The organism is Campylobacter sputorum, from assembly GCF_002220775.1.
GTDB classification, from domain to species: domain Bacteria; phylum Campylobacterota; class Campylobacteria; order Campylobacterales; family Campylobacteraceae; genus Campylobacter_F; species Campylobacter_F bovis.
The window spans coordinates 346030-403700 of sequence record NZ_CP019685.1 but is presented as its reverse complement, the minus strand read 5'-3'; the positions used below and the strand labels follow the sequence as shown (position 1 = coordinate 403700).

Sequence of the window (57671 nt, the reverse complement as noted above, 5' to 3'; positions counted from 1 at the left end):
ATAAACAATGCTAGATACGGTACGAAAAAAAATGGAACTTTTATAGTTTTAGATTCAAAAGGAAAAACCCTTGCAAATCCAAGTCATCCAGAATTAATTGGTGTAAATGTTTTAAATAATACAGATGAAAAAGGCATTAAATATAATCAAGAAATTTTTAACAACATTGATAATAGGGATTTTTATGTTGAGATAGTTATGGATGGCGAGGATTATATGCAATCTGGAATGAAACTAAAAATCGCGGATGCTGAGTGGATCATAATGGGTAGATCACCTACAACCATTACAAAAGAAAATATAGATAAATTTATAAATACGCTTCATGAAAATAGTTCTTCGAATGCAAAAACATTTATGACAATAGCTATAGCTATAATAATAATTTGTATAATTGCTGCTTTAATATATGCAAAAATTTCCATCATAACACCTCTTAATAAATTAATAAATAGAGCAAACAATCTCTCAAGTGGAGATGGAGATCTTACTGTAAAACTAGATGATAGCGGAAAAGACGAGATAGCTATGGCAAGTAAAGCTATAAATGCATTTATAGAAAAAGTTAGAAAGCTTATAAGTGATGCTAAAAATCTATCAAGTGAAAACTCATCGATTGCAAACGAACTTAGTTCATCTTCACTTCAAACAGGAAAAAGAGTTGAAGATTCAACAGCTATAGTTTCAAAAGTAAGTAGCAACTGTAGTGATATAAACTCAAATATGAAAGATTCTATAGAAGAAGCAAAACAGGGTAAGAAAAATCTTCAAGAAGCAATTGTGTATATAGATGAAGTAAATAAAGCTATGCTAAATTTAAATAGCAAAATATCTACTAGCGCACAAACTGAAAATGAAATGTCAGATAAAATAAACCAACTTGCCAAAGAAGCAGATCAAGTAAAACAAGTTTTAGATGTTATAAACGAAATAGCTGATCAAACTAACCTTCTAGCACTAAATGCTGCTATTGAAGCAGCAAGAGCAGGAGAGCATGGTAGAGGATTTGCCGTTGTTGCAGATGAAGTTAGAAATTTGGCTGAAAAAACACAATCAAGTTTGGTTGAAATAAATGCTACTATAAACATTATAATTCAATCAATAAATGATTCTAGCAAACAGATGAATATCAACGCAAAAGATATAAATGATCTTACAAATGTAGCTCAAGAAGTTGAGAAAAGTATAAAAAATATGAGCGAGGTTATAGGTGGTGCTATAAAACTTTCAGACACTACGGTTGATAGCTATATAGACACTGGCAAAAATATCGATACTATCGTAAAAGACATAGAACAAATCAACTTAATTTCAAAAGAAAATGCAAGAAGTGTTGAAGAGATAGCCGGAGCTGCAGAACATCTAAATAAAATGACAGATCAGCTAAACGCGAAATTAGGTGAGTTTAGAACTTGATTTTATATATAAGCTTTAGTATAATTCCATCTAGATTAATCTAGATGGAAATTTATGCTTAAAAATAAACTTGTTTTAATAGGTGCCTCAACTGGAGGTCCAGGTCATTTAAAAAAACTTCTATGCGATATAAAGATAAATGATAACACAATAGTTATAGCCCAACATATGGATAGTATTTTTATACCATCTTTTTGTAATCAACTAGCAAAAGAATGTCATATAAATGTAGAATGCATAGAAAATAAAATAAAACTAGAAAATAAATTTTATATATGTAAACATAACACCCAAATATCAAAAGATTTGATAGCTTCTATACATACCGACATTAAAGCACCATACTCTCCAAATGTAGATATACTTTTTACCTCTGCTTCAAATTTATGTAAAGATGTAGAAATTATGGCGATACTTCTTACAGGAATTGGAGATGATGGAGCAAGTGGTCTTTTAAAACTTTATGAAAACAGAGCAAAATGTATAGCAGAAAACGAAGAAAGTGCTATTGTTTTTGGTATGCCAAAAAGAGCTAAAGAGATTAATCCGAATTTAAAAACTATGAACTTAAATGATATAAGAAAAGAACTAGAAAGGTTTTTATATGTTTTTTAGAAGAAAGAAAAAAGAAGAATCAAATTTGCAAGAAACAAATAAGAAAGATTTAATCATAGATACTAGGAATTTTGATAAATTTATAAGCATTATTCAAGATATATGCGGTGCTGATTTAAAACCAAAATATAATACTATATTTGAAAGACTTGAAATTTTTGCTAAAAATAGACAAATACCTAGTTTTGATAAGATTATAGATTTAATAAAAACAGATTCAAATTTAAAACAAGATATATTAAATCTCATAACAGTAAATGAGACATATTTTTATAGAGAATTACCACAGCTACAAGAAGTCATAAGCTACGCAAAAACACTTACAAATCCTAAAATACTTTGTGCACCATGCTCAAGTGGTGATGAAGTTTATTCTTTATGTATGTTAGCTGTCGAGAATAATCTTAGAAATATTAGCTTACTTGGGATAGACATAAACTCAGAGGCGATAAATGAGTGTATAGAAGGAAGATATAACGAAAGGCATTTACACAGGTTAAACAATGAGCAAAAAAATAAATTTTTCATAAATAAAAACGGCGTGTTTGAAATCAAAAAAAATATTTTACCCAAATGCGAATTTAAAATAGTAAATATATTTGATGATGAAATGCTAAAAATAGGAACTTTTGACATTATTCTTTCAAGAAATATGATGATATATTTTGATGATGAATTTAAACTAAAATGCGTTAAAATTTTACATAAATTACTTAATCAAAATGGAAGACTTTATGCAGGTCATGCAGATCTCATACCAGATACAAAAATTTATCAAAAAGTATATGAAAGCGGAGTTTCTTACTATAAAAAAATATAAATTTATTTTATAATATAAAATTTATTTACCCAATAATAATAAATTCCGCCTATAAAAAATACGCTTCCCATTATTATAGTTATGGTTTGCAAACTAAATGAAGCTTTAAACATAAATCCAACAAACATCGAAAACATAGCACTTACTAACAAAATCACCATATCATTATAAGCTATTACTCTACCATAAAACTGCTCATCGCAATTTCTTTGAACAAGAGTATAAGTATAACTCCAAAGGGTAGATGTAAAAAATCCAGCAGTTGCCAGACCTATAAAACCTAAATAAAAATTAAATTGTAAAAAAGCCCATATGATTATGCCAAATCCCTGACCAAAATACATATACATAATAGTTTTATTATTTGTAAATTTACTAAGCAAGGTTGGACCAATTATCAAAGATAACGCTCTTGCGGTATTCATAAATCCTATTATCAGAGGTATTGATAAAATATTTGTATACTTATAATCAGCAAGTAATGCAATCAAAGCTTCATATGAGGTTATTCCTACAAATCCATGCAAGATAATTAAATGTATAATAAGCTTATTGTTTTTTATATAAACTATACCATTTTTAAACATTGTAAATATAGGCTTTACAGCTGTTTTATCGACTTTTGGTAAAACAAGTTTATGTAAAAAATAAAAGCTAACTATATATAAAATAACATCAAGCATAAAAGCACTTTTTACACCAAAAAAATAGATATAAACTCCGGCTCCAGCCATTCCTATTGTGTAACAACTCGCCCATATCATTGAATGTATTTCATTTGCGAATTTTAATTCTTGATTTTTTAAAATTTTAGGAAGTATACTCATCTCTACTTGAAAATATATGCCCCCAACACCCATTCTAACAAATATAATTATAAGAAGCAACCAAAGCATATCAAGAGAATCTATAAAAAGCAACATAACTATAGTTATAGTTTCTATAATCATCATGACAATAAGCATAGGTTTAGGGCTAAACCTATCAACTAAAATACCGCTAAATGGTGCTAAAATAACACAAGGAATATAAGCCATAGCAGCACATAATGAAATAGCCCAAACAGGTGCATTTAAATTTATAAGCATTGTAAAAATACCTGTATGAGAAAACCATGCACCAAAATAACATATAATCTGCACAACACATAAAATTCTAAAATTTCTATGTGTTTTTAATAAATATAAATATTTTTTCATAAAAAATATTTATAAAATTTATTTATTTCCTATATGGTTTAAATATATAGAATTTTTCAAGAGGTCCTGTTGTTATTTTTTTATCAGAATCTAGCATTCTTAAATTTTGTCCGTCAATTTTGTAGTAATTTTTTTCTTTAAATTCATTAATTGTAGTAATAATGCCATTTTCTATACTATAATTTCCTTTATCTGTAAATTTTCCATCTTTCTCATCTAAATAATTACTTTGCAAAACATAAGTATTATCATCTTTCAATGTTAAAATTTGCTCTATTCCACTACAACTAGCACAAGGTAGTGTTGCAGTATAAGAGCCGTAAATTTGACCCGCACTTTTTTCAACATTTTGACTACTCAAAGAACAACCAAACAGCGTAGCAGAGCATATAACCGCAAACATAAAATTTTTTATACTCATAATATAATCCTTTTAATAAATTTATGAGTATTAATTATACTACCAAAAGCATTAATTACTGATAAACAAAAACAGAGTATTTAAAATGTAGTTTATTTTTAAATTTCAAATTCTAAAAATTCTATATGTCATACTTATCACAACCATAAGCGAAACTAGAGTAGCTGGTGTTGATTTTGAAAAATTGTATAAGAAATTACAAAAAGCATTTAATAACTTAAATTTACCAAAAGCATTAATTACTGATAAACAAAAACAAAGTATTTATAAGATATAGTTTATTTTAATAGTTTACTTCTAGATGCTTTAAGCATCTAGAAAATTTATATATTAAGGGGGATTAATTTAAAACCTATTATTCCTTACACTCTCAACTATATCTTTAGACATAGTATCAAGTTCTTTTGTAATGCTGTTTGTATTGTTTGCAATATTAACATTTTCTTTTGTTAAAGCATCTACATCAGCTACAGAGTTATTTATCATAGATATTGCTTCAGTTTGTTCTCTAATGCTTTCACTCATCTCATTTATTGATTGAGTTAAAACATTTACATTAGCTTCTATCTCAGTTAAAGATTTACCTGTTTTTTCAGCAAGTTTTCTAACTTCATCAGCAACAACTGCAAATCCTCTTCCTGCTTCTCCAGCTCTTGCTGCTTCTATAGCAGCATTAAGTGCTAGAAGATTAGTTTGTTCTGATATATCTTTTATAATAGTTATAACATTTTTAATCTCTTCACTTTGAGCTATAACTTCTGTTGTTTTTTGATTAATTGAGTTCATTGAGCTAGACATCTCTTCAACTGCAGCTGCACTTTCTTCAAGTGAACTAGCTTGTTTTTTAGCTGAAGCTGTTATTTGATCTACTGCTTTAGATAATAGATCTGATTTTTGTTGTAAGCTCTCTGCTTGAGATAGATTTTGTTTAAGCATATTTGATATTTCAATGCCTAAAGTATTTATACCTTGAGCAATAACACCTTTATCTTCTATAGAAGTTGTAAAGTCTTTGTTTTGGAAAGATTTTAATAAATTTAGTATATTATGTCCATTATCTGCTATAAGTGAGACTAATGTTGTTTGTAACTCTTTAAATGCTTCTTTTAGATTATTAAGTGCTGGATTTGAAGAATTTGCTTCAAATGATACTAAGAAGTTACCTTCTTTTATCTCATCTACAAATGTATTAGCTTGTTTTATAAATACTTCTTCATCAGATAAATTCTTTTTAGTTTTTTCAATGTTTTCATTAATAGCTTTAGCCATAGCTCCAAATTCATCTTTTGTTTTTACATTTATTGTATTAGCATCTTTTGATTCATGATTTATAAATTTAAATACATTGTTTAGACCTGATTGGATTATAGAGATTGGTTTTAAAGCTCTTGTTATTATGAAAGTTAAGATAGATACTATAAGTATAATAAATATAGTTGAAGTTACACTTTGACTTTTAATTATATAACTTAGTGTGCTATCATAATCACTCATTGAGTTTGCTGAACAAATAAGCCAGTTAGCAGCTTCGTATTTTTCGCAAGCACCAACTTTATGATCTCCCATAAAGTCATATTCAAAAGGTTTGTTTCCAAATTTTGCATATGATTGCTCAAACAAAGAAACAATATTTTTAGCTTCTGGTTTGTCAGATAAAACGATATCTTTATTTGGATGAGAAATTATATATTTTGAATTAAGATCCAAAATGGTAATCATATCAGTTGAATTGTCTGATTTATCTATCATAGAATCTATTCTGTAATTTAACTTATTTAAAAATATATCCACAGCTAAAACACCAAGCAGAGTTTCACCTTTATAAACTGGTTTTGAAAATGTAACGGTTACATCTCCTGTACCAGAAGAGATGTAAGGTGGTGAAAATGTTAATTTGCCATTTTTAACGGCATCTTTATACCATCCTCTACTAGTTGCGTCATATTGATCAATGCTCGGACCTCTCTTGCTAAGCTTAGTTATACCATCTTTTGATGTTCTAGATGTAATCATTTCTCTATTTGTAAATCCAAAATAAAAGCCATTTACACCAGCTGTTAAAGATGCTATATAAATTTGCTTTTTAATTTTTTCCTCATCAGAAATAATATCTGTATTTTGGTTCAAATAATTTGCAAATTTATCCAAATTTTGCACTCTTTGTTCGAAAAATTCCTCAACAAATACATCCACTATAAGAACATTTTTACTATTTGATTGTTCAGATAAATCTAAAACTGTATTTTTAGTTGAACTATAATTAACCGTTGAAAAAATCGCAAAAGACATAAAAAGCAATACTAAGATTATTAAAGATATTTTACTTGCAACTTTGCGAAACATAAAAAACTCCTTCTTTTTAGTAAATTTTTAGATATTTATTATATCACTCCCCCTCCCGTTGTCAATAAAATTTACACAAAAATAGTTAAATTATATAATCTTATAATGATTTTGTAATTTTCAAAAGTTATTAAAAAGAATATTGTTATTTTTAAGAGAGCAAAAGCTCTCTTAAATTTATTAAATTTCGTTGCTAAAATCAGCTTCAGATAAACGTTTTAGTTGTCTATATCTTCTTTTTGCATCTTGAAGATTTTTTTCTAGAAGTTCTTCAGCATGTTCTGGATTCAACTTGCTAAGGGCGTTATATCTTACTTCTGATAATAAGAAATTTTTATATAAATCCCATTCGGGTTCTTTTGCTGATAGTTTTAAAGGATTTTTTCCTTCTTTTGCTAATCTTGGATCAAAAGTGTAAGTAGGCCAATAACCACATTTTGTAGCAAGCTCAGCTTGATTTCCACTATGACTCAAACCACCTTTTATACCATGAGCTATACAAGGAGAATAGCATATAATAATACTTGGTCCATCATAAGCTTCAGCTTCTATGATAGCTTTTATAGTTTGAACTTGTGAAGCGTTTGAGTTTATTTGAGCAACAAAAATATTGCCATAAGTCATAGCGATTTGACCAAGATCTTTTTTCTGAACTGCTTTTCCACTAGATGTAAATTGTGCAATAGATCCAGATCTTGATGATTTTGAGCTTTGACCTCCAGTATTTGAATAAACTTCGGTATCTAAAACCAAAATATTTACATTTTCTCCACTTGCTAAAACATGATCAAGCCCACCATATCCAATATCATAAGCCCAGCCATCTCCACCAAATATCCATTGAGATTTTTTAGCAAGATAATGTTTAAGCTCTAAAAGTTCTTCGACACCTTGTATATTTTTATTTTGTTCTAAAATAGGAATTAATCTATCTCTTACTTCAAGAGATTTTGAAGAAGATTGTTTATTTTCTATCCAATCTTTATAAAGAGCACTTAGAGAATTTGGCACTTTGTCCATTGTATCTAGCATAATATTTTCTATTCTATGGCGTATAGTCTCAGTTGCTATTTTCATACCTAAGCCAAACTCAGCATTATCTTCAAACAAAGAGTTACCCCAAGCAACGCCATTTCCATCTTTATTTTTGCGATAAGGCATAGATGGAGCAGAACCGCCATATATTGAACTACATCCAGTCGCATTTGCAACTATCATTCTATCGCCAAATAGTCTTGTTACAAGTGTTATATAAGGAGTTTCTCCGCACCCTGGACATGCACCATGAAATTCAAAATACGGCTCTGCAAATCCAACACCTTTTACATTTTCTTTGCCCGTTAAATCATCTTTATAAGTTACATTTTTAAATAGATAATCAGCATTTTCTTGCTCACCTTTTTCTATTTGATCTTCAAGAGGAACCATAACAAGTGATTTTTCTTTACTTGGGCAATTTTGAGCACAAAGTTCGCAACCAGTACAATCAAGTGGGCTAACTTGAATTTTATATTTATAATCTTTAATATCTTTGCCTTTTGCATCTATTGCGTGTTCTTTTACGCCACTAGGAGCAGATGCCATTTCTTTATCATCTACTAAAAAAGCTCTTATAACAGCGTGTGGGCAAACAAACACACATTGATTACATTGAATACAGTTTTCTTCTATCCATTTTGGAACCATTACACCAACACCGCGTTTTTCATACTGCGTTGTTCCGGCTTCAAAACTTCCATCTTCGTGTCCTAAAAATGCAGAAACTGGTAAGCTATCGCCTCTAGCAGCGTTCATAGGCTTAACTATATTTTCTATAAAATCACTTCCTATATACTTATCTGTTTGTGCAACTTGCTTGTCATCTAAATTTGCCCAAGCTGGATCAACTGTAACTTTTACTAATTTATCAGCACCATTTTCTATGGCCTTATAGTTCATTTCTACTATTTTATCACCTTTTTTACCATAAGTTTTTTTAGCAAATTCTTTCATCAATCTTTGAGCATCTTCAAAAGGTATAATATCTGTAAGTTTAAAAAATGCTGATTGCATAATTGTATTTGTGCGGTTTCCAAGACCTATATCATGAGCTAATTTTGTAGCATTTAGTATATAAAAATTAACTTTTCTTTGAGCTAAAATTTTCTTAACTTTGTTAGGAATTTTTTCAACTGTCTCTTTCTCATCCCAAATAGAGTTAAGTAAAAATGTTCCATTTTCTCTTATACCATCAATAACATCATAAATTTCAAGATATGCAGCAACAGAACATGCAACAAAATGAGGATTTGAAACAAGATAGGTTGAACGAATAGGTTTTTTACCAAATCTTAAGTGACTTCTTGTATAACCACCTGACTTTTTACTATCATATGCAAAATATGCTTGAGCGTAAAGATCCGTATTATCACCAATAATTTTAATAGAGTTTTTATTTGCACCAACTGTTCCATCGGCACCAAGTCCATAAAATAAACACTCTTTTTTATTTTTATCGCCAACTGAAATTTTAGGTCCAACTTCTAAAGAAAGATGAGTAACATCATCATTTATACCAACTGTAAAGCCATTTTTAGGATTGTTTGATTTTAAATTTTCATAAACAGCTATTATTTGTGCAGGATCAACATCTTTTGAGCTAAGTCCATATCTTCCTCCTATTATCAAAGGAGCGTTTTCTTTGCCATAAAATGCAGCTTTTATATCTAAATATAATGGTTCTCCCAAACTTCCTGGTTCTTTTGTTCTATCTAAAACAGATATTTTTTTAACGCTTTTTGGCATAACATCAAATAGATATTTTACACTAAATGGTCTATATAAATGAACTTTGACAAGACCAACTTTTTCACCTTTTTCCATAAGATAATCTATAACTTCTTCTATAGCTTGATTTACAGATCCCATTGCAACTATTATGTGTTCAGCTTCTGGATGACCATAATAATTAAATGGCTTATAATCTCTACCAGTAATTTTTGAAATTTCTTTTAAATACTCAGCAACAATGTCTGGAAGTGCGTCATAATATCTATTTGGAAGCTCTCTTGTTTGGAAATAGATATCATCATTTTGAGCTGTTCCTCTTGTTTTTGGATGTTCTGGATTTAATGAGTTATGTCTAAATTCTTTTATAGCCTCATAATCAAGAAGTTTATCAAACTCTGCATAATCCATAACTTCTACTTTTTGTATCTCGTGGCTTGTTCTAAATCCATCAAAGAAATGCAAAAATGGAACTTTTCCTTTTATAGCAGCTAAGTGGGCAACACCACCTATATCCATAACTTCTTGAACACTATCACTTGCAAGCATAGCAAAACCAGTTTGTCTACACGCATAAATATCTTGGTGATCTCCAAAAATAGATAGAGCTTGAGACGCTAAAGATCTAGCTGCAACATGTATAACACCAGGTAAGAGTTGTCCTGCTATTTTATACATATTTGGTATTTTAAGAAGCAATCCTTGTGAAGCAGTATAAGTTGTCGTTAATGCACCAACTTGCAAACTACCATGAACACTTCCTGCGGCTCCTGCTTCGCTTTGCATCTCTATAACTTTAACTGGCATACCAAAAAGATTTTTTTTGCCTTGTGCCGCCCACATATCAACATGATCAGCCATTGGAGAACTTGGAGTTATCGGATAAATTCCAGCAACTTCTGTAAACGCATAAGAAACATAAGCAGCAGCTTCGTTCCCATCCATAGTTTTCATAATTTTACTCATTATGTGACTCCTTGATAAGTTAATTATAAATCAATATATAATTAACTTGATTATACTAAAAAATTATTAAAAAAACACAATATTTAAAAATTATACTAAAAAATTATTATAATACTAAAAATAAGTTAGTCTTCTTTTGTAAATAAAACAGCATCAATTGGCAAATCATAACAGTAATCACAATATTTATAAAGCTCATCTTTGCTACCATAACCACATGTAAGACCTATAGAAATTACATTTGCAGCTTTTGCAGCTTTTGCATCAAGGATAGTATCGCCTATCATATACACTTTATTTGTTTTTAAATTTATAGCGTTGATTGCCTTTAGTATAGGTTCTGAATCAGGCTTTGGGTTAATAACATCATCTCTGCCAATGACTACATCAAAATATTTATCAATCTCAAGATGTTGAAGTAATATTTTAGAATATAGTGAAGTTTTTGTAGTAACAATACCTAGTTTTGCAAATGAACTAGCAAGTTCTACAGCTTGTCTTGCACTATCTATAAGAGAAGTTTTTTTTAAATAAATATTTCTATACTCTTCTTTGTATGAATGTATATATTTATAAATTTCATTTATTGGAGCACCTAATCTTTCAAACATTATATCAAGAGGATATCCTATTAATGAATTTAAATGCTCATAGTCAAGTTTTAACAAATCTCCATTATCTTTAAAAGCTTTTGTAAAACCATCATGTATAGCGCCTGTGGAATCTATCAAAGTTCCATCCATATCAAAAAGTATAATTTTATTGTTCATATAAAAAGTAGCGTGTAGCACAAATGTGCTACACAAAAAATAAGTTAATTATTTTGTTTGTATAAATCTGAATTTAGCATCAGTGCGTCTATTTTGAGCACGGCCTGCTTTTGTTGCGTTATCTGCAATTGGTTTTGTCTCGCCATAAGCTTCTGTAGAAATTCTGTTCTTGTCGATGCCAAGATCAACTAAAGCTTTAGCAACCGCATCAGCTCTTCTTTGTGATAACTTCATGTTATACTCAGCAGGACCAGTACTATCAGTATGTCCTTCAAGAATAACTTTATAATCAGGTTTATCATTTAATGTATTGGCTACTTCTTTAATTTTCTCCATATAAGCAGGAGTTATTTTTGAACTATCAAATGCAAAGTTTACATCCATAGTAAGACGAATAACTTTTTCACAACCATATTCATCAACAACTACACCCGCTGGAGTACCAGGACATCTATCAACATCATTTGGAACACCATCATTATCATCATCTAATACTGGAGTTGGCTCTACTACTGGAGCTGGAGCTACTACAGCTGCTGGAGCTGCCTTAGGAGCTCTTTCACCAAAGTTAGCAGCAAAGCCTAATGTATAGAACATATTGTGGTTTGCATGTTCAAATGTTATAGCATCTCTTACTTCTGTTTTTAGTGCAAAATTATCTGTTATGAAATATTTAAGACCTAAACCGTATTGACCAAATCCACCATCATCTATATCAGCAAATTTGCCACCACCAAATTCTGTTCTATAATCTTCATATCCAGCACCAAGTAAACCATAAACTTTAAAATTGTCACTAAAGCTGTAAATATCTTTAACAAAATTAACAAAATATCTCATAACATCAGTATCACCAGCGTCTTTAACACTAACATCTGATGAGCGATCTAAACCTATTTCAATTTGATTAATCCAAGCATCTTCAAGGTTTTTAGCAATTCTTAAACCATAAGTAAAGTGGTTTTGTGTACCTATATTACCTTCACTTAAAACTCCACCTACTGTTGGGGTAAATTCCCAATGATAATCTGCGTCACTAGCAAATAAAGCTGTAGCAACAGTTAATGCAATAGCAATTTTCTTCATAAATCTTTCCTTTCTCTTTTTGAATTAAAAAGCTAGATGTTATTCTAACACTTTTTTTTAAAAAAGTCTATATAAATTATAAATAAAATACTAACTTATATCTTTTTATTTAACCATTCTTGCAAACTTTTAACTTCATAAGCACTTCCATCTTGCAAACTAAGTATAGAATTAGTGGCAGCTTTTGCAGCACGCATGGTTGTAAAATATGGTATTTTAAATCTCAAAACAGATTGTCTAATTTTGGCAGCATCGCTTGTTACAGACTTAGAATCACTTGTATTTATAACCAAAGATATATCACCATTTTTCAACCTATCTTCTATATTTGGTCTACCTTCGCTTATTTTGTAAACAAATTCACATTCAACACCAGCTTCGTTTAAACATTTATAAGTACCACTTGTTGCTATTATTTTAAAACCTAAATTTATAAATTTTTTCGCTAAATTTATAGCTTCTAGCTTATCATTATCAGTTAGTGTTAAAAATACACTTCCGCTTGTAGGCAAAATATTACTAGCAGCGATTTGAGATTTTATAAAGCTTTTTTGAAAATTTGAACTAATTCCCATAACTTCGCCAGTACTTTTCATCTCAGGACCTAAAATTAAATCACTTCCGCTAAGTTTATTAAATGGAAAAACGGATTCTTTAACACACACATGACCATTTATCTTTGGTTTTAAAATACCGCCCTCATTTATAATTACACCAAATTTATCATAAAATTTAAGTGCCTCTTTTAAATTTCCTTGCCACATAACTCTTGAGGCAACTTTTGCCATAGGAATTCCAGTAGCCTTACTTACAAAAGGCACAGTTCTACTAGCCCTAGGATTTACTTCTATTATATATAGTTCGTTTTCATAAATAGCAAATTGTATATTCATAAGACCTACAACGCCTAATGATAAAGCTATTTTTTTAGTCTGTTCTTCTATAGTATTTATCATCTCATCACTAAGATTCATTGGAGGTAAAATACTAGCGCTATCTCCGCTATGAATTCCAGCTTCTTCTATATGCTCCATTATCGCACCGATATAAACATCACTGCCATCACTTATCGCATCGACATCAAGTTCTAGTGCATCTTGTAAGAATTTATCTATCAAAACAGGAGAATGATTACTTACACTCACGGCTTCATCCATATATGTAAGTAACTCTTCTTCATTATAAACCCTTCTCATAGCTCTACCGCCAAGCACATAGCTTGGTCTAACTAGCACTGGGTAACCTATCTTAGATGCTTTTAATACAGCTTCTTTTTGAGATGTTGCAGTATCGTTATCTGGTTGTTTGACGCCTATATTCTTTATAAACTCACTAAATTTCTTTCTATCTTCTGCTATATCTATAACTCTAGCACTTGTTCCTATAATTTTAGCTCCAATTGCATGTAAGCGTTTTGAAAATTTAAGTGGGGTTTGTCCTCCGAAATGAACTATAATTCCATCTAGCTTTTCTCTTTGTATAACATTTCTTAAATGCTCGAAATCAATTGGCTCAAAATATAAAATATCGCTTGTATCGTAATCTGTGCTAACTGTTTCTGGATTGCAGTTATACATAATGGTTTTAATACCCATATCTTTGAGTGCATAACTTGCATGCACACAACAATAATCAAACTCTATTCCTTGACCAATTCTATTTGGTCCACCGCCAATGATAAGGACTTTTTTATCGCAACTATCTGCTTTTAATTTTGGTAAATTTGGAGTAATGTTTGTTGATGAGTATAAATATGGTGTTAAAGCTTTAAACTCACCAGCACAAGTATCAACTTCACTATATTCTATATCTATATTTTGCTTACTTCTAACATAGTAAATATCATTTTGAGTAAGCTCTAAATCATCTTTTAAATTTATAAGATAAGCTATCATTTTATCGCTAAAGCCATATGTTTTTGCTTTTCTTAAAAGAGTAGGATTATTTAAGATATCCATATCTATGCACTTTTCAAACTGAACTATCTCATAAATTTGAGTTAAAAACCATTTATCTATTTTTGTGTATTCATAAACATTTTCTATATCAAAACCATCTCTATAAGCTTGCGCAACATACAAAATTCTCTCTTCATGAGCATTTCTAAGACCATAAATAAGGTCATTTTTATTTAAATTTATATGATTAAATCCAAAATATCCTCTTTCCATACTACAAAGCGACTTTTGAATACTCTCTTTAAATGTTCTTCCAATAGCCATAACTTCGCCAACTGACTTCATAGCAGTTCCAAGATAAGGATTTGAACCTGGGAATTTTTCAAATGTAAAACGAGGTATCTTAGTAACAATATAGTCAATAACTGGCTCAAAACTAGCTGCAGTTCCAGTAATATCATTTTTTATCTCATCAAGAGTAAAACCAACTGCAAGCATTGTAGCAACTTTAGCTATAGGATATCCAGTTGCTTTACTAGCAAGTGCTGAAGATCTAGAAACTCTAGGATTCATTTCAATTACGGTCATTCTGCCATTTTTTGGATTTATAGCAAATTGCACATTGCTTCCGCCAGTATCAACGCCTATTTCTCTTAAAATTGCAAAACTTGCATCACGCATATTTTGATACTCTTTATCCGTGAGAGTTAATGCTGGAGCCACAGTTATGCTATCTCCGGTATGAACGCCCATTGGATCAAAATTTTCTATAGAGCAAACTATGATACAATTATCATTTTTATCCCTGATAACCTCCATTTCGTATTCTTTCCAACCAAGCAAACTCTCTTCAATTAAAATTTCATGTATCGGACTTGCATCAAGACCAGCATTTGCAAGCTCTTTAAATTCATCAATATTATAAGCAACGCCGCTTCCTCCGCCACCTAGAGTATAACTAGCTCTTATAATAAGCGGAAAACCAATATCATTTGCTACGCTTATAGCCTCTTCATATGTGTATGCGTAATTACTTTTTGGTAAATCCATACCTATTTTTATCATAGCTTTTTTAAAAGCTACTCTGTCTTCACCTTTTTTTATAGCTTCTGGATTTGCTCCAAGAAATTTAACATTTTCAAGAAGATTGTTTTCATAAAGTTCCATAGCAGCATTTAATGCAACTTGTCCACCCATTGTAGGTAAAATAGCATCAATATTTTCTTTTTTTATAATCCTAGCAATACTATCTTTCGTAATTGGCTCTATATATGTAGCGTCAGCAAAATCTGGATCGGTCATAATTGTAGCTGGATTTGAGTTTATAAGAACAACTCTATATCCTAGCTCCTTTAGAGTTTTTACAGCTTGAGTTCCGCTATAATCAAATTCACAAGCTTGACCTATAACGATAGGTCCGCTACCTATAAGTAAAATATTTTTTATATCTGTTCTTTTTGGCATTAATTCTCCTTATTTACTACATATAGATATGATGGAACAGAAATTTCTATATAAGGCTTAACTATAACGCTTTTATACAAATCTCCCTCTATTACTTTTTCAACTTTTCCAACCAGAACCCCACTAAAAAATATACCATCAAGTCCGCTTGTAAATACTTCATCGCCAACATTTGGATTAAGCCATTGGGGTATAAAATTTACAACTATATTTTTAAAATTTCCAGATGCAACGCCTGGGATTTTATTTGCTCCAACATAAACAGAAAAAATACTTTTTGGATCATATTGCAAAAGTCCCATTGGCAACTTATCTTTTGAAACAACTATTCCAGCCGTTTTTCCTTGATAAATAAGTCCATAAATTTTACTATCATTATAGTCATTAAACTCTAGCCAAATTTTATTATAATCACCAATAGAAACATACCCCAAAGCTTTAACTAGCTTGATATCTGGAGCATAAATGCTTGAGTTTTTATCCACTAAAATAGAATTTAATTTATCTGCAAATGTAGAGAGTAAATTTGCAGTTTTCTCAAGTTCTTTGTTTTGTTCCATCAAGCTTTCTATCTCATTAGCTTGTCTAAAGTGTCTATTTATACTGTTTTTTATATATGTTAAACCATTATAATATATATTTACAAAAAAATTATTTGTATCAACGACTAATTCTCTTGCATTTTCACTTCTATAAAGCGATATTGCAATGAAAATTAGTATTAAAAATATAAGTTTAAATTTATTCTTCATTTATAAGCTGCTGCAACAGACTTATCTCTTCAAGAACTTTTCCGGTTCCTTTTGCAACTGCTAAAAGTGGCTCATCTGCTACATATACAGGAAGTTTTACAATATCCGATAAATATTTATCAATACCCCTAATAAGCGCTCCGCCACCTGTTAAAACAACACCATTTTCTACTATATCACCAGCTAAATCTGGCGGCATCATCTCAAGAACTGTTTTTAATGCATCTGCTATCTCTTTTAATGGTTCACGCATAGCTTCTCTTACATCTTCGCTCGTTAGCTCAACTCTGCTTAATAAGCCACTTATCTGATCTCTACCTTTTATGCCCATAGATAACTCTTTTGGAAGCTGTATGGCTGAGCCTATTTTTATTTTAATCTCTTCCCCAGTTCTTTCACCTATTAAAAGATTGTATTTTTCTTTTACATAGTTAACTATACTTGAGTCTATCTTATCTCCAGCTGTTCTTATAGATTTACTTATAACTAAACCACCAAGTGATACAACACCTATTTCAGTTGTTCCGCCGCCTATATCAACTATCAAACTACCTTGTGGCTCTCTTACTGGAAGTCCTGCACCAATAGCAGCAGCCATAGGCTCTTCTATCAAAAATACTTCTCTAGCACCAGCACTTAGTGCACTTTCTCTAACAGCTTTTCTCTCAACTTGAGTAAGACCATAAGGAATGGATATTATAATTCTTGGTCTTAAAAAACTTTTTCTTTTATGCGTTTTTTCTATAAAATAACGAATCATCTTTTCAGTCATATCAAAGTCAGCTATAACGCCATCTCTCATAGGACGAATTGCCTCTATGTCCCCTGGAGTTTTGCCAACCATTTCTTTTGCCTCATGACCTACTGCTAAAATTTTTTGTTTTCCGTATTTTTCAAATTGAACTGCAACAACAGACGGCTCATCTATAATTATACCTTTATCTTTTACTAAAACGAGCGTATTTGCTGTTCCTAAATCGATTCCCATATCACTAGAAAAAAATCCAATAAATTGATCTAAAATCATTCCTTACCTTTATGCTGTTAATTTATTATGTTTTACAAAAATAGGTTTTGCACCATCGTTTACAACTTCTTTTGTTATAATTACATCATAGTTTTTAAGCTCAGGAAGATCAAACATAATATCAGTCATCATCTCTTCCATTATGCTCCTCAACCCCCTTGCACCAGTTTTTCTTTTAAGTGCTAAAGAAGCTATAGCCTTTAGAGCTTCATCGTCTATTTTTAAATTTACCTCATCTATTGCAAAAAGCTTTTGATACTGCTTAACTATTGAATTTTTTGGCTCCTTTAAAATTCTAACCATATCATCTTGAGAAATATCATTTAGCGTAGCAACCACATGAAGTCTTCCTATAAGTTCTGGTATCAATCCATAATGAACCAAATCGTCTGGCTCAACAAAACTTAATAATTTCTCTTTTTCACTCTTGCTTCTTTTATCTTGACCAAAGCCTAAAACATTTTTGCCAAGCCTTTTTTCTATAATATCACTAAGTCCATCAAATGCACCCGCACAAACAAATAAAATATTTGTAGTATCAATCTGTATAAATTCTTGATTTGGATGTTTTCTACCACCTTTTGGCGGAATATTTACAACACTTCCTTCAATTATTTTAAGAAGTGCTTGTTGAACACCTTCTCCGCTAACATCACGCGTAATTGATCTATTTTCGCTCATTCTAGAAATTTTATCTATCTCATCTACAAAAACTATACCATGCTCTGCTTTTTTTACATCTCCATTTGCAACTTGAAGAAGTCTTGTAAGTATATTTTCAACATCTTCTCCTACATAACCAGCCTCTGTTAGACTAGTCGCATCACAAATTGCTATTGGGACATCTAAAAATCTGGCTAAAGTCTGAGCCATCAATGTCTTGCCGCTACCAGTTGAGCCTAAAAGCAAAATGTTTGATTTTGAAATTTCAGTGTCATCTTCTATGTTTGATTGTTTAAAAATTCTTTTATAGTGGTTATAAACACCAACACTAAATATCACTTTGGCTCTATCTTGACCTATAACATACTCATCTAACACGGCTTTTAGCTCTTTTGGCGTTAGATTATCATAAATTTCTTTTTTATCTTCATTTTTTTGATCATTTTCACCATTTATACCATTTAACATATTATAAGATGCGGTTATACAATATTCGCAAATAAAAGAGTTGCCATCTATACTTGTAAGAAGTCTTCTATCTGCTGATTCTTCTTTGTTACAAAAGCTACATTTTCTAGCCATTAATCTTTTCCTTTTTGTAGAGGAATTCCTCTTGTTGTATTCAATATAAAATCGCACATTTTAAGAACATGCTTATTATCAGTTTTTTCTTTTAACTCTTTGGCTTGGTCTTTTAAGCCATTCTCACTTTTAAAAAGAAATTTAAAAGCTTGATTAATTATCTCAACTTGTTCTTTATCAAACCTTCTTCTGATTCCAACTAAATTTAAGCCTCTTATATAAGCTCTATTACCCTCAGCCAAACAAAAAGGTACTATATCTTGCGAAAGCGCAGAAGCTCCTGCTATCATGCAACTTTCACCAATTTTTACAAACTGATGAACCGGTGTCAAGCCGCCAATTACAGCATAATCTCCCATTTCAACATGACCTGCTAAAGTTGCATTATTTGCCATAATAATATTGCTTCCAATAACGCAATCATGTGCTATATGACAATAAGCCATTATAAAAGCATTATCTCCTATCCTAGTAAAACCATCGCCCTTGTGAGAACCTGAACTTATCGTGCAAAATTCGTGAATTGTAACATTTTTGCCTATTACTAGTCCTGTTTTTTCGCCAACTTCAAAACTCATATCTTGTGGTATTTCGCCAACTATAGCATAGCTAAATACTTTTCCACCATCTCCAATGGTAGTATCGCCAATGATTCTTGCACCCTGTTTGATAATACAACCATTTCCTATCTTAGAATCTTTGCTTATAAAAGCATTAGCCTCAACTATAACATCGTCTCCTAGCATAGCTCCGTCTTCTATTATCGCTCTAGGATCTATTTTGTTCATCTTTTCTACTTATCCATTATCATTGCTTGAAGCTCTGCTTCTGCTACCAAAATATCATCCACAAAAGCTTCGCCTTTTAAAACCCAAATTTTACCTCTATGTTTTAATGTTTGCAATCTAAACTCTATAGTATCGCCAGGTCTTATAGGACGGCGAAATTTAGCCTTATCTATGCTCATAAAATACACAACTTTATTTGATAAATCTTCATTAGGCATACTTTTAAATGCCAAAACTCCGCCGGCTTGCGCCATTCCTTCTATTATCATAACTCCTGGATATATAGGATGAGAAGGAAAATGTCCTTGGAAAATTTGCTCTCCTATGGTTACATTTTTTATTGCTACAATGCTCTTATTTGGAACAATATCTATAACCCTATCTATAAGCAAAAACGGATATCTGTGTGGTAAAATTTTCTGGATTTCTACTATGTCTATCATTAACTTCCTTACTTACATAAATAACTAAGAATTGTAACTAAATAATGCTAAAATTTAGCTAATAAGTTTACTTAAATTTTGCTATTTTGTGCCTTATGTCTTCATAAAGTAAGCATTTTGCATATATTTGAACTTTTGCATTTTTTATCTCATCGATAACTATAATTGGACTTAAACTATACTCTTTGCAGATATAGTTTCTAAGCATCAACTCCTTTTTTATACTTGGCGGATTATAAACAATTTCTCTAACTTTTTTATAATTTGTTTTTAAAATTTTATTAAAAAATTTTAATGATATAAATTTGATTTCGTCTTTGCAAAATGCAATATTTTTATCATTTTTCAAATTTAAATTAACATTTTCTTTTCTAAATTTACTTAAATATAAAAAGTAACTATCAACAACTTTATCGTCAAATTTTACATATGCATTTAGTAATCTATAATTTAAAAATCTATCTTTTATTATTTGAAATTTAATATTTTTATCTTTTAAGCGATGAACTTTTTTATAAAAATTTAACTTTTCTTCTATGGAATTTGGTAATTTTTGATTGCCAATATTACTTATCATTTCACTCATAAAAAGATTTTGGTGATCTCTTTGTTTTTTTAGAGCAAAAATGCAACCGCAGTAATTTTGTGCATACAAATTATCATTTTTTGCTAGGCTCATTTGTTCGCTAGTTCCACCATTTTTCCTATAATCTGGTGCTATAAATTTAATATTAAATTTATCACAAATTTTTTCTAAAGAAGTGTTAAGTTGCATAAGAGATTTTTTAGGACTCATAAGAAGTGTTGTAGTGATTGTATTTTCGCCAAGCTCTAATGCTTTTTGTGCTGTATTTTCTAATCTAAAATCAAAACAAAACTCACATCTTTTGCCTTTTTCAGGCTCATTTGCCATATATTTTGCACCATCAAACCAAGAGTTTAAATCATACTCGCCTTTTATAAGCTTAATTCCAATGGTTTTACAACTATGTTTTACATCGTTAAAACGAAGTAAATACTCACTATATGGATGTATATTTGGATCGTAAAAATAACCTATAATTTTTTTATTTGGGTAATCTTTTTTCAATCTTTTTAAAAAATAATGACTATCAACAGAACAGCATATATGCACTAACATTCATCTACCTTTTTTGTTATAATTATATATAAATTTTGTAAAAAGGCTTAATATATGAGTAAAAATAAAAAAATTTCTATAGTTATTTTATGCTTTATTAGTTTTATTTTTATCATTTATACACTATTTGGATTTTTGGGAATTCCTTATATTTTAAAAAACAGCATTCCATCATCTTTAAAAAAACAAGGAATAGAACTAAATATAAAAGATGCTAAATTTAACCCTTTTACATATGATTTAAACATAAGCGAAATTTCTATAAGCACTTTTGAAAAAATTTTTAGTGCAAAAAAAATAGACTTTGATATAGACATCTTAAAAATTTTTAAAAAAACTATACATCTAAATGCTATAAAACTTGATACTCTAGATATAAACATTTTAAAAGACATAAATGGAACTTTTAACTTTGCTAGTTTTTTGCCAAAAGATGAAAAAGATGAAAATGTTGGCAAAACTTCTTCATTTAATTTTATTTTAAATCATCTAGAAATATTAAATGGTAAGTTTAGTTATAGCGATAACTCTCTAGACAAGCCTTTTAATATCAATTTAGATGACATAAACTATAAAATTTCAAATATTAATATGGCAGATGAAAACATAGGTCATCACATGCTTGATTCCATATCAAATTTAGCAAAAAATATATCCATAGATAGTGGCATAAAGATAAAACCGCTTACATTTCATGGAAATATAAAAGTTCAAGATCTTGAGCTTAATCCAGTTTGGTTATCTTTCTTAGAAAATATGCCATTAAAACTAAAAAGCGGGAAGTTAAGCACACAGATAAACTACAACATTATTTTCGATAAAGATAAAATGTATTTCTTGATAGATAACTCAAATTTAACATTAAATAACATTTTGGTTTTAGATAAAAACGACTCTATATCTCTTGGGGAGCTAAATATACCAAATATCAACATAGTTTCTAACATAAAACCATACGATGTATCAACTATGATAAATTTTGAAAATTTAAATTTATTAAATTTAAATCATAGCAAAATCGGACATATAAATGCACTAAATTTAATACAAAATAATTTAAATATCACTCTAAAAGATAAAAATACAATTTTAGACATTAATTCATCAAATATAATTAGCAAAAATATATCTCTTAGCAACAATTTAGCTATATCTAACGATGATATAAATGCCTCAAATATCTCTTTTATGTTGCAAAATATGGATGGAAATTTATCCATAGATACAAATTTGGCAAAACTTAACATCAAAAACTCACAACTTAACATAGATAAAATCAAAGCTATTTTAAATGACGCCACACTAACAAATGCAAATTTCACCCTAAAAGATAAAAATATCACATTTAAAAATGATAAATTAAATACATCTGATTTTTCGTTTTTTATAAACAAAGAAAAACTTTTTAACAATCAATCATCAAATCTTAGCAATTTTACTTACACATTTAATAACCAATCATCAAACATAAATGCTGATAATTACGAACTTTCTAAAACTACTGCTTATAGCAAAAATTCTAAATTTTCTTCATTTGAAAAACTAAATTTAAAAGATATAGTTTTTGATCTAAATGATTTAAATTTAAAAATAAATACTATAAATTTAGATGCTTTTGATTTTAAAACTAATATAAATAAAAACAGAAAAATAAGCGTAATAGAAAATTTACCATCTATACAATCTACAAATAAGACTTCTAAAAACAATAAAAAGCAGCAAAATAGCACTAAAAAGGCTTTTTCTTACGCTATAAACCAGATAAATATAAATAACGCTAAAGCAGATATAAATAACATTATGGATGATTTTAATGTCACTCATAAATTTAATGATATAGATATAAAAATAAAAAATTTTACTTCAAATTATGCAAAACCTTTCGGTATTTCTTTAAGCTCTAATTCAAAAGATATCTCTTTAAAAACATCGGGTGAAGTATCCATAAATCCGTTTAAAACAAATTTAAATATAGACTTATCGCATAGAAATTTGTCATATTATATGCCTTATGCAAAAGAATTTATAGATGCAAAACTTCAAGATGCAAAGATGAGTTTTAAAGGTAGGTTTAAATTTGATAAAACACCAAAAATACAAGGAAATCTTGAGTTAAAAGATATTTCTTTGTTAAATCAAGAAGATTTTGATATTTTTTATATAAAACAATTTTATATAAAAAATATACAATATGATACAAACTTACTAAATTTAGACGACATAACTCTACAAGATCCGTATTTAAATGTTTATATAGATAAAAATAAACAGGTAAATTTATCAAAGATTATCAAAAAAGATAAATCAAAAAATGATAAACAAGACAAAAAAGAAGATCAAAACGATAGTAAATTTGCAATATTTATAAATAAAATAAAGTTAGAAAATGGCACACTTGATTTTAGTGATTATTCCTTATTTACGCCTTTTGTCACCAAAATTTCAAATTTACAAAGCACAGCTTCATCTATAAGAAATGATAAAATCAGCCATATCAACCTAGAAGGAACCGTTGGTGCAAGTGGCTATAGCTCCATAGAAATACAAACAAAACCATTTGATCCAAAAGATTACACCAAAATAAATATGACTTTTAAAGATATTAATTTACCAGATATTACTCCATATAGTAGCGAATTTGCTGGATATGAGATAGATAGCGGAAGACTTAATCTAAGTTTGGTCTATGATATAAATAATTCTGTAATGCTTTCTGAAAATACCATAAACATCGACGCACTAGAACTTGGAAAGAAAGTTCAAAGTGATCAAGCTGTAAATTTACCACTCAAACTAGCAATATCCATACTAAAAGATTCAAATAATCAAATAACAATAAATCTGCCTATAACTGGCGATTTATCAAATCCAAAATTTAGCTATGGTGGCATTGTTTTACAAGCGGTAATGCAACTTTTTACAGATATAATCACAAGTCCTTTTAAATTTTTAACATCTACCCTTGGTATAAAAGGTGAGCAGATGGATACGATTGATTTTAAACCAGGAAATGATAATCTAATAAGCTCAGAAAAGGCAAAAATTCCAAATTTTGCTAAAATAATAGAACAAAAAGATAGCATAAATATAACTATAACTCCAGCTTATAATAAAAAATTAGACGAAAATGAATTTCAAAAAAATAAATTTGAATCCGATATATCAAGATACATGATGAAAGACGGATTATCATACAAAGATGCCATTGAAAAGCTTAGAATTCGCTTCTTGCCAAATAAAAATTTTCCTTCTTTGCAAGAGACAACAAAAGCTATAATTACAACATATAATATAAAGCAAAAATACTTTGATGAAGTTGCGATAAATAGAGCACAAAATATCAAAAATGCTCTTATAAAAGCAGGAATTCCTAAAGACAGGATAGAAATTTTAAAAATAAATCCTAATGGAAAAATAAAACAAAATTTATATATAAGCGTAGAAATGGGAATTGTAAGAAAAGAAAAATAAAGAAGAGAATTTTGGTTTACAAATAGGAAATTTTAAAAATACAACGATGAAAATAAAAAAGAATTTAGTAGTGTTTTGATAAAAAATATTTATCAAGATAAAATAACAATAAATATAAATGGCTTAAATAAGGATTGTATCTCAGATACTAAAAACCATGGCGGGACTAATAAGGCTGTATTTGCAAACTCTCTTAGTAATTATAAAATTTGGAATGATTTTTTAAGAAAAAAGCTAAATATAGGAGATATGAGAGAAAATATCACTATGAAAAATCTTGATGAAAATAGTGTTTGTATCGGAGATATTCACTACTAAGATCTTGCATTTTTCAAGTTTCTCAGCCAAGAAAGCCTTGTGCTAAGCTTTAATAAATACTATGAGGGGATAAAGAAAATAGAAGTGATAAATTTTAGAGAGCATTTGATAAAATAGCCTAAAATAGGCAATCTTTGTAATAAAAAGCCATAAAATGTATAAAAACCGAGAGAATTTTTTCAAATCTTAAACGAATTTAGCCAAATTTTGCCATTTTTTAAGGAAAAATATTCCTTAAATAAGTTTTACCTTAAATGAAAATATGAATTTAAGTTTTTTATACCTTTAAAATAACGATAATATCGTGCTTAAAAGCATTTTAAGTTTTATAAATGCACACACCGCAAAATTTAAAAAAACCGAAAAACCGTATAGTTTAAATGCCGTATTTTAGGGATTATCGGTTTTTAATATGGTTGAAATATGGTTGAAAAAGGCATAAAAACTTATAAAAAACCAGTAAAAACCCATAGGTTTTTTATAAGTTTTTGTATATTTTTTCTTAAGATCTTAAAAGTAAAAATTAATTTTATACAAATTCAACGAGAGAATTAGATAAGTCATCATACCCATTGAATTAGTATTTGATTTTGCTAGAGTGTTGCAGTTTGTCTTTCATATGCATATTTTACGGCGTTTGGTTCTGTATGTGCTAATGCATTTTCTATTGTTTTTTGCTTATACTAAATTTTACAAGATCTGTTATATGCAACGAACAGATGGTTTTAAATGTGGCTCTAAATCCGTGAGCACACACTTTTGAGTGATATTTGTCTAAAATAAGTTTGCAACACTAATTTTGCCATTTTTTACTCCATAAAAACAAAATTACTTTTATAAAACAAGAATTACCCTATAAATTACCATAATGATTTAGAAGTAATTATATAATAAAAAGAATTAAACAGAAGTAGCTGTAATTAGAAAAATGGTTTGGTGGTGGCCCCGAATGGACTCGAACCATCGACCACTACCATGTCAAGGTAGTGCTCTACCAACTGAGCTACGGGACCAAAATCTGGATTTTACCATATACTTTTTTAAACTATCCTTGTGTGCGAACTATAAGACTTGGCGGTAAGTTAAAATGCTCTATAATTCTAGCTTCTTGCTGTCTCATTTCGCCACTATCAATTTCGTGATCAAAACCTAAAATATGAAGTAATCCATGCGTAAAAAGAAGTGCTATTTCATCATCATTTGTATGATTTAACTCATTTGCCTTTTTGCTAACTAAATCCAAATTTATAACTATACTTCCTAAAACTGAACCATAAACAAACTCCAAAGGAAAACTTAAAACATCTGTAGTTTTGTCTATATTTCTATTTTCTTTGTTTATTCTACGCATTTCATCGCAATCAACAAATACTAATTCGACATCATCATTGCTTAAAAATTTTAAAATTTCATCTAAAATTTTGGGATATTTATCATCACAAATAATCATTATCTACACCTTTTAAAGCAAATTTTACCAAATGTAGCTATAATTTTTATTAAATTTAACAATAGGAATAATATGAAAAAAGCACTTTGTATAATAAGTGGTGGAATGGATAGCACACTTTGTGCATATATGGCGAAAAATGAGGGTTATGAGATAGTTGCACTTCACTTTGATTACAATCAAAGAACTATGAATAAAGAAAGAGAGTGTTTTAGCAAAATATGCGATGATTTAAACATCAAAAAAAGAGAAATTTTAGATGTTAGTTTTATATCACAAATCGGTGCAAATGCATTAACTGATACAAATTTAGAAATTCCAAAAACCGGCATTAGTAATGACATACCAATAACCTATGTTCCTTTTAGAAATGGAGTTTTTTTAAGCATTGCAGCAGCACTTGCTCAAAAAGAGAATTGTGATGCGATATTTATAGGTGTTGTTGAAGAAGATAGTAGTGGATATCCTGATTGTAGCGAAGAGTTTATAAAAAGTATGCAGCGTAGTATAAATTTAGGAAGAGGCACAAAAGAAACAAAGATTATTACACCTCTTGTTCATCTTAGTAAAGCAGATATCGTAAAAAAAGCTATATCTTTAAATGTACCATTAGAATTAACTTGGAGCTGTTATGAGAGTGAAGATAAAGCGTGTGGCGAGTGCGATAGTTGTAGGCTTAGACTAAATGGCTTTAAAAAAGCTGGTTTTAAAGATAAAATTCCATACAAAGAGTAAAATAAATCTTTTACTCTTTGGATTCTAGCGCTCTTGCTAGGTTTTTAGCGGCTTTTAAATCCACTTTTCCACTTCCAAGAAGCGGCATCTCTTCAAGATTATATATAGAAGATGGAAGCATTAATGGTGGCACATGTGAAGCCCTAAGTTTTAAACTTACTTCATTTGGCAAAATTTCTCCTTTGTATAAAAGAACTATCTTTTCACCCTTTTTCTCGTCTTCTACACTAACGCAAATAATCTCTATATCCTCTCCTAGGGCATTTGATACTTTTTCTTCGACGCTTGCCAAACTTATCATCTCACCACCAATTTTAGCAAATCTTGAAACTCTATCTGTAATTTTTAAAAAACCATCTTTATCAAGTAAGCCTATATCGCCACTTTTATAGTATCTAATCCCATCTATCTTTACAATAACATCTGATGTCTTTGCCATATCATCATAATAGCCCTCCATTACTTGATGACCACCTATAAGAATTAACCCTTCTTCGCCTATGTCTAATTCTTCTAATGTTTTTGGATCAACTATCTTTATAACAGTTCCTGGAAGTGGCAAACCAACAGTTCTAGGCTTATTAAAGACAAGTTCGGTAAAAAAGTCAGGATCTAATGAGTTTGGCATATTGCAACTAACTACAGGTGTAGTTTCTGTAGTTCCATAACCCTCATAAATTTCATGACCAAATTTCATCTTAAATTCTTTTTTAATATCTTCTTTTAGCTTTTCAGCTCCTGCTACCACTATCCTAAGATTGGCAAACATTAAAGAATTTATCTTTTTGCTTTTATTATAAAGTCTAAAAAATGTTGAAGTTCCAAGAAGTATAGTTGCGTTATACTTTGCAGCCATATTGCCTATAGTTGAGCTATCTGTTGGATCTGGAATATGTACACTCATTATGCCTTCTGTTAATGGTAAAAATGTAGTAACTGTTATGCCAAAGGAGTGAAAAAGCGGTAAAGTAGCCATTATAACATCACTTTTTTGTTTATTTAAAACACCAGCAATCTGCTTAATATTTGCCATTAAATTTCTATGTGTTATTTTTATACCCTTTGGTTCACCTTCACTTCCGCTACTAAAAACAATTGTGGCAGTCTCCCCTATATCAACTGGCTCAAAATGTGTAAGTTTTATAAGCCATGCTGGCATAAAAAACGCCTTTAAAAACGCCAAAATTTTATCTTTTTTCTCTATACTTTTTGCAATATCCTCAAGATATATTAGTTTATCTCCAATGCTATTTTGCAGATTAAAACCACGATCTGCTAATTTCTCAACAAATTTTCTAGAAGTTATAATGCTTTTTATGTCAGCTTTTTGGACGCATTTTATCATCATTTCTTCACTAACCGTATAGTTTAAATTTATAATAACTTTTCCTTTTATTAAAAGAAGTAAGTTTATAGCACTTCCAAAAACGGAACTCGGCAGTATAACGCCTATATGTTTTTCATTCTCAAATGAGTTTTTAAATTTAGAAAATAACACCAAAACAAGTGTTATAAATTTAAGATTATTTAGTTTTAGACCTGTAGAATCAACAATAGCTCTTCTAAAAAGATGAGATTTTGCAACATTTATCCAGTTAAAATGCACTGGATCCAAGCTATTTACATACTCACCCCAACTATAAAAAGAAAGCTCGTTTACAACTTTTTTAACGGCACTAGCAGTTGAAGTATTGCTCATTTGCTTTCCAAAAGTTACACTTATTTGCTTATTTCCATCAATATTTGCTAACTCTTTGTATCCTTTGCTAGCTCTTGAAAAAGTTGAACCCCAAAGTCCTCTTATAAAAAATGGAATAATAACACAATTTGCATTTTTAGCAGCAAGCTCAAAACCTTGCTGGAATTCACCCAAATGACCATTATATGATATCCTACCTTCTGGAAAAAGAGCTACTACTTCGCCATTATTAAGCCTTTTAGTTATAGCTTCTATGGCACTTTTATTTATGCCATTTCCTATTGGAATAACCTTAAATAAATTAAAAAACCATTTTATATACCAGTGATTATAAAAACTTTTAAACATTACAAATTTAATAGGTCTTGGTGTAGCAATTTGCAAAACAAGCCAATCGATCCAACTAATGTGATTACCAAGAAGAAGAACGCCACCCCTTAATGGCAAATTATCAAGTCCATTAACATTTACTTTATAAGTTTGCTTTAGTATAGGTAAAAGCAGTATTCTACTAAAAAGATGTGGCAACTCTTTTACACAATAAATTGCTGTAAAAAGTGTAGCCATAGCACAAATCAGATATAAGCCAATAGTAGTAAGTCCGAATTTAACAAAAAACATTGAAAATATTATTGCAAAAACCATAGTTATATTTTGTAAAAAGTTATTGCCAGATAAAATTTTCCCCATTTGCTCTTCTTTTGCGAAATACTGAATAGCCGCATTTAAAGGAACAATAAAAACACCTCCGCTTATACCAAAAATTAGTGATGATAATGCAAATAAAAAAATATCTTTACTTCCCGATAATAAAAAAAGAGCCATAGAAATACCTAGTGCGCCAAATGGAACAATGCCAAGCTCTATATGTTTTTTAGAATAACTTGCTGCTATTGCTGAGCCTATGATTATTCCTATTGCACTTACTGAAAGTATTACTTGTATTATTACTACATTTGAATCCATTGTCATAGCTTTATAGTGTGCAGGAAAAGTCGCAACTATTATTTGTGAAATAGCCCAAAATACGGATAATCCAAGTATGCAAAGAAATATAGATTTATTAGATTTTATAAATTTCAAATTGTGATTTAAATATGTTAAATTAAGATATTTCTTAATTTCAAAATTCTCTTCAATAGAAACTGCTTTAAAATATGGTATTTTAAATGTAAAATATGCTTCTATAATTGATAATACAAATAAAATAACACCTATAAACCATACAGAACTCATAATTTCACTAGGACTTGTGCCACTATATAACATTTCAAAAAATATAGAAAACATAAATGAATTTAAGAGTATAGATACTATAGTAACAGCTTGTACAACGCCATTTCCACTACCTAAATTTTGAGATCCTAGTAAATTTTTTATTAGACCATATTTAGCAGGAGAATAAATTGCACTTTGCATAGCTAAAAATAGCGTAAATATAAAAGCAATATAAAACCATCCAAAAATATAACTTATTAATATACAAAATGTAAATAGTACCCCGATAATAGCACAAACTCTAGTAACAATCGTTTTGGAAAATTTATCGTTTAAAAAGCCAGATGGTGAAAATAAAAATATAAAAGGAAACAAAATCATAGCATTTACTAATAGGCTTAGGTATAACAAAGTATCGCCATCATAGTATTTTAAAATAATATTTTGTATTGTTATCTTATGACCTAAATCCACTCCAGCATTTATAAACATAACAACAAGATAAGGTATAAAACCCTTTTTTGAAAAAATAGAATCCATAATTCCCTTTACATTTCTATCTAAGAAATATTTATCCCCTTATTTTGGGGATAAATTTCAATGCAAATCTTTCCAAATTTTTCTTTTCCAAAGTATAGCAAAAACAGAAATTATAGCAAAATAAATCATGATTTTTATAGAAACAGATTCTCTTTCATCTTTTTTAGAATCCCCAACTTTTTGTATGTATTCTACAACTTGTGTTTCTGCTTTTTCATTAAGCCCAACTCTAGGCATTGCAGTGCCTGGAAGCATTTTTTGAGGATCATTTATAAATTTATGTAAATAAGTTTCACCTTTTGAGCGAATCATCATAGAAAGATCTGGCGGATTTGATCCCATATAGTTTTTAAGACTCAATCTATCTCCTAAAACATACATATTGTCATATTTCATATCATGACATCTTTGGCAAGCATTATCAAAAACTTCTTTATTGCTAACTTCTTTTGGAGCAACTGAATTTAAATAAACTATTATATCTGCAACTTCTTGATTTATATCTCCACCAAGACCAAAAAATTGAGTCATAGGAAAAGGTTTTTCATCGTTAAATACATGAGATACTTTTAAAGCTAAAGTTGGTTCAAGTATAAGGGCGGCTAAAAATTTATCATCATACAAATAACCAGCCAAACTAAGATCTGGCGGAACCACTCCTATAGCTTCACTTGCTGTTTTATCATCACCCATAGGATTAGGCAAACCTTTTACTTTTAAAGAGTGGCAACTCGCACATGCCATAGCAAATATTTGCTCTCCTGATGCAATATTTCCTTTTGAAAAGTCAATGTTATCAACTTTACCCCAAAGTTCATCATATCTTGTTTTTAAATTTGTAGCTTTTGCAAGCTCTTTATTTGCTAAATTTAGGTTAACTTCATCATTGTCAGCTTTTTTAATATTCACATTTGCTAAATCTACTTTTTTATTGACAAATTCTTTATCTGAAGATGAAAAATCATAACTTACAGAAGATGTGTGCGGATTCATAACAGAGTGTGCCAAAGGCTCAACTCCCCAATATGTAACTAATACCATAAATAAAACTATAATTAATATCTTTAACTCTTTCATAAGCTACCCCCTTTTTCTTTCGGCTATAGTAATGAGAGGTAAAAATACAAGCAATAATGTTATATAGCTTATAGAAAGAACAAAACCTATATAAGTATTGCTAATGCCAAAAGTTACTCCATCGGCTGGCAACTTACCATAAATAGTAAGTGCTATTAAAACTATCATTAATACCCAAAACCATATGAAATATGCTCTGTTTTTATGTGCAGGAGCAACAACACTGCTTCTATCAAGCCAAGGTATAAATATAAGAGAAACCCCAGAAAATGCAAAAGCCATAAGTCCTATATCTGCAGCTTTAAGTGGTCCAACATCAAAGAAAAATCCGCGCAAAATTTCATACTGCCATAAAAAATACCACTCAGGATAAATATGTGGAGGTGTTTTTAAATGACTTGCGGGATCAAAATTTATAGGATCCATTGCAAAGCTAAACTGAAATCCTACCAAATAGAAGAAAAATATCATAAATATGCAAACATACATGAAATCTTTTGCTAAAAATCCTGGCCAAAATGGTATAACTTTAGCTTCTTTAGTATTACCTTTTAGATATTTATCAGCTTCTAATTCAAAATCTATCTCTTCTCCATCAAGATTATTTACATGTGGAAAACGAAGTGCATAAAAATGTAGAGCAATTACAACTATGATTACAACTGGAAGTAAACAGACATGAAGCATAAAAAATCTTGTAAGAGTTGGATCGCTTACAGCATAATCACCCCTTATCCACTCTACGACTGCTTCACCTATAATAGGAATACCTCCAAAAAGTTGAGTTATAACAGTAGCTGCCCAATAACTCATCTGTCCCCATGGAAGCATATATCCACTAAAAGCCTCAGCTGAAAATATCAAAAATAAAAGTATACCACTAACCCATATAATCTCTCTACCATTTTTATAAGATCTATAATAAACTGCAGTAAATGTATGAATATAAAGTATCAAAAATATAACAGAAGCGGCAACTGCGTGTATATGTCTCCAAAGCCAACCATATTCAACTTCTTGCATGATAGTTTTATTTACACTATCAAACGCCACAACGGCATCTGGTTTATAATACATTACTAGTAATAGTCCAGTAACAAAAAGAAGTATAAAAAGCGTTAACAAAATAACACCCATAGCCCAAAGGAAGTTTATATTTTTTGGTATCCAATACTCACTAACCATAACTTTCCAAAATTTATCTATATTTAATCTTTGATCAAACCAATCAAATAAACTTGTAGATTTTTTTATATGCGACATAACTTCCCCCTTATGCTTTAGACATCAGTTGTTTGTATTCAGGACCTTCTTCGCCAAGAACAAGTGTTGTTCCTTCTATTTTAAAAGGAGGAATATCCAAAGGTCTAGGAGGTGGTCCAAAAGTATTTATGCCTTCAGCATTAAATACTCCTCCATGACATGCACAAACAAACTCATTTCTAGATGCACTCCAGCTTGGGATACAGCCTAAATGTGTGCATAGCCCAATTACGACAATATATCTAGCATCTCCAACAACAATATCTCTAGCTTCATTTGGTTTTGAATCAGCTGATTTTTTCATAACAAAAATAGGCTTTTTACGCCACTCCACATTATAAATTTCACCCTCTTTTATAGGACTAAGATCAACAGTGGTAAAACCTGCTGCTTTTACACTAGGGAGCGGATCCCATGTTTTCTTAACAGCTCCAAGTGCAAATATACCGCCTATTGCAGCGACAGCACCAAAAGATATACCTATAAAATCTCTCCTACTGTTTTTTTCGGACATACTTTTCCTTTCTATCTATAGCTATAGACTTTAAACTCAAATATTTATTCTACAACAATTATTATTAAATTTAAATGATATTGTTTTTTTAATTACATTTTATGATTAAATTTATAAAATTAAGTTATTTTTTTTAATTTTTATTAATATTTTATATGATAGAATGAACGGTAAATAAATATTGTAATAATGGGGTTTAATAAACATTTCCATGTATTATAAATTTATAAACCGACAACTAAATTCAACTTAATACTTACTAGAGGAGTTTTGATGACAGAAGGTGTTACTAAAATAGCTTTTGCTACTATTAGCAATGCAAACGAGATAACAACTATAAGCTTGGACTTTTATGCTACTTTTGTTGTTGTATGTTTTGTTCTTTGGATTGGAACATTTTTAACTAAAAAGTCAAATTTTTTATACAAATACGATATTCCAGTGCCAGTAACGGGCGGTTTGGTTATTGCTATATTTGTTTTTCTTTTATATTCATTAGGTGGTATAAGTATCAAATTTAACGAAGCTATAAAAGATCCATTTATGCTTATGTTCTTTACATCAGTTGGTCTTGGTGCAGATTTTGCAAGTCTTAAAAAAGGTGGAAAACTTCTAGTTCTTTTTGGAATTGCTGTATGTTCATTCTTGTTTGTTCAAAATGCCGTTGGTGTTGGACTTATGACTTTAATGGGCGAAAATCCACTACTTGGTCTATTAGCTGGCTCTATAACATTAAGCGGAGGACACGGAACAGGTGCTGCGTGGGGCGATACTTTTATGAAAGCACCATATATGTTTGAAGCAGCAAAAGATATCGCTATGGCAAGTGCAACTTATGGGTTGATAGCAGGAGGTTTATTTGGTGGTCCAGTAGCTGGTAGCTTGATTAGAAAATTTAATCTAAAGCCTACAGAAAAAGAAAGCGATAGTCAAACTAGTGATGAGGTGTTTTCAGAGCCTGAAAAACAACGACTTATAACAAGTTCGTCATTTGTAAAAAGTTTGGGTCTTTTTGCTCTTGCTATGTTTTTAGGAACAACCATTAACTTTTTCCTAAAAGGTACAGCTTTTGCACTTCCTACTTTTGTTTGGTGTCTATTTAGTGGAATTATAATTAGAAACTCATTCCATTATTTTAATATACATCAGGTTTTTGATAGAGAAGTTGGCGTTATAGGAAATGTGAGTTTAGCAATCTTCCTTGCAATTGCAATAATGACTCTAAATTTAATAGAACTTACAAAACTAGCCATTCCTTTACTTACGCTTCTTGCAGTACAAACAGTTGTAATTATTTTATGGCTAAGATATGTTACATTTAATATTTGTGGCAGAGACTACGATGCTGCGTGCTTAGTCGCAGGACATTGTGGATTTGGTATGGGTGCAACGCCAACAGCTATAGCAAATTTGCAGTCTGTAACAGATCACTTTGGTCCATCAAGAATAGCATTTATCGTTGTTCCTATAATGGGCGGATTTTTTGTTGATATAGCAAACGCCTTAACTATTAAACTATTTTTATTTTTACCAGTATTTGGTTAAGTATGCATTTAGAAGCGATTTCGCTTCTAAATTATTTTAAATTTATTTATATTAAGTTCCCCGCTACTTATATCTAAATAATAAAACATGTCTTTTTTTACATCCAAATTTGCCAAATACCTTATAGCTAAATTTGCTTCAAATGATGCCATAAACATAACAATTGGTGTAGTTATACCGCCTGGTTTTCTATCATTTATCTTTACAAAATCAAACTTGGCTTTATCAATAAAACAAATTTGTCCATTAAATCCTTCAACACTAGTATATATCCAAGGAGTATTGGTATTTTTTGCAAAAGTATCTATCATAACTCTTGTTGGCATATTATCGGTTGCATCTAAAATAAGATCATATTTCAGTTCTCTTTTACTCCAAACACAAAAATCCTCTAAATATACATTTATTTTTACGCCATTATATCTTTTTTCTAGCTTTTTTTTAAAAACTTCAGCCTTGTATTTTCCAATATCCTCCATACCAAAAAGTATTTGTCTATGGATATTATGCAAACTTACTGTATCAAAATCCACTATAGAAATCTCTCCTATACCACTTGATGAAAGTGCATAACCAAGAGAGCTTCCAAGACCGCCACTACCGATTATAGCTATTTTTTTATCTTTTAAGGAATTTTGAGTATCTTCTCCCCAAAGTGCAATTTGTCTAAGAAAATACTCATTCATTATAAAACCTCAATATTTTTTAACTGATCACTAAATTTCCACAAAGATCTAGCCTTATTTATCTCTTTTTTGTCTATATCAACTATAAGCATTTCTTCATCTTTTCCAAGTTCATTTACAATATCACCAAAAGGATTTATTAGCATACTTTGTCCATAAAAATTCCATATCTCATTTTCGTATTTATGTTCTCCAACTCTATTTATCCTAAGAACATACATCGAATTTGTAAAAGCTCTTGTTTTTAAAAGTTCTTTCCATCTTGTTTCGCTAAAAAATGTACAAGCACTAGGTGTTATAACAACATCTACTTTTTTTTTCATAATCTCTTGCCAACAAACATCAAAGTTTGTCTCATAAGCATTGATAATAGCAAATTTAATCCTATTTATGTTAAATGTTGGAATATTTACTTTAGTAAGTGAATTTACAAAAAAGCTCTTTTCATCCCAATGAGAATAGGGCATAAGAAAATTTTGTTCATAAAATTTATTTTGCTTCTTAGAAAATTTAGCACAAACTTTTACAAATCCTCTACCTTTTTGCAATATAAGTGGTGCGACTATGCTTATATCATATTTTTTACAAAGATCATTCATGATAGTTTTTCTCATATCACTTTGCTCTTTTATAAGGTTTTTTGGCATTTTTACAAGATCTCTAAAAAAGTTATTTAGAACATACTCACCTATACAAACTAGCTCTACACCCTCATTTGCACAAATTTGAAGATAATAATCCAACCTTGCTGAACTCATAGGAAGCGTTGGCAGTTGAAGAGCACAAATTTTCACTCTTCATCCTTATTTATATACTCAACTTCTAACTTTATATCTTCAAGTATTTTTCTACTTTCTTTTAAAAGTTTTATACCTTCTTTATAAATATTTACACTATTTTGTAAATTTATATCTTCACTATTTAGCTCATTGAGTATTTCATCTATTTTTTTTAGTTTTTCTTCAAAATTATCATTTTCCATGGTTTTCTCCTTTTAAAACATTTTTTATATATGGCTCTATTTTATCTATCTCGACTAAAAAGGCATCATGTCCGTAATCACTATCTATCTGAACATAATTAACCCTGTTTTTATCTATTTTTTTCATAACTTCATACATTTCAAACATCAAATTCGGAGGAAATAAAATATCTCCTTTAAAAGAAATCAAAGTAAGATATGACTCAATTTTACTAAATGCGTTATCAAGACTATCATAGTGTCTTGTGCAATCAAAAATATTCATCATTTTTGCTATATATATGTAAGACAATGGATCAAATTTTTTTGAAAAACTAAATCCATTGTATTGCATATAATTATCTACCTGAAATCTTCCAAAAAGCTCATAAATACCATCTGTTGGAACATAATTTCTACCAAATTTCTTATCCATTGAAGTTGGCGAAAGAAAGCTTATATGTCCAGCCATTCTACCAAAAGCAAGACCTTTTAAGCCTTTTTGAGCTATTTCTTTTTCATCATAATTGCCATCTTTAAACTCAGGATCATTTCTAATAGCTTCAATAGAAATTGTATTAAAAGCTATTGCCCATGGTTTGGTTTGATATGAACTAGCTAAAATGATAATATTTTTAGCAAATTTAGGATACTCTATGGCATAGCAAAGTGCTTGCATACCGCCTAAAGAACCGCCTATAACCGCATAAACACTATTTATTTGCAATCTTTTAAAAAGATTGATTTGTGCTTTAACGACATCACTTATTGTTAAAACAGGAAAGCTAAGAGCATATCTTTTTTTAGTATGCGGATCAATACTAAGAGGCGAAGTTGAGCCAAAGCTAGAGCCTAGTATATTTATACAAATAACAAAAAATTTATTTGTATCTATGGCTTTATTATCGCCTATTAAGTCATTCCACCAGCCAAATTTATTATCGTGTTCATATTTACCAGCTGCATGATGAGACCCTGTTAAAGCATGACAAACAACTACGACATTATCTTTTTTTAAATTTAGCTCACCATATGTTTCATAAACAAGATCATATGGTGCTAGTATTCGTCCACTCTCTAGATATAATGGCTCTTTAAAGTGCTCTTTTTTAGTACGTAAATTTAGCACTAATTTACTCTATAATTCGGTGCTTCCTGTGTTATTATAACATCATGAACATGACTTTCTCTAAGGCCTGCACTTGTTATTTCTACAAATTCCGCTTTTTGTTTAAATGTAGCTAAATCTTTGCTTCCGCAATACCCCATAGAACTTCTAAGCCCGCCAATTAGTTGGTGAACTATGGCTCTTATACTTCCAGCGTAAGGAACTCTTCCTTCAATCCCCTCTGGAACTAGTTTTTCCTTCGCTGTTCCTTCTTGAAAATATCTATCACCACTTCCTCTTGTCATTGCAGCTATAGAGCCCATACCACGATAAACTTTATATTGCCTACCTTGAAGAGTAACAAGATCTCCAGGAGCTTCATCTGATCCAGCAAATATACTTCCCATCATTACAGAACTTGCACCAACTGCCAAAGCTTTAGCAAGATCTCCAGAGTATTTTATGCCACCATCTGCAATAACTGGAATGCCGTATTTATCGGCTTCTTTTACACAATCATCAATAGCTGTAATTTGAGGTACACCAATGCCAGCAACTATTCTAGTTGTACAAATACTTCCGGGTCCAATACCAACTTTTATACCATCAGCACCAGCTTCTGCCAAATCTTTGATACTGGCATAATTTGCTACATTTCCTACAACTATATCAACATTACTAAATCTCTTTTTTAACTCTTTTAAAGTATCGATAATTCCTTTTGAATGTCCATGAGCAGAATCAATAACCATAACATCAACACCAGCTTCTACCAAAGCTTGTGCTCTATCATATTGTCCTACTCCAATAGCTGCTCCAACAATAAGTCTTCCAAATTTATCTTTATTTGAGTCTGGATATTCTATCCTTTTTTTAAGATCTTTTATGGTTATAAGTCCGCTTAATCTACCTAACTCATCAACAATTGGGAGTTTTTCTACTTTATTGTTTTTAAAAATTCCCTCTGCATCATCAAGTGTGCATCCCTTTGGTGCTGTTATTAAAGGGGCTTTTGTCATCACATCACATACTAATTTATCGAAATTTGTCTCAAATCTTAAATCTCTATTTGTTAAAATTCCTATCAAAGTTCTGTTTTCATCAACAACAGGAACACCAGAAATTCTAACTTCTGACATAAGATCTAGGGCTTCTTTTATTTTAGCATCTGGTCTTATAAAAATTGGATCTATTATAACTCCACTTTCACTTTTTTTAACTCTTTTTATCTCTTTAGCTTGCGAAGCTATATCCATATTTTTATGAATAATTCCTATTCCTCCAAGTCTTGCCATCATTATAGCAGTTCTATGTTCAGTTACTGTATCCATTGCCGCTGAAACCAAAGGTATATTTAACGATACATTTTTACTAAATTTAGTTTTTATATCAACTTGTTTTGGCAAAACATCTGAGTATTGCGGTACAAGCAAAACATCTTCGAAAGTTAAAGCCCTTTTTTCTCTTAATTTCATTTTATCCCCTTATAATTTTTTCAAGACTATATGCACCATCAAGAACACTTTGTTCATCATAAGATTTCCCTACAAATTGCGCACTTATGCTTAAATTATCTGCATTTTTTCCAACAGGAACACTAATAGCTGGCAGTCCTGCTAAATTTACACCTATTGTATAAATATCGCTTAGATAAGAAGTTAATGGATCACAAAGATCTCCAAATTTAGGTGCAACTTTTGGAGTTACTGGCAGATAAACAAGGTCTGCGATTTTAAATATATCTTCATACTCTTTTTTTATATAAGCTCTTGCTTTTTGAGCCTTTACATAGTAAGCATCATAATATCCACTACTTAAAACAAAGGCTCCAAGAAGTATTCTTCTTTTTACTTCATCACCAAAACCGTCGCTTCTTGTTTTTATATACATATCTGACAAACTATCACAATCAGCTCTATTGCCGTATCTGACACCATCATATCTACTTAAATTTGCACTTGCTTCAGCAGTTGCAATTATATAATAAGCTGCAACATCGTATTTTGAATTAACAAAATTTCTATAAACTATATTGTGTCCTGCTTCTTTTAGTTTATTTATACTTAAATTCAGTGCTTTTTGAGTATCTTGATCTGCTTCTTTTAAGTAGTTTTCTATAACACATATTGTAAATTTTTTGTCACTATCTAATTTATCAGATGTGCTAATATGCTCTAAATTTGCACTTGTGCTATCTTTTGGATCATAACCAGCTATCATGTCATACAAAATTGCAGCATCTTTTACATTTTGTGTAATTGGTCCTATTTGATCCAAACTACTAGAATAAGCTGCTAAGCCATATCTACTTACTCTACCATAACTTGGTTTAAATCCAACACAACCACAAAGTGCGGCAGGTTGTCTTACACTACCACCAGTATCGCTTCCAAGAGCAGCTATTGCAAGCCCTGCACCAACTGCAGCTGCACTTCCGCCACTACTTCCACCAGGAACTCTTGAACGATCAAGTGGATTTAGAGTTTTTCCATAAAATGATGATTCTGTCGTATTGCCCATAGCAAACTCATCCATATTTGTTCTACCAAATGGAGATAAACCTGATTTTAAAATTTTATCTATAACTGTGGCATTGTATGGAGCAACATAACCTTGAAGTATTTTTGAAGCACAAGTTATACTCCAATTTTTTACCTGAATGTTATCTTTTATAGCGATAGGAACACCGTCTCCACTTTCATTTATAGGCTCATTTGTAAATTGCTCTATATAAGCACCAATTTCTCTGTTTTTATAAATTTTATCTAAAAGATCTTTTTTAAGTTCTTTTATATCATCACTACTTAGTTTTAAAGCTTCTTCTAAAGTTATCACTAATTCTCCTTATGTTTATTTACAAACAATATGCCAAAATATATAATTGCAAATATAATTAGTAGCGTAAATACTATTATCCAGCTACTCATAGGTTTATCAAGCATTTTTCATCACTTTTTCACATCTATGACATAGCTCGCCTTCTTCTTTTGCTTGGTGTTTCCAACATCTTGGACATTTATGCAAGTTTGATTTTAGAAGTTTAAATTTATAATTATCTACTACAAACTCAGCCAATCCCTCGCTATTATCATAAGCTTTCATCTCACTAACCATAAACCAGTCCATTATCTCTTCTAAATCCAAACTCAAAAGCTCACTTGATGTTGTTTGCATACAAAGCTCTAGGGTTGAGTTTATAATTTTTTGTTTTTTTAATGAATCTATGATTTCAAAAAACTTAGCTCTTGCTTCTAGTCCTGAGCCTATATCACTATTAAACTCATATTCTAAAGGTTTATAAACTAGATCAAACGCATCATTTGCACCATTTTTTATAATATCTGGTGCATAATCCATAACCTCATCAACTGTGTATGTTAAAATAGGGGCAATGAGCGGTAGTAAGGATCTAGCAATAATAGCCATCGTGCTTTGTGCACTTCTTCTTCTATCTGAATCTACTTTATCACAATAAAGCCTATCTTTACAGATATCAAGATAAATACCACTCAAATCAGAGCTTAAAAAATTTAAAAGAGCATTAAAACCTTTTGAATATTCATAGTTTTTAAAACAGCTATATGTTTCATCAAAAACTACTTTGGCTCTAGTTAAAATCCACTTATCAAGTTCAGTAAAATTTGTATAAATATCATCTAAATCACAAACATTTGCTAGTAAAAATCGTATAGTGTTACGCACTTTTCTGTATTGTTCGCTAATTTGTTTTAAAATATTATCGCTTATTTTTAAATCACTAGAATAATCGCTCATTCCAACCCAAAGGCGTAAAATTTCTATACCGTATTGTTTAGCAACATCATCTGGAGAAACAACATTTCCCACTGATTTACTCATCTTTTGACCTTTTTCATCAACAGTAAATCCGTGAGTTAATACGCTTTTATATGGTGCATGGCCATTTATGGCACAGCTTACTAAAAGTGAGCTTTGAAACCAGCCTCTATGTTGGTCACTTCCTTCTAAATACATATCAGCCTTATAGCTTCCTGCATCATAATCATCTGTTGTTAAAACCGCATTCCAAGTTGAGCCACTATCAAACCAAACATCTAGTATATCAGTTACTTTTTCTAAATTTAAAGGATTGTATTTTGAATTTTTAGGTAAAAGTTCTGAAATTTCTTTACTCCACCAAGCATCTGCACCTTCTTTTTCAAAGATATCATAAATATTGTTTAAAATATCATCATCAAATATTGGCTCTAGTGTAGTTTTATCTATAAAAAATGCTATTGGCACACCCCAATCTCTCTGTCTTGATATACACCAATCAGGGCGGTTTTCTATCATAGAAGTTATGCGATTTTTACCAGATTGTGGATAAAATTTAACATTATTAAGTTCATTTAGCGCAACTTCTCTTAGCGTTTTACCATCTAATTTTGGCTCATCCATCGCTATAAACCACTGCTTTGTTGCTCTATAAATCACCGGTTTGTGTGTTCTCCAACAAAATGGATATGAGTGGGTAAATTTACTTTGTTTTAAAAGATGATCTCCCAAAAGTTCTAAAATTCTCTCATTTGCTTTAAATATGTGAAGCCCTATAAACTCATCACAAAGATTTTCTGGCAAAAGTCCTTTTAGTTTAAGAGTATTATCATAGCGTCCTTCTTCATCAACAGGCATTATAACTTCTATACCATACTTTAAACTTACCTGATAATCATCTTCGCCATGTCCAGGGGCAGTATGAACCAAACCGCTTCCACCATCCATCAAAACATGTTCGCCTAAAATAAATGTTGATTTTCTTGCATTTAGAGGGTTGATAGCATATAAATTTTCTAGATCTTTTGAAGCAAATATTTTTGCTACTTCGCCGTTTGTAATACCTTCATTTTTAACATTTTCAAGAAGTTTTTTTGCAAATATTAAATTATCAGATGTTAATACATACTCTTCATTAGGATTTAATGATATTGCCTGATTTGCTACCAAGGTCCAAGGAGTAGTGGTCCATATAACAGCCTTTGCATTTTTTGCACCAATTTTTTCATTTGCTTCTTTTCCCAAATCAAATGCAACAAACACACTATAATCTTCTTTGTCTTTATATTCAACTTCAGCCTCGGCTAAAGCACTTTTTGCTGCCCAACTCCAAAAAACAGGTTTGCTTCTTTGTATCAAAAGACCCTTTTTTGCTATATCACAAAGTGATTTATAAATTCTAGCTTCAAATTTAAACTTTAAGGTCAAATAAGGATTATCCCAATCACCAATAATCCCCATCGATTTAAACTCATCTTTTTGAATCTCTATAAATTTTTGTGCGTGTTTTCTACAAAGTTCTCTTATCTCAACTTTTGAAACATTTTTTTTCTTTTCGCCAAGATTAACTTCAACTTGTTGTTCTATCGGCAAACCATGGCAGTCCCAGCCCGGTAAATAACGCACATTTTCACCAAAAAAGTAGTGAGTTTTTGTAATAATATCTTTTAAAATTTTATTTAATGCGTGTCCAATATGAAGATGCCCATTTGCATAAGGTGGACCATCGTGGATATTAAATGTTACTGATGTTTTAGCTCTTTTTTCTTTCATTTTATCATAAACCTTTAGCTCACCATACCATTTTTTAAATCTCTGCTGTTCATTTTGAGGAAGATTTCCTCTCATTGGAAATTGAGTTGTAGGAAGCAAAAGTGTATCTTTGTAGTCCATAATGTTACCTTTTTTTATAAAAATAGTAAATTTTATCTAAGAGGGCTTTAAGAAGTTATTAAATTTATATATTTTTTTATGTTTTTTTGTTTTTTAATACAGTATTTCCTATCTCACTTATTAAAATAGCAATAATAATAAGAAATGCACCAAAAATTTGTCCTTTGCTTAAAATCTCTCCAAAAATATAACCAAATATCCCAGCACTAACTGGCTCAAATGTGAAAATAAGTGCTGTCTTGCTTGCTGTTGTGTATTTTTGAGCTAAACTTTGGACGAAAAATGCAAAAACAGTAGCAACAATAGAAGTTAGTAACACAGCAAAAATAAAATTACCATTTTTACTTATTTCTAAGCCACCTAAAATTTTACTAGCCCCATAAGAGTTTTGAGAAAAAAATATAGCTGCAAACAAGCAAAGAATCGAAACTATCAAAAATTGCATTGTAACCATACCATAAATATTACATTTTTTGATAAATTTATCCGTAAAAGTTATATGAAGTGCGTAAAAAATAGCACAAATAAAAGCAAGTATTTCACCTATTGCTATACCTACTTTATTTGCACCACTTAAAAAATACAAACCAAAAAAAGCTAATATTGCACCAAATATAGTAAATTTACTAACTTTGAATTTAAAAATTAATAGCATAAAAAAAGGAACTATAACAACATTTGTCCCTGTTATAAAAGCTACTGTTGAACTTAGCGTATATTTAAGAGCGTAAGTTTGAACAACAAATCCACCAAATAAAAATAATCCTAAAAATGCACCACAAATAACGCTTTTTTTATCAAATTTTATACCAAATTTAAAAGAGATAACATACATCAAAATAGTGGCTAAGAAAAATCTCCAAAACAAGAAGCTAGAAACATTTACTGAGTTTATTGCTTCTTGAACTATTAAAAATGTACAGCCCCAGCTAATTGCAACAATTAAAAGTGATGTGTCTGCGAGTAAGGTTTTATTTTTTATACTCATGCTATTTTTTTTAAATTTACCGCTTTGTTTGCACTAAAACCAAAAGGACGTTTATAAAATCTTTTTCATTATTTTGTAAAAACTCAAAAAGTTCATTTAAAAAATCATCTACAAGATAATTTTCAAAGCCACTTTTTGATTTATTTGCTAGCATAAGAGTGTGCTTATACTCAGGTTTTTTTGTAATGTTTTTTATGCTATTTTTAAAAGTAGTGTTTAATTTTAAATAGGTTAAATTTTTTAAATACTTGCTTAAAAGTTCTCCATTCATAATTTTTATTGCCTGTTCATTACTCATAGAGGATATTGCTTTTTGCAATGTTTGTGAAATAAAAGGCACATTTTGTTTAAAAACTAAATTTAAAATTTCGCTAAATTTATCATTTAGTCTTCCATTTTTATCAGCATTTTTCAAAATTTCACTAGATTTTTTTGGTAAATTTACTATAAAATCCCCATTTTTTGGATTTAAAATCGCTTCCTCGCTCTGTTTTATAACTTCTAACAAAGATTTTTTATAATTTGCAACATCATAAGTATAGTAACTTTTTAGAGAAATCATTGCATTTGATATAGCCATATCCCAAGAAGCAAAAACAAAACTCTGAGCCAATATAAAAACGAATATCAATTTTTTCATACAAGTTCCTTAAATTTAAAAATGGGATTATATCAAAATTTAAAAAAATACTATAAATTTATCTAACACTTAATCCTTCGTCTAAATATTTAATGATAGGATAAACAAAAAGCTCTATAACTCTTCGTTTGCCTGTTTTTATCTCAGCACTTACGCTCATTCCTGGTTCTATGCTTTTTTCTTCTCCATCCACTAAAAGCGTAGTTTGTTTTGGTTCTACTTTTATCTCATAAATTTCGCCAAGTTTCTCATCTTTTAATGAATCATTTGATATATAAAACAACTTACCATAAAGTTTGCCATATTTTTGAAAATTAAAAGTATCTATTTTTATAGCAACTTCTTGACCTACACTTAAAAATCCAATGTCTTTATTTAATACATTTGCCTTTATTATAAGCAGCTCATTTGCAGGTATTACAGATAAAAGTGGCTATTAAAATTTCAAAAACAATTCTTTTATAAAATCAAGCAAAGCCAAATTTAATCAGAGAATTTATAGATTTATGCGTTAAAACAATAAATTTTAAATTTACTAATTTATCAAGCTCATCAAAACTTACTTCCCTTGTTTCATTTCCACAATCGTAAATAACTGCTTTATTCTCATCTTCTAATACTTTTAGTATACAAAAATACTCATTATTTTTTTTCTGTGCTATAAAAGGTGCGTAATATTTTAAAAGAGTTGAAAAGAGCCTAGGGCTGTTTTTATAAAAATACTTTAATTTAAAATACCTAGTTGTCTATTTTATATAAAATTATTAAAACATAGTTTAAATTTAATAGTTTAATACTAGCTAGAACATAATAATCAAAAAATTACCAAATTTACATTTAAGTACTTATGAAATATAATTTTACTTTTATTTATAATCAAGGATAATCTTTGGAAATTTTCTTAATAGCTTTTGCTCTTGCTATGGATAGCGTTGCTCTAAGTATGGCGAGCGGTTCAAAGTGTAACTTTAAATTTAATGTAGTTTTAAAAATGGCTTTTATATACGGCTTTTTTCAAGCTTTAATGCCGTTTTTTGGGTATATTTTAGGACTTAGTTTTGTTAATTTTATAGAAAAAATAGATCATTTTGTAGCATTTTTAATACTCTCTTTTCTTGGAATAAAAATGATGAAAGAGAGCTTTCAAACGCAAGATAAAAATGAACAAAAAGATGTTTGTACTAAAGATTTTATCTTAGGTGGCATAGCTACAAGCATCGATGCTATGGCAGTTGGAATTACTTTTAGTTTTGAAGAAAATAATATCTTTTACCTAGTGTTGATTATAGGTATAGTATGTTTTATTTTGTGTATAATAGCTTTTTATATAGGTAAAAAAATAGGTGAGATACTAGAATCAAAAGCCGTGTTTTTAGGTGGGCTTATACTTATTTTAATAGGCACAAAAATACTTCTAACTCATCTTGGGATATTGAGTTTATAAACTCCATTTTTTATCTTTCTTAAAACATCTTTGCTTTCTAAAAGCTTAAAAGCTTCTATGACAGTTGGTTTGCTTATGTCAAGCTCTAGGCAAACATTTGTGATAGTTTTCATAAAAAGTCCAAATTCATCCGTATTTGCTACAATATATTCTATGATTTCAAATTTTTTTTCACCTAAAATGGCTTTATAAACATCAAGTGAGCTCAATGTAAAATCCTAAATTTATAAATTTTTAGCTACAATTTTATCAAAAAAAGGATAAATTTGAAACTAATATCATGGAATACAAACGGACTTAGAGCAACTATAAAAAACAATGGTTTTGAATGGCTAAAAGAGTATAATCCTGACTTTTTAGCACTTCAAGAAACAAAAGTAAAAGATAGTGATATACCAAAAGAAATTTATAATCTTGGCTTTAACCAAATTGATACAAACGCAGCTAGTAGGGCTGGGTATTCTGGTGTTATGAGTTTATCTAAATTTGAAAATATCTGTTTTAAATCAAATTTCAACAATGATGATGAAGGAAGGGTTTTAGAGCATAACTTTGATGATATTGTGCTTTTTAACATATATTTTCCAAATGGGCAAAAAGATGAAGAGAGATTAAAATATAAACTTGATTTTTATGATAAATTTTTAGATTACGCAAACAATCTTGTAAAAAATGGTAAAAAAGTTATATTTTGCGGGGATGTAAATACAGCTCACAGAGAAATAGACTTAAAAAACCCCAAAGCAAATGCCCAAACAAGCGGCTTTTTAGACATTGAGCGAAAATGGATAGATAAAGTGTTGGAGTGTGGATACATAGATACTTTTAGGCAGATTAATAGAGATGAGATAAAATACTCTTGGTGGAGCTATAGATTTAATGCTAGAAAAAACAACGCTGGATGGCGTATTGATTACTTTTTTATATCACAAAATTTAAAAAACGTACTTAAGGATGCGTTTATACTAAATGATGTTTTTGGTAGCGATCACTGTCCTGTTGGTATAGAAATAGACATTTAATTTATACAGAAATTTTTGCTTTTTGGATTTATTTGTATATTATTGATATCTGTAAAGTTATTATTTTTATATTTTGTAATAGCTGCCCTTGCTATCATTGCGGCATTATCAGAGCAAAATTTAAGCGGAGCTAGATATAAATTTGAGTTATATTTAGAGCAAATTTTTTCTATATTTGAGCGTAAAAGTATATTTGCACTTGCTCCACCAACTACACCAAATTTCTTAAATTTATAAATATTAAAAATTTTTTCAAGTTTATCGCAAATGTGTGTACATGCAGTTTTTTGAAACGATGCAGCTATATTTTCATAATCTTTTAAAGTAGGATTATTTAGGTTTTCAACCGCTAATCTAACTTGATTTTTAAGTCCAGAAAAGCTGTATTGTAACCTTTTATCATGAAGCAAAGGAACTGTAAAATTATAACTTTTATCATCTCCATTTTTTGCTAAATTTTCTATGATAACACCACCTGGATAGCCAAATCCCATCATTTTTGCAACTTTATCAAAACTTTCACCAAAACTATCATCGCCTGTTTTTGCTAAAATATCTATATTTAAATTCTCATCAATGTATAAAATCATCGTATGTCCGCCACTTACCAAAAGAACGCCCATTGGAAATTCTTCTTTTATGTCTAAGAAAAGCGAATAAATATGACCTATGAGATGATTTATAGCAATTAATGGTAAGCTTAGCGATAAAGCAATGCTCTTTGCCATAGCAACGCCACTTGCTAAACTCACGCTAAGTCCAGGTTCATTTGTAACAGCTACGGCTTTTATATCGCTAAAAAATGGAGTTATTTTTTCTAGCATATCAGGAAGTGCTTTTGTATGAAGCCTTGCTGCAAGCTCTGGCACAACACCGCCATATTTTGCGTGTTCAATCTCTTGAGATATTTTAGAATAATACTTTAACTCATAAGTTTGTATATCCATCAAAGCAAGCGAACTATCATCACAACTGCTTTCTATAGCAAGTATAAGCTCATTCATCATTCAAACTCAACTAAAATCATACCAATAAATTTATCTTTAATGCCATTAAGTTCATAAAACTCTACTCTATAAATATTTCCTGCTTTATCTATAGAAAATTTCTTATCTAAATCTTTTTTTCTAATAAAAATACCGCTCTCATCATTTTTACCAGAATTATATCCTATTACATTTACTCTAACACCGTTTATATGTTCTATCTTTATGCTTTTAGCTTTTATTTTTGTGCCAAAATTTACAAATGAGTTAATATTTTCATCCACATTTATATAAATTCCATTTAAAATATCACTATACTCAAAATATTCTGGATTTAGCGTTGTTAAAACTTTGTTTTTGCTATAAATTTTATATGAATAATTTTCTTTTTTTAAATTTAAACTATTTAAATTTGAACTAAAATTAACATCATTTTTTTGCATAGGAACGAAATTTAACTTAGATTTTATATCATCAATAAACGCAAAAAATTTATCATCTAGTCTGAAAATATTATTTTTTTCATCTTTTACAATAGTTATTTCAAAAGCTTTTTCTTTGCTAGGTTTTACATCTTGAAACTCAACTAAAATCATACCTATAAATTTATCTTTGGAATTTTTTCCAAGCTCATAAAACTCGACTCTATAAATTTCACCAACTTTATCTATGGAAAATTTTTTATTCATATCTTTTTTAGTTACAAAAATATCCGCCTCATCAGATTTTTTTGAATCAAGCCCTATTATATTTACTCTAACGCCGTTGATAGGTTCTATCTTTATGCTTTTAGCTTTTATTTTTGTATTTAATGGAACTTCCAAACCAACATTATCAACACTAATATTAACTCTATTTATGAGATTGCTATACTCAAAATACTCTGGTTTTATAGTTGTTAAATGTCTATTGCCATAATAAATTTTATACTCATTTTTATCTGTTTTTACAAATCCAACAAGTTTATCTGAAGATTTTAAAGTAAATTCACTATTTTTTGACATTGGAACGAAATTTATTAAATCTCTTGAATTTTTCAATGTTAAATAAAATCTATCATCAAATAAACTTACACTAATCTCTTTTTGCAATATTTCATTGATATTTTGTGGTGTTAACTCAAAATTTCTTTTAAATTTAATACCCATTATATCCATATATTTTTCTATAGCCAAAAGATGATAAAAAACCCTATATTCAACTTTTAAACTCTTGCTAGCTTCATTTGCATAAGCAGCTTTATCGTTTCTAATGCTAAAATATGTTAAAGATTTTTGCATTTCTTTATCATAATCTTTGGTTTTAGTATTTTTTACATGAAACTTATGCTTATCATCAAGAATGTAAGCATTAATACTTTTTGCAACATTGCTAGCGTTTTCATACAAATTTCCATAAGTAGAACCATTTAAATCATTTTGATCTATGATAGTGCTATTTCCCCATCTTTTAGGATTTTCAAGATAATTTATGTATTCTTGTCTGTAAAATCCACTACCATCATGTAAATTTAACACAAGAGAAACATTATCATCAAGTATTAGATTTTGAATTTTCATTACATTTTTATAATCTGGATCATTTTTATCTATTTTAGCAAATTTGCGATTCATATCGCCACTTAATCCACGCGAGTTTGCCAAAATACTTGATGGGTTTAAATTTGGTACAACCCAAACAGAGCCATTTAAAATTTCATACTCATTTATAATTATATTTGCAGCGTTAAATCCACCTGGCTCATCGCCTTGTATGCCGCCTATTAAAAGCATAGTATTATTGGATTCGAAACTTCCTTTTTTAACTAAATCAAAATCCAAATCTTTAACATATATATCTTTTGAAAAGCAAGAGGTTAAAAATAATAGTAAAAAAAGTGCGGTCTTAAATGCTAATTTATAACTCAAATGCCCTCCATTAAATGTCTAATAAAGGGATGAATTATAACAAATTTAAACTTAATATCATAAAAATAGCATATTTAAATTACATAAAAATTTATATAGATTTTAATAATTTTAGCTATAATTTAAAAATTGTTTATTAAAAGGAGCACTAATGAGATTAATTTTAGCTATATTTTTGCCTTGGTTACAATTTTTTACTATTGGACGCCCATTTGCTGGGATAATATGCTTAATTTTACAAATAACATTAATAGGTTGGTTACCAGCTGCTATATGGTCTGTTTATGCATTAAGCCAATACAAATCAGATAAAAAAATAGAACAGGCACTAAAAAATCGTCAATAACTTTTAAAATTATTTGACAATATAATTTAAAATAAAAATTAATTACCTCTTTAAATTTATACAATATAACTATAGATATATTTTGTAATCGCTTTGTATCTTTTAGCGTGTATTATAGTTCTAAATTTGGAGGAGTATGATAAATTTAGAACATATTATAAAAACCCATTATCCTGAAATTTTTAAAAAATATCCACCTTGTGTTACAAAAATCTTTATTTATATACTCAAAAAACTTTTTAAAGAAAAAGAGATAAATAGTTTTTTAATACACATGAACAAGATGATACCAAAGACTTTGTGAATAATGTATTAAAATATTTTGATTTTTCATATGATTGCAAATTCAAAGAAAACATACCAAAAAAAGGAAAGGTTGTATTTGTAGCAAACCATCCACTTGGTTCTCTTGATGCCTTGTGCTTGATATCTTTAATTTATAGCATTAGACAAGACATTAAAATACTTGCAAATGAACTACTTTATGAGTTAAAACCACTTAGAGAAGTATTATTTTCTGTTGATAATTTAGGGCAAAAAAAGTTCGTCAAATACCGCAAAAAAAGTTATTTCCGCACTTAATAATGAAGAAGCTATTATAATATTTCCAACAGGAAAAGTATCAAGACTAAAAGGATTAACTCCAAAAGATGGGGTTTGGAAAAGTGGATTTTTACATTTTTGCAAAATTACATCTTCGCCAATAGTGCCTATTTTGATAGAAGCCAAAAACTCATCTCTTTTTTACGCCATTTCAACTATAAATAAACCATTATCATCATTAATGTTAGTTAGGGAAATGTTTATAAAAAAAGGTGAATCATTAACTATAAAAGTTGGAGAAACCATACCTTATAAAAATATCACATCTGAGAAGATAAATTTAAAAAATAGTGCAAAGCTAGTTAAAAAACATCTTTACACAATAAGAACAAATAAGCCTAAAATTTTTGAAACACAGCAAAATACAATAGATGAACAAAATGTTATGGATATAAAAAAAGAGTTGCAAAATGCCATAATCTTAGGAAAAACTGGTGATGGAAAATAATATATCTAACCAGTTTGAAAAAAGATAGCATTCTTTTAAAAAACTTGGTAGACTAAGAGAGATAACTTTTAGAAAAGTCGGAGAGGGGACAGGAAAAAGTTATGATATAGATGAATATGATTTGTATTATAAACACATAATATTATGGGACAAAAATGAAAATTTGATAGTTGGGGCTTATAGAATAGGAGAAAGTAATAACCTAAAAAAATTAAAAAAAGTTATTATTGCAAAAGTCTTTTTAAATTTAGCAATGATGCAAAATTTCTTTTTACAGATACAATAGAGCTTGGAAGAAGCTTTGTTAGACCAAAATATTGGGGGACTTATACACTTGATTATTTGTGGTTTGGAATAGGTGCATATATCTCAAAATATAAAAATATAAAATACATGTTTGGTCCTGTTAGTATAAGCAATAACTACTCAAAAGACGCAAAAGATATGCTTGTTTATTTTTATAGTAGATATTTTGGTGCAAGCAAAAATATAGTTATATCAAAAAATAGATATATACTTAGTCAAAACAAAATAAAGCATTTAGATACGATTTTTAATGCAAATGATTATAAAGAGAATTTTAAAATTTTAAAACAAAATTTAGCTACGCTCGGATTTAGTATTCCAACACTTTATAAACAATATAGAGAACTTTGCGAAAATGGTGGAGTTAAATTTTAGATTTTGGCGTTGATCCCGATTTTAATAACTCATTAGATGGTTTTTTGGTAGTTGAAATTTCAAAGATAAAAGATACAAAAAGACAAAAATATAGATAATTTCTTAATATAGCCCTTTGCTTTTACACAAAGAGCTAGAAATATGAAATTTATTTCATTTCGCTTTTTAAAATTTTAGTTGGAACGCTTGTCAAACCTGCATCAAAGTATTTTTTAGAACTAGCTTTTATACTATCAAAAATCTTGCCGTCTACTTTTCCATCTACTTTAGCATCCTGTGCATAGTATTTTCTAGTAATTTCTATCTTTTCTTTATCGCTTTTTCGTTTTGATTTTTGAAGTATAAGAGCAGCTTTTTCTACAGCCAAATCACCATGAACCGAAGTAAAAATCATCTCTACATTATAATTTTTTAGAGTTTCGTCAAGAGCATTTACTTCCATTCTACAATATGGGCACTCAGGATCAGTAAATACAACCATAGTATCTTTATTTTTATCGTTTCCTATTTTTAATATATTCTCGGGTTTTTCTTGTTTATAAACATTAGCTATTGAGCTTTTTAGCATTTCAAAACTATAAAAGTTTTTATAAGACATCTGTTTTTTAATATCCAAAATATCAGGATATATAAAATTACCTTTTGTAAAAACTATATCTTTTTGAGATTGATCATCTTTTGTAAATTTAACAACAACTAAATCAATGCCGCTATCCTCCGGTAAAGCTTTTCTACTTTCAATTTCAACTTTAACACCATCAGCTTTTGCACTATCATAAAGCGATAATATCTCTTCGTTTGTAGCAGCACTAAGTGAGACCACACAAGCAATGATTGACATAAAAATTTTTTTCATTTTTACCCTTTTCAATATAAAATATGGCTTTGATTATAGCTAAAAATTAGTAAATATCACTAAAATATACTTTTAAACAAAACAAAAAATACGCCACTCATTATACAAGAAGCCGGTATAGTTACAATCCAAGCTAAAAATATAGGTTTAACAAGTTTCCAATTTGCTTGTTTGTTTACAAGACCTATACCAAGAACAGCGCCTATTAAAATATGCGTAGATGAAACCGGAATTCCAAGAACAGAAGCCATCATAACAACACTTGCAGCACTTATTTCTGCACTAAATCCAGATGCTGGATGTATTTTCGTTAAATTTGTTCCAACCGTTGCTATAACTTCCCTTCCTATAAACCAAAGTCCAGCTATAAGTGCAATACCAAATGTAACCATTATAGGCATCCCAACACCAACCATTGAGTTTATATTACCACTGCTTAAAGTATCGATTATAGCAGCAAAAGGACCAACAGCGTTTGCTATATCATTTGAACCATGCGAAAAAGCAAAACCAGCAGCTGTAAAAACTTGTAACCAGCTAAAAAGCAAAAATGTAGATTTTGATAAATCCTTGCTTCTTAATGTTTTAGCAAGTATAAAAATAGACATCCAAACAACAGCACTTATCATACATATAGTAAGAAAATTTTCTAACATACTAAGTCCAAGATGAAGATTATTAAGTCCTTTAAATAACATCATAGCACTTATCATAAAAGCACCAATAGCTGCTATGATAGGAACTCCATACTCAAGAGCATTATGAGTTTTAAGATCTTTTTGTTCTTGAGAAATTTTATGAAGTTCTTTATAGTATTCTGATTCTAAATCATTAGCATCATAAGAAATTTCACTCATAATGTCAAAATCACTTAGCATAGTTTGATTTACTTTTATCTTTTCATCTTCATTAAGTGTTTCAAATTTAAGCTTAAAATCTTTTTTAAGCTCTTTTTTTCTAGATTTTAATCTTTCTAATTTTGCCTGTGCTATATCGTTGTAGTTTAAAATATGCTTTTTTATAAGCGAATAAACTATATACGATACCACGCCACCAAGAAGTGGAGAGGTTATCCAAGATAGTGCAATAGAGCCAATTTCAGACCATTTTACTAAAGAAATAGTAGAAATATCTGGATTATCCATAATATAACCAAGACTCAAACTTGATCCAACTATACCGCCTATTATCGCATGAGTTGTAGAAACTGGCATTCCTTTTTTTGTTGCTATAAAAAGCCAAATTCCAGCAGATACAAGCGCACTCATCATTATATATACAAAATCCATAGGAGTGATTAAAAAAGCGTCTAAATTTACAATACCGCTTTTTATAGTCTCAGTAACCTCAGATCCAGCTAACACAGCTCCACTTACTTCAAATATTGCAGCAACACACAAAGCTTGTTTTAAACTAAGCGTTTTTGCTCCAACACTAGTTCCAAATGAATTTGCAACATCATTTCCGCCGATATTAAATGCCATAAACATACCAAAAATAGCAGAAAGTAAAAATACTGCCTTAGAGCCATTTCCTATAAAATCAAATCCCCAATATACGAAATATACACTAAAGCCTATGAGTAATCCGCCAAAAATTAAATCAAGTTTTGAAATTCCTTGACCCATACAAACCTCCAAATTAAAAACTAGTATTATATCGATATTTAATTTTATATAAAATAAATATCAAAAGTGCTCTTTTAAATCCTTTTAAACCATGCATATCGCTCTTCATCTATTTTGCCAAAATAAAGCGGTTTTAGTTTCAAATTTAAAGAGAAATTTATTTCATCAATACAATTCATCGAAAAAAATATCAAAATGTATTCAACAAAATCTGGTAAATTTTTAAGAAAATTTTCTCCGCCTTCTATCATGCAAACATTATAGTTTTTTATGAAATTTATATCTTTTCCTATAATGACTTTTCTATTTTTTACATTAAAAAGTGGGATATTTTCATCAAAATTATCTTGTTTTGAGTATATAAAAACATCAGGTGCTTTACCATCAGTAAGTCTAGCATCAAGAAGAGGTCTATCAATCCTAACTGTATTGCCGCCGATTGCTAAAAGAGAAATTTTATTTCTTAAAGCATGCACCATTTTTCTTGAACTATCTGAAGTGATAACTCCTCCACTTATAACGCCATTTAAAGACGCTGCAAGCTTAAAAAAACTAAAATTTCCATTTTGCCAAGCCAAAAATGGCGCTAAGAGTTCGTCACATCTTTGTTTTAATATCCCTTTTATAACATTTATATTTGCTTTTTTTAAAATCTCTTCACCGCCACTTGCTTCTTTTGTATAATCATTTGATCCAATTACAACTTTTTTAAATTTAAGTTCTTTTAGTAAATTTGCACAAGGAGGGGTTTTTCCGTAATGAGCACAAGGCTCAAGTGTTACATAAGCAATGGCTCCTTCAAGCAAATTGTTATGATTTAAAATGGCGTACTCATAAGCCTTTTTTGCATCAGATGGAAAATTTAAATCTTTATTTAAACACTTAAGGGCAGATATCACAGCATTTAACTCAGCATGTGCAAATCCGGCTTCTTTATGAGCTTGTATGCTTAAAATTTTGCCAAATTTATCACATATAACACAACCAACAGCTGGATTTGGATATGTTAAAATTTGATATTTCCAAGCTTCATTTATAGCTAAATCCATATAAAATTCATCATTCATTTTTTCATCTTTTAAAAATTTAAATTAATTATAGCAATATGATACTAAATTTAATTTTGCTTCATATAAAAATTTAATATATTGTGTTAAAATCCACATTTTATAAAAAGGTTTATTTATGCTTAAAAATGTCATTCCACTGGGTTTTATTGTAGCTTCAAGATTTTTTGCATTGTTTATAATTTTGCCAGTTATTAGTTTATACGCACTTGAGCTTCGTGGTTCAAATGAGTTTTTTGTTGGCCTTTTGGTTGGCATATATGCCATTATGCAGATGATTTTCCAAGTTCCTTTCGGTTTAATAAGCGATAAAATAGGTCGCAAAAAAACCATGGTAATAGGTTTAGTTATTTTTACTATAGGCTCACTTATATGCGCCATGGCAAATGATATCTACACTATGCTTCTAGGAAGGTGCTTACAAGGTATTGCTGCAATTGGAGCTGTTGCAACTGCAATGATTAGCGATTTTACCGCTGAAGAACAAAGAAGCAAAGCTATGGCTATAATGGGCGGCATGATAGGAATTAGTTTTACTATATCAATGCCATTAAGTCCAATTTTAGGGCATAAATTTGGACTTTCAAGTCTTTTTTATATAAGTGTTTTTATAGGTATTTTAAGCATAGTTTTATTATATACAACCGTAGAAAAAGAACCAAAAATACAAAATCAAACAAAACACAAAGTTGATTTAAAAAAGATATTGCTAGATAAAGATTTGACAATTATGAACTTTACAAATTTTATGCAAAAAATGCTTATTAGCATAGCTTTTATATCAATTCCTATAGTATTAGTAAAATCTCTTGGATACGAAGAAGCAAATTTGTGGAAAATTTTCTCAACTGGTGCAATTTTTGGATTTTTTGCTATGGGCTTAGCTGGTTTTTTAGGAGACGCAAAAGGCAAATCAAAACAAATCCTTATAGTAGGAGTTTTGCTTTTTATACTATCTTACACTATATTTGCGATGAGCCAAACAAAAAATTTATTTATTTTTGGTGTTATGATATTTTTTATAGGATTTAATATACACGAGCCAATAATGCAAAGTTGTGCTAGTAAATTTGCCAAAGCAAATGAAAAAGGTGCTGTTTTAGGCGTGTTTAATTCTAGTGGTTTTTTTGGAAGCTTTGTTGGTGGGGTTGTTGGTGGAACATTTTTACAAAACTACTCTTTACACCACCTTGCTATTTGTGTTCTTGTCATATCTATAATTTGGCTTTTTTTACTCTATAATCTCACAAATCCATCAAAATTTAAAAATATTTATTTAGATAATTTAGAAAATATAAATTTATCTAGCGTAGAAAATTTAAATGGGATTATAGAAATTTACAAAAAAAATTTAAATTTTGTCATAAAATACAACCCGTCAATCATAACCGAAAAAGAAATTTATGGAAAAATAAGAGCTTAAAGATTGAAATTTATAACATTTTTTATATTGGCAATTTTTTTATCAAATTTAAAAGCATACACAAATGATGATATAATGAAAGCCATAGCCGATGTATCCTATAAAAACAGAATAGAACCTGAAATTTTATACACCATAGTAAAAATAGAAAGCAATTTTGATCCATTTGTAATATCATTTATCACAACACAAAAAGAAG

50 protein-coding genes, 1 tRNA gene and 3 pseudogenes (2 of these 54 only partly in view) are annotated in these 57671 nt (G+C 29.6%); 17 read left to right on the top strand and 37 right to left on the bottom strand.

The features are described 5' to 3' along the window. The 3 genes in view from CSPB_RS02055 to CSPB_RS02045 are tightly spaced (at most 54 nt apart) and all read left to right on the top strand, a layout consistent with a single transcriptional unit that may run on beyond the window. Positions 1-1416: the 3' portion of a methyl-accepting chemotaxis protein gene (locus tag CSPB_RS02055; RefSeq protein WP_089192959.1), read on the top strand. 264 nt of this gene lie to the left of the window's left edge; the window shows 1416 of its 1680 coding nt (coding positions 265-1680); its start codon lies beyond the left edge, outside the window; the stop codon is at positions 1414-1416. A gap of 54 nt (positions 1417-1470) precedes the next feature. After that, complete coding sequence (locus CSPB_RS02050; RefSeq protein WP_089192958.1) at positions 1471-2031, top strand: CheB methylesterase domain-containing protein; 561 nt, start codon at positions 1471-1473, stop codon at positions 2029-2031. Beyond that, entirely contained in the window at positions 2021-2851 is an 831-nt protein-coding gene (locus CSPB_RS02045) for a CheR family methyltransferase (RefSeq protein WP_089192957.1), read from the top strand. The genes CSPB_RS02050 and CSPB_RS02045 overlap by 11 nt, the downstream gene beginning before the upstream one ends. Positions 2852-2853: 2 nt before the next feature. Here the strand turns inward: CSPB_RS02045 and CSPB_RS02040 are convergent, their stop codons facing one another. From CSPB_RS02040 to CSPB_RS01980, 14 genes and pseudogenes are all read right to left on the bottom strand, one after another. Next, entirely contained in the window at positions 2854-4050 is a 1197-nt protein-coding gene (locus CSPB_RS02040; protein WP_089192956.1) for an MFS transporter, read from the bottom strand. A gap of 22 nt (positions 4051-4072) precedes the next feature. Further along, entirely contained in the window at positions 4073-4471 is a 399-nt protein-coding gene (locus CSPB_RS02035; RefSeq protein WP_089192955.1) for a copper resistance protein NlpE, read from the bottom strand. Positions 4472-4816: 345 nt separating this feature from the next. Beyond that, positions 4817-5218: pseudogene (locus tag CSPB_RS09030) on the bottom strand (methyl-accepting chemotaxis protein); the annotation flags it as partial. Between the two features lie 774 nt (positions 5219-5992). Continuing rightward, positions 5993-6760 (bottom strand): annotated as a pseudogene (locus tag CSPB_RS09025) (cache domain-containing protein); the annotation flags it as partial. A gap of 234 nt (positions 6761-6994) precedes the next feature. Then, the gene (nifJ, locus tag CSPB_RS02025; protein ID WP_089192953.1) at positions 6995-10546 is read right to left on the bottom strand and encodes a pyruvate:ferredoxin (flavodoxin) oxidoreductase; all 3552 of its coding nucleotides are present in this window, start codon (positions 10544-10546) and stop codon (positions 6995-6997) included. A 125-nt stretch (positions 10547-10671) separates the two neighbouring features. Continuing rightward, positions 10672-11316 (bottom strand): HAD family hydrolase, encoded by a 645-nt coding sequence (locus CSPB_RS02020; protein ID WP_089193903.1) that lies wholly within the window; start codon positions 11314-11316, stop codon positions 10672-10674. Positions 11317-11364: 48 nt separating this feature from the next. After that, positions 11365-12402 (bottom strand): OmpA family protein, encoded by a 1038-nt coding sequence (locus CSPB_RS02015; protein WP_033916052.1) that lies wholly within the window; start codon positions 12400-12402, stop codon positions 11365-11367. A gap of 95 nt (positions 12403-12497) precedes the next feature. Then, complete coding sequence (gene carB, locus CSPB_RS02010) at positions 12498-15764, bottom strand: carbamoyl-phosphate synthase large subunit (protein WP_089192952.1); 3267 nt, start codon at positions 15762-15764, stop codon at positions 12498-12500. Further along, entirely contained in the window at positions 15764-16516 is a 753-nt protein-coding gene (gene mreC, locus CSPB_RS02005; protein WP_089192951.1) for a rod shape-determining protein MreC, read from the bottom strand. Before mreC ends, carB begins: the two co-directional genes overlap by 1 nt. Continuing rightward, positions 16506-17543, bottom strand: a complete 1038-nt coding sequence (locus CSPB_RS02000) for a rod shape-determining protein (protein ID WP_033916055.1) — start codon at positions 17541-17543, stop codon at positions 16506-16508. The genes mreC and CSPB_RS02000 overlap by 11 nt, the downstream gene beginning before the upstream one ends. 9 nt (positions 17544-17552) lie before the next feature. Then, on the bottom strand, positions 17553-18788 hold the full coding sequence (clpX, locus tag CSPB_RS01995; RefSeq protein ID WP_033916056.1) for an ATP-dependent Clp protease ATP-binding subunit ClpX: 1236 nt from the start codon (positions 18786-18788) through the stop codon (positions 17553-17555). Continuing rightward, complete coding sequence (gene lpxA, locus CSPB_RS01990) at positions 18788-19576, bottom strand: acyl-ACP--UDP-N-acetylglucosamine O-acyltransferase (protein ID WP_089192950.1); 789 nt, start codon at positions 19574-19576, stop codon at positions 18788-18790. The genes clpX and lpxA overlap by 1 nt, the downstream gene beginning before the upstream one ends. Positions 19577-19581: 5 nt before the next feature. After that, positions 19582-20019, bottom strand: a complete 438-nt coding sequence (gene fabZ, locus CSPB_RS01985; RefSeq protein WP_033916058.1) for a 3-hydroxyacyl-ACP dehydratase FabZ — start codon at positions 20017-20019, stop codon at positions 19582-19584. 67 nt (positions 20020-20086) lie between these two features. After that, positions 20087-21160 carry an epoxyqueuosine reductase QueH gene (locus CSPB_RS01980; RefSeq protein ID WP_089192949.1) on the bottom strand — a complete coding sequence of 358 codons (1074 nt, stop codon included), beginning with the start codon at positions 21158-21160 and terminating at the stop codon, positions 20087-20089. A 54-nt stretch (positions 21161-21214) separates the two neighbouring features. Here CSPB_RS01980 and CSPB_RS01975 point away from each other — a divergent pair, with 54 nt between their 5' ends. Next, positions 21215-24631: a DUF748 domain-containing protein gene (locus CSPB_RS01975; protein WP_089192948.1), complete on the top strand. Its 3417-nt coding sequence runs from the start codon at positions 21215-21217 to the stop codon at positions 24629-24631. A gap of 75 nt (positions 24632-24706) precedes the next feature. Beyond that, a complete protein-coding gene (locus CSPB_RS01970; RefSeq protein WP_089192947.1) occupies positions 24707-24949 on the top strand; it encodes an MOSC domain-containing protein in 243 nt (80 codons plus the stop codon). A 937-nt stretch (positions 24950-25886) separates the two neighbouring features. Here the strand turns inward: CSPB_RS01970 and CSPB_RS01965 are convergent. Both CSPB_RS01965 and ybeY read right to left on the bottom strand, forming a co-directional pair. Continuing rightward, positions 25887-25962: transfer RNA gene (locus CSPB_RS01965), tRNA-Val, on the bottom strand. A 32-nt stretch (positions 25963-25994) separates the two neighbouring features. Then, a complete protein-coding gene (gene ybeY / locus CSPB_RS01960) occupies positions 25995-26399 on the bottom strand; it encodes an rRNA maturation RNase YbeY (protein WP_033916560.1) in 405 nt (134 codons plus the stop codon). 72 nt (positions 26400-26471) lie between these two features. Between ybeY and queC the strand changes: the two genes are divergently transcribed. Beyond that, on the top strand, positions 26472-27134 hold the full coding sequence (gene queC, locus CSPB_RS01955) for a 7-cyano-7-deazaguanine synthase QueC (RefSeq protein ID WP_089192946.1): 663 nt from the start codon (positions 26472-26474) through the stop codon (positions 27132-27134). A gap of 10 nt (positions 27135-27144) precedes the next feature. On the opposite strand, the gene CSPB_RS01950 is transcribed toward queC, so the two are convergent. The 4 genes from CSPB_RS01950 to petA are packed head-to-tail and all read right to left on the bottom strand — an operon-like array spanning position 27145 to position 33445. After that, entirely contained in the window at positions 27145-30591 is a 3447-nt protein-coding gene (locus CSPB_RS01950) for an acyl-[ACP]--phospholipid O-acyltransferase (RefSeq protein ID WP_089192945.1), read from the bottom strand. A gap of 57 nt (positions 30592-30648) precedes the next feature. Then, positions 30649-31668, bottom strand: coding sequence for a c-type cytochrome (locus tag CSPB_RS01945; RefSeq protein WP_089192944.1), 1020 nt, complete (start codon positions 31666-31668; stop codon positions 30649-30651). A 3-nt stretch (positions 31669-31671) separates the two neighbouring features. After that, a complete protein-coding gene (locus tag CSPB_RS01940) occupies positions 31672-32931 on the bottom strand; it encodes a cytochrome b (RefSeq protein ID WP_089192943.1) in 1260 nt (419 codons plus the stop codon). A 10-nt stretch (positions 32932-32941) separates the two neighbouring features. Then, positions 32942-33445, bottom strand: a complete 504-nt coding sequence (gene petA / locus CSPB_RS01935; RefSeq protein WP_089192942.1) for a ubiquinol-cytochrome c reductase iron-sulfur subunit — start codon at positions 33443-33445, stop codon at positions 32942-32944. Positions 33446-33772: 327 nt separating this feature from the next. Between petA and gltS the strand changes: the two genes are divergently transcribed. Beyond that, entirely contained in the window at positions 33773-34990 is a 1218-nt protein-coding gene (gene gltS, locus CSPB_RS01930; RefSeq protein WP_193625332.1) for a sodium/glutamate symporter, read from the top strand. A 26-nt stretch (positions 34991-35016) separates the two neighbouring features. On the opposite strand, the gene CSPB_RS01925 is transcribed toward gltS, so the two are convergent. The 10 genes from CSPB_RS01925 to CSPB_RS09020 all read right to left on the bottom strand — a co-directional run bounded on the left by CSPB_RS01925 (position 35017) and on the right by CSPB_RS09020 (position 45455). Next, positions 35017-35676 (bottom strand): HesA/MoeB/ThiF family protein, encoded by a 660-nt coding sequence (locus CSPB_RS01925; protein ID WP_089192940.1) that lies wholly within the window; start codon positions 35674-35676, stop codon positions 35017-35019. Then, positions 35676-36434, bottom strand: coding sequence for a carbon-nitrogen hydrolase family protein (locus tag CSPB_RS01920; protein WP_089193902.1), 759 nt, complete (start codon positions 36432-36434; stop codon positions 35676-35678). Before CSPB_RS01920 ends, CSPB_RS01925 begins: the two co-directional genes overlap by 1 nt. A 32-nt stretch (positions 36435-36466) precedes the next feature. Further along, positions 36467-36658, bottom strand: coding sequence for an exodeoxyribonuclease VII small subunit (gene xseB / locus CSPB_RS01915; protein WP_089192939.1), 192 nt, complete (start codon positions 36656-36658; stop codon positions 36467-36469). Continuing rightward, on the bottom strand, positions 36648-37766 hold the full coding sequence (metX, locus tag CSPB_RS01910) for a homoserine O-acetyltransferase MetX (RefSeq protein ID WP_089192938.1): 1119 nt from the start codon (positions 37764-37766) through the stop codon (positions 36648-36650). The genes xseB and metX overlap by 11 nt, the downstream gene beginning before the upstream one ends. Further along, the gene (gene guaB, locus CSPB_RS01905) at positions 37766-39220 is read right to left on the bottom strand and encodes an IMP dehydrogenase (RefSeq protein ID WP_089192937.1); all 1455 of its coding nucleotides are present in this window, start codon (positions 39218-39220) and stop codon (positions 37766-37768) included. Before guaB ends, metX begins: the two co-directional genes overlap by 1 nt. 1 nt (position 39221) lies before the next feature. Continuing rightward, positions 39222-40580, bottom strand: a complete 1359-nt coding sequence (gatA, locus tag CSPB_RS01900) for an Asp-tRNA(Asn)/Glu-tRNA(Gln) amidotransferase subunit GatA (RefSeq protein ID WP_089192936.1) — start codon at positions 40578-40580, stop codon at positions 39222-39224. A gap of 99 nt (positions 40581-40679) precedes the next feature. Continuing rightward, positions 40680-43433, bottom strand: a complete 2754-nt coding sequence (ileS, locus tag CSPB_RS01895; protein ID WP_089192935.1) for an isoleucine--tRNA ligase — start codon at positions 43431-43433, stop codon at positions 40680-40682. 76 nt (positions 43434-43509) lie between these two features. Then, entirely contained in the window at positions 43510-44421 is a 912-nt protein-coding gene (locus CSPB_RS01890) for a DMT family transporter (RefSeq protein WP_089192934.1), read from the bottom strand. A 16-nt stretch (positions 44422-44437) separates the two neighbouring features. Continuing rightward, the gene (locus CSPB_RS01885; protein ID WP_089192933.1) at positions 44438-45061 is read right to left on the bottom strand and encodes a DUF4197 family protein; all 624 of its coding nucleotides are present in this window, start codon (positions 45059-45061) and stop codon (positions 44438-44440) included. 58 nt (positions 45062-45119) lie between these two features. Continuing rightward, positions 45120-45455 (bottom strand): beta-barrel domain-containing protein, encoded by a 336-nt coding sequence (locus tag CSPB_RS09020; RefSeq protein WP_472297445.1) that lies wholly within the window; start codon positions 45453-45455, stop codon positions 45120-45122. A gap of 495 nt (positions 45456-45950) precedes the next feature. On the opposite strand from CSPB_RS09020, the gene CSPB_RS01875 reads away from it, so the two are divergent. Continuing rightward, entirely contained in the window at positions 45951-46505 is a 555-nt protein-coding gene (locus CSPB_RS01875) for a manganese efflux pump MntP (protein WP_089192932.1), read from the top strand. Here the strand turns inward: CSPB_RS01875 and CSPB_RS01870 are convergent. Beyond that, positions 46481-46714: a replication/maintenance protein RepL gene (locus CSPB_RS01870; RefSeq protein ID WP_033916583.1), complete on the bottom strand. Its 234-nt coding sequence runs from the start codon at positions 46712-46714 to the stop codon at positions 46481-46483. The genes CSPB_RS01875 and CSPB_RS01870 overlap by 25 nt on opposite strands. A gap of 57 nt (positions 46715-46771) precedes the next feature. On the opposite strand from CSPB_RS01870, the gene CSPB_RS01865 reads away from it, so the two are divergent. Then, complete coding sequence (locus tag CSPB_RS01865; protein ID WP_089192931.1) at positions 46772-47527, top strand: exodeoxyribonuclease III; 756 nt, start codon at positions 46772-46774, stop codon at positions 47525-47527. Here the strand turns inward: CSPB_RS01865 and tsaD are convergent. From tsaD to CSPB_RS01855, 3 genes and pseudogenes are all read right to left on the bottom strand, one after another. Further along, the gene (gene tsaD, locus CSPB_RS01860; RefSeq protein ID WP_089193901.1) at positions 47524-48531 is read right to left on the bottom strand and encodes a tRNA (adenosine(37)-N6)-threonylcarbamoyltransferase complex transferase subunit TsaD; all 1008 of its coding nucleotides are present in this window, start codon (positions 48529-48531) and stop codon (positions 47524-47526) included. The two genes, CSPB_RS01865 and tsaD, sit on opposite strands and share 4 nt — an antisense overlap. Then, complete coding sequence (locus CSPB_RS08970; RefSeq protein WP_319803231.1) at positions 48531-48956, bottom strand: M99 family metallo-carboxypeptidase C-terminal domain-containing protein; 426 nt, start codon at positions 48954-48956, stop codon at positions 48531-48533. The genes tsaD and CSPB_RS08970 overlap by 1 nt, the downstream gene beginning before the upstream one ends. Before the next feature lie 132 nt (positions 48957-49088). Beyond that, positions 49089-50420: pseudogene (locus tag CSPB_RS01855) on the bottom strand (M99 family carboxypeptidase catalytic domain-containing protein); the annotation flags it as partial. Between the two features lie 151 nt (positions 50421-50571). On the opposite strand from CSPB_RS01855, the gene CSPB_RS01850 reads away from it, so the two are divergent. From CSPB_RS01850 to CSPB_RS08740, 6 genes are all read left to right on the top strand, one after another. Beyond that, positions 50572-50766 carry a YqaE/Pmp3 family membrane protein gene (locus CSPB_RS01850; RefSeq protein ID WP_033916587.1) on the top strand — a complete coding sequence of 65 codons (195 nt, stop codon included), beginning with the start codon at positions 50572-50574 and terminating at the stop codon, positions 50764-50766. 136 nt (positions 50767-50902) lie between these two features. Next, on the top strand, positions 50903-51070 hold the full coding sequence (locus CSPB_RS08765) for a hypothetical protein (protein WP_227484204.1): 168 nt from the start codon (positions 50903-50905) through the stop codon (positions 51068-51070). Beyond that, a complete protein-coding gene (locus CSPB_RS08760) occupies positions 51067-51348 on the top strand; it encodes a 1-acyl-sn-glycerol-3-phosphate acyltransferase (protein ID WP_235606488.1) in 282 nt (93 codons plus the stop codon). Before CSPB_RS08765 ends, CSPB_RS08760 begins: the two co-directional genes overlap by 4 nt. Then, positions 51335-51817 (top strand): lysophospholipid acyltransferase family protein, encoded by a 483-nt coding sequence (locus CSPB_RS08755; protein ID WP_319803230.1) that lies wholly within the window; start codon positions 51335-51337, stop codon positions 51815-51817. Before CSPB_RS08760 ends, CSPB_RS08755 begins: the two co-directional genes overlap by 14 nt. Positions 51818-51878: 61 nt before the next feature. Then, complete coding sequence (locus CSPB_RS09015; protein WP_404813428.1) at positions 51879-52103, top strand: GNAT family N-acetyltransferase; 225 nt, start codon at positions 51879-51881, stop codon at positions 52101-52103. 56 nt (positions 52104-52159) lie between these two features. Continuing rightward, the gene (locus tag CSPB_RS08740) at positions 52160-52498 is read left to right on the top strand and encodes a hypothetical protein (RefSeq protein ID WP_228841941.1); all 339 of its coding nucleotides are present in this window, start codon (positions 52160-52162) and stop codon (positions 52496-52498) included. Positions 52499-52646: 148 nt separating this feature from the next. On the opposite strand, the gene CSPB_RS01840 is transcribed toward CSPB_RS08740, so the two are convergent. From CSPB_RS01840 to ribD, 3 genes are all read right to left on the bottom strand, one after another. Continuing rightward, positions 52647-53354, bottom strand: coding sequence for a thioredoxin domain-containing protein (locus tag CSPB_RS01840; protein ID WP_089192930.1), 708 nt, complete (start codon positions 53352-53354; stop codon positions 52647-52649). 59 nt (positions 53355-53413) lie between these two features. Continuing rightward, complete coding sequence (locus tag CSPB_RS01835; RefSeq protein WP_089192929.1) at positions 53414-54982, bottom strand: inorganic phosphate transporter; 1569 nt, start codon at positions 54980-54982, stop codon at positions 53414-53416. A 74-nt stretch (positions 54983-55056) separates the two neighbouring features. Beyond that, positions 55057-56049: a bifunctional diaminohydroxyphosphoribosylaminopyrimidine deaminase/5-amino-6-(5-phosphoribosylamino)uracil reductase RibD gene (ribD, locus tag CSPB_RS01830; RefSeq protein ID WP_089192928.1), complete on the bottom strand. Its 993-nt coding sequence runs from the start codon at positions 56047-56049 to the stop codon at positions 55057-55059. A 118-nt stretch (positions 56050-56167) separates the two neighbouring features. On the opposite strand from ribD, the gene CSPB_RS01825 reads away from it, so the two are divergent. Next, complete coding sequence (locus CSPB_RS01825; RefSeq protein WP_089192927.1) at positions 56168-57472, top strand: MFS transporter; 1305 nt, start codon at positions 56168-56170, stop codon at positions 57470-57472. Positions 57473-57475: 3 nt separating this feature from the next. Further along, positions 57476-57671, top strand: partial view of a transglycosylase SLT domain-containing protein gene (locus tag CSPB_RS01820; RefSeq protein ID WP_227484203.1) — the 5' portion only. Its footprint extends 395 nt past the window's final position; 196 of the gene's 591 nt are visible here — the first part of the coding sequence; the start codon lies at positions 57476-57478; its stop codon lies beyond the right edge, outside the window.

What these genes read in the sequence shown, in the direction of transcription:
- CSPB_RS02020 (WP_089193903.1), bottom strand. Translation starts at nt 11,316, where the DNA reads ATGAACAATAAAATTATACTTTTTGATATGGATGGAACTTTGATAGAT.
- CSPB_RS01890 (WP_089192934.1), bottom strand. Translation starts at nt 44,421, where the DNA reads ATGAGTATAAAAAATAAAACCTTACTCGCAGACACATCACTTTTAATT.
- CSPB_RS01885 (WP_089192933.1), bottom strand. Translation starts at nt 45,061, where the DNA reads ATGAAAAAATTGATATTCGTTTTTATATTGGCTCAGAGTTTTGTTTTT.
- fabZ (WP_033916058.1), bottom strand. Translation starts at nt 20,019, where the DNA reads ATGATAGACATAGTAGAAATCCAGAAAATTTTACCACACAGATATCCG.
- petA (WP_089192942.1), bottom strand. Translation starts at nt 33,445, where the DNA reads ATGTCCGAAAAAAACAGTAGGAGAGATTTTATAGGTATATCTTTTGGT.
- CSPB_RS01980 (WP_089192949.1), bottom strand. Translation starts at nt 21,160, where the DNA reads ATGTTAGTGCATATATGCTGTTCTGTTGATAGTCATTATTTTTTAAAA.
- queC (WP_089192946.1), top strand. Translation starts at nt 26,472, where the DNA reads ATGAAAAAAGCACTTTGTATAATAAGTGGTGGAATGGATAGCACACTT.
- ybeY (WP_033916560.1), bottom strand. Translation starts at nt 26,399, where the DNA reads ATGATTATTTGTGATGATAAATATCCCAAAATTTTAGATGAAATTTTA.
- CSPB_RS02015 (WP_033916052.1), bottom strand. Translation starts at nt 12,402, where the DNA reads ATGAAGAAAATTGCTATTGCATTAACTGTTGCTACAGCTTTATTTGCT.
- CSPB_RS02000 (WP_033916055.1), bottom strand. Translation starts at nt 17,543, where the DNA reads ATGATTTTAGATCAATTTATTGGATTTTTTTCTAGTGATATGGGAATC.
- mreC (WP_089192951.1), bottom strand. Translation starts at nt 16,516, where the DNA reads ATGAAGAATAAATTTAAACTTATATTTTTAATACTAATTTTCATTGCA.
- carB (WP_089192952.1), bottom strand. Translation starts at nt 15,764, where the DNA reads ATGCCAAAAAGAACAGATATAAAAAATATTTTACTTATAGGTAGCGGA.
- ileS (WP_089192935.1), bottom strand. Translation starts at nt 43,433, where the DNA reads ATGGACTACAAAGATACACTTTTGCTTCCTACAACTCAATTTCCAATG.
- lpxA (WP_089192950.1), bottom strand. Translation starts at nt 19,576, where the DNA reads ATGAACAAAATAGATCCTAGAGCGATAATAGAAGACGGAGCTATGCTA.
- CSPB_RS01825 (WP_089192927.1), top strand. Translation starts at nt 56,168, where the DNA reads ATGCTTAAAAATGTCATTCCACTGGGTTTTATTGTAGCTTCAAGATTT.
- clpX (WP_033916056.1), bottom strand. Translation starts at nt 18,788, where the DNA reads ATGGCTAGAAAATGTAGCTTTTGTAACAAAGAAGAATCAGCAGATAGA.
- CSPB_RS01920 (WP_089193902.1), bottom strand. Translation starts at nt 36,434, where the DNA reads ATGAGTTCAGCAAGGTTGGATTATTATCTTCAAATTTGTGCAAATGAG.
- CSPB_RS08765 (WP_227484204.1), top strand. Translation starts at nt 50,903, where the DNA reads ATGATAAATTTAGAACATATTATAAAAACCCATTATCCTGAAATTTTT.
- CSPB_RS01850 (WP_033916587.1), top strand. Translation starts at nt 50,572, where the DNA reads ATGAGATTAATTTTAGCTATATTTTTGCCTTGGTTACAATTTTTTACT.
- CSPB_RS01940 (WP_089192943.1), bottom strand. Translation starts at nt 32,931, where the DNA reads ATGTCGCATATAAAAAAATCTACAAGTTTATTTGATTGGTTTGATCAA.
- CSPB_RS01975 (WP_089192948.1), top strand. Translation starts at nt 21,215, where the DNA reads ATGAGTAAAAATAAAAAAATTTCTATAGTTATTTTATGCTTTATTAGT.
- CSPB_RS02035 (WP_089192955.1), bottom strand. Translation starts at nt 4,471, where the DNA reads ATGAGTATAAAAAATTTTATGTTTGCGGTTATATGCTCTGCTACGCTG.
- CSPB_RS01835 (WP_089192929.1), bottom strand. Translation starts at nt 54,982, where the DNA reads ATGGGTCAAGGAATTTCAAAACTTGATTTAATTTTTGGCGGATTACTC.
- nifJ (WP_089192953.1), bottom strand. Translation starts at nt 10,546, where the DNA reads ATGAGTAAAATTATGAAAACTATGGATGGGAACGAAGCTGCTGCTTAT.
- CSPB_RS01945 (WP_089192944.1), bottom strand. Translation starts at nt 31,668, where the DNA reads ATGAAAGAGTTAAAGATATTAATTATAGTTTTATTTATGGTATTAGTT.
- CSPB_RS02050 (WP_089192958.1), top strand. Translation starts at nt 1,471, where the DNA reads ATGCTTAAAAATAAACTTGTTTTAATAGGTGCCTCAACTGGAGGTCCA.
- CSPB_RS01840 (WP_089192930.1), bottom strand. Translation starts at nt 53,354, where the DNA reads ATGAAAAAAATTTTTATGTCAATCATTGCTTGTGTGGTCTCACTTAGT.
- CSPB_RS01950 (WP_089192945.1), bottom strand. Translation starts at nt 30,591, where the DNA reads ATGGATTCTATTTTTTCAAAAAAGGGTTTTATACCTTATCTTGTTGTT.
- guaB (WP_089192937.1), bottom strand. Translation starts at nt 39,220, where the DNA reads ATGAAATTAAGAGAAAAAAGGGCTTTAACTTTCGAAGATGTTTTGCTT.
- xseB (WP_089192939.1), bottom strand. Translation starts at nt 36,658, where the DNA reads ATGGAAAATGATAATTTTGAAGAAAAACTAAAAAAAATAGATGAAATA.
- CSPB_RS08970 (WP_319803231.1), bottom strand. Translation starts at nt 48,956, where the DNA reads ATGCAAAAAAATGATGTTAATTTTAGTTCAAATTTAAATAGTTTAAAT.
- CSPB_RS02045 (WP_089192957.1), top strand. Translation starts at nt 2,021, where the DNA reads ATGTTTTTTAGAAGAAAGAAAAAAGAAGAATCAAATTTGCAAGAAACA.
- CSPB_RS01925 (WP_089192940.1), bottom strand. Translation starts at nt 35,676, where the DNA reads ATGAATGAGTATTTTCTTAGACAAATTGCACTTTGGGGAGAAGATACT.
- CSPB_RS02040 (WP_089192956.1), bottom strand. Translation starts at nt 4,050, where the DNA reads ATGAAAAAATATTTATATTTATTAAAAACACATAGAAATTTTAGAATT.
- ribD (WP_089192928.1), bottom strand. Translation starts at nt 56,049, where the DNA reads ATGAATGATGAATTTTATATGGATTTAGCTATAAATGAAGCTTGGAAA.
- tsaD (WP_089193901.1), bottom strand. Translation starts at nt 48,531, where the DNA reads ATGAATGAGCTTATACTTGCTATAGAAAGCAGTTGTGATGATAGTTCG.